Annotated in this window: 59 protein-coding genes, 3 tRNA genes and 1 pseudogene (1 of these 63 running past the window's edge); 37 read left to right on the top strand and 26 right to left on the bottom strand. The window is 41.3% G+C overall.

The genetic code is table 11. The annotated features are described in order from the left end of the window. From E0H79_RS10855 to rubA, 3 genes are all read right to left on the bottom strand, one after another. On the bottom strand, positions 1–141 hold the start of the coding sequence (locus tag E0H79_RS10855; RefSeq protein ID WP_131261612.1) for an alpha/beta fold hydrolase. The gene continues 798 nt to the left of window position 1, outside the view; 141 of the gene's 939 nt are visible here — the first part of the coding sequence; the start codon lies at positions 139–141; its stop codon lies off the left edge, out of view. 56 nt (positions 142–197) lie between these two features. Beyond that, positions 198–1,376, bottom strand: coding sequence for an FAD-dependent oxidoreductase (locus E0H79_RS10850; RefSeq protein WP_096900969.1), 1,179 nt, complete (start codon positions 1,374–1,376; stop codon positions 198–200). Between the two features lie 72 nt (positions 1,377–1,448). Further along, positions 1,449–1,613 (bottom strand): rubredoxin RubA, encoded by a 165-nt coding sequence (gene rubA / locus E0H79_RS10845; RefSeq protein WP_004972007.1) that lies wholly within the window; start codon positions 1,611–1,613, stop codon positions 1,449–1,451. A 495-nt stretch (positions 1,614–2,108) separates the two neighbouring features. Between rubA and E0H79_RS10840 the strand changes: the two genes are divergently transcribed. Next, positions 2,109–2,651 carry an adenine phosphoribosyltransferase gene (locus E0H79_RS10840; RefSeq protein WP_004972003.1) on the top strand — a complete coding sequence of 181 codons (543 nt, stop codon included), beginning with the start codon at positions 2,109–2,111 and terminating at the stop codon, positions 2,649–2,651. Positions 2,652–2,761: 110 nt separating this feature from the next. Here E0H79_RS10840 and E0H79_RS10835 read toward each other — a convergent pair whose 3' ends face one another. Next, positions 2,762–3,268 (bottom strand): YqiA/YcfP family alpha/beta fold hydrolase, encoded by a 507-nt coding sequence (locus E0H79_RS10835; RefSeq protein WP_131261611.1) that lies wholly within the window; start codon positions 3,266–3,268, stop codon positions 2,762–2,764. A gap of 316 nt (positions 3,269–3,584) precedes the next feature. Here E0H79_RS10835 and lysS point away from each other — a divergent pair, with 316 nt between their 5' ends. Further along, on the top strand, positions 3,585–5,111 hold the full coding sequence (gene lysS, locus E0H79_RS10830) for a lysine--tRNA ligase (RefSeq protein WP_096900968.1): 1,527 nt from the start codon (positions 3,585–3,587) through the stop codon (positions 5,109–5,111). Between the two features lie 73 nt (positions 5,112–5,184). Here the strand turns inward: lysS and E0H79_RS10825 are convergent, their stop codons facing one another. From E0H79_RS10825 to E0H79_RS10815, 3 genes are all read right to left on the bottom strand, one after another. Next, the gene (locus E0H79_RS10825; protein ID WP_131261610.1) at positions 5,185–5,466 is read right to left on the bottom strand and encodes a HigA family addiction module antitoxin; all 282 of its coding nucleotides are present in this window, start codon (positions 5,464–5,466) and stop codon (positions 5,185–5,187) included. After that, positions 5,463–5,771, bottom strand: coding sequence for a type II toxin-antitoxin system RelE/ParE family toxin (locus tag E0H79_RS10820; RefSeq protein WP_131261609.1), 309 nt, complete (start codon positions 5,769–5,771; stop codon positions 5,463–5,465). Before E0H79_RS10820 ends, E0H79_RS10825 begins: the two co-directional genes overlap by 4 nt. Positions 5,772–5,897: 126 nt before the next feature. Continuing rightward, positions 5,898–6,428, bottom strand: coding sequence for a hypothetical protein (locus tag E0H79_RS10815; protein ID WP_096900966.1), 531 nt, complete (start codon positions 6,426–6,428; stop codon positions 5,898–5,900). 354 nt (positions 6,429–6,782) lie between these two features. On the opposite strand from E0H79_RS10815, the gene cysD reads away from it, so the two are divergent. Both cysD and cysN read left to right on the top strand, forming a co-directional pair. Then, on the top strand, positions 6,783–7,691 hold the full coding sequence (cysD, locus tag E0H79_RS10810) for a sulfate adenylyltransferase subunit CysD (RefSeq protein WP_171458227.1): 909 nt from the start codon (positions 6,783–6,785) through the stop codon (positions 7,689–7,691). A gap of 144 nt (positions 7,692–7,835) precedes the next feature. Then, positions 7,836–9,452, top strand: a complete 1,617-nt coding sequence (gene cysN, locus E0H79_RS10805; protein ID WP_131261607.1) for a sulfate adenylyltransferase subunit CysN — start codon at positions 7,836–7,838, stop codon at positions 9,450–9,452. Positions 9,453–9,553: 101 nt separating this feature from the next. Here cysN and E0H79_RS10800 read toward each other — a convergent pair whose 3' ends face one another. Then, entirely contained in the window at positions 9,554–10,021 is a 468-nt protein-coding gene (locus E0H79_RS10800; RefSeq protein WP_131261606.1) for a GNAT family N-acetyltransferase, read from the bottom strand. Positions 10,022–10,302: 281 nt separating this feature from the next. On the opposite strand from E0H79_RS10800, the gene E0H79_RS10795 reads away from it, so the two are divergent. From E0H79_RS10795 to E0H79_RS10775, 5 genes are all read left to right on the top strand, one after another. After that, the gene (locus E0H79_RS10795) at positions 10,303–10,779 is read left to right on the top strand and encodes a hypothetical protein (protein WP_104853188.1); all 477 of its coding nucleotides are present in this window, start codon (positions 10,303–10,305) and stop codon (positions 10,777–10,779) included. Positions 10,780–10,936: 157 nt separating this feature from the next. Beyond that, entirely contained in the window at positions 10,937–11,515 is a 579-nt protein-coding gene (pnuC, locus tag E0H79_RS10790; RefSeq protein WP_004971981.1) for a nicotinamide riboside transporter PnuC, read from the top strand. Between the two features lie 12 nt (positions 11,516–11,527). After that, positions 11,528–11,812 carry a hypothetical protein gene (locus E0H79_RS10785; protein ID WP_096900962.1) on the top strand — a complete coding sequence of 95 codons (285 nt, stop codon included), beginning with the start codon at positions 11,528–11,530 and terminating at the stop codon, positions 11,810–11,812. Positions 11,813–11,977: 165 nt separating this feature from the next. After that, positions 11,978–12,475: a DUF2505 family protein gene (locus E0H79_RS10780; RefSeq protein ID WP_004971978.1), complete on the top strand. Its 498-nt coding sequence runs from the start codon at positions 11,978–11,980 to the stop codon at positions 12,473–12,475. A gap of 258 nt (positions 12,476–12,733) precedes the next feature. After that, entirely contained in the window at positions 12,734–13,153 is a 420-nt protein-coding gene (locus E0H79_RS10775) for a DsrE family protein (RefSeq protein WP_131261605.1), read from the top strand. A 62-nt stretch (positions 13,154–13,215) separates the two neighbouring features. Here the strand turns inward: E0H79_RS10775 and mobR are convergent, their stop codons facing one another. Continuing rightward, positions 13,216–14,889 (bottom strand): phenol degradation transcriptional regulator MobR, encoded by a 1,674-nt coding sequence (gene mobR / locus E0H79_RS10770; protein WP_131261604.1) that lies wholly within the window; start codon positions 14,887–14,889, stop codon positions 13,216–13,218. A gap of 417 nt (positions 14,890–15,306) precedes the next feature. On the opposite strand from mobR, the gene E0H79_RS10765 reads away from it, so the two are divergent. The 9 genes from E0H79_RS10765 to E0H79_RS10725 all read left to right on the top strand — a co-directional run bounded on the left by E0H79_RS10765 (position 15,307) and on the right by E0H79_RS10725 (position 23,576). After that, a complete protein-coding gene (locus tag E0H79_RS10765) occupies positions 15,307–15,600 on the top strand; it encodes a phenol hydroxylase subunit (protein WP_004971972.1) in 294 nt (97 codons plus the stop codon). 19 nt (positions 15,601–15,619) lie between these two features. Further along, positions 15,620–16,624 (top strand): aromatic/alkene monooxygenase hydroxylase subunit beta, encoded by a 1,005-nt coding sequence (locus E0H79_RS10760; protein ID WP_131261603.1) that lies wholly within the window; start codon positions 15,620–15,622, stop codon positions 16,622–16,624. An 11-nt stretch (positions 16,625–16,635) separates the two neighbouring features. Then, positions 16,636–16,902: an MmoB/DmpM family protein gene (locus E0H79_RS10755; RefSeq protein WP_004971969.1), complete on the top strand. Its 267-nt coding sequence runs from the start codon at positions 16,636–16,638 to the stop codon at positions 16,900–16,902. A 92-nt stretch (positions 16,903–16,994) separates the two neighbouring features. Next, a complete protein-coding gene (locus E0H79_RS10750) occupies positions 16,995–18,521 on the top strand; it encodes an aromatic/alkene/methane monooxygenase hydroxylase/oxygenase subunit alpha (RefSeq protein ID WP_004971966.1) in 1,527 nt (508 codons plus the stop codon). A gap of 117 nt (positions 18,522–18,638) precedes the next feature. Then, on the top strand, positions 18,639–19,001 hold the full coding sequence (locus tag E0H79_RS10745) for a phenol hydroxylase subunit P4 (RefSeq protein WP_104853300.1): 363 nt from the start codon (positions 18,639–18,641) through the stop codon (positions 18,999–19,001). Positions 19,002–19,069: 68 nt separating this feature from the next. Next, positions 19,070–20,131, top strand: coding sequence for an NADH:ubiquinone reductase (Na(+)-transporting) subunit F (locus E0H79_RS10740; protein WP_131261602.1), 1,062 nt, complete (start codon positions 19,070–19,072; stop codon positions 20,129–20,131). A gap of 200 nt (positions 20,132–20,331) precedes the next feature. Beyond that, complete coding sequence (catA, locus tag E0H79_RS10735) at positions 20,332–21,252, top strand: catechol 1,2-dioxygenase (protein WP_004971957.1); 921 nt, start codon at positions 20,332–20,334, stop codon at positions 21,250–21,252. 155 nt (positions 21,253–21,407) lie between these two features. Further along, positions 21,408–22,280 carry a SphA family protein gene (locus E0H79_RS10730; protein WP_004971953.1) on the top strand — a complete coding sequence of 291 codons (873 nt, stop codon included), beginning with the start codon at positions 21,408–21,410 and terminating at the stop codon, positions 22,278–22,280. 240 nt (positions 22,281–22,520) lie between these two features. Beyond that, on the top strand, positions 22,521–23,576 hold the full coding sequence (locus E0H79_RS10725) for an ArsO family NAD(P)H-dependent flavin-containing monooxygenase (protein WP_373424807.1): 1,056 nt from the start codon (positions 22,521–22,523) through the stop codon (positions 23,574–23,576). Positions 23,577–23,714: 138 nt separating this feature from the next. On the opposite strand, the gene E0H79_RS10720 is transcribed toward E0H79_RS10725, so the two are convergent. Together E0H79_RS10720 and E0H79_RS10715 are read right to left on the bottom strand one after the other, a co-directional pair. Then, positions 23,715–24,407, bottom strand: a complete 693-nt coding sequence (locus E0H79_RS10720; RefSeq protein WP_131261601.1) for a pirin family protein — start codon at positions 24,405–24,407, stop codon at positions 23,715–23,717. A 202-nt stretch (positions 24,408–24,609) separates the two neighbouring features. Next, the gene (locus E0H79_RS10715) at positions 24,610–25,854 is read right to left on the bottom strand and encodes a L,D-transpeptidase family protein (RefSeq protein ID WP_004971948.1); all 1,245 of its coding nucleotides are present in this window, start codon (positions 25,852–25,854) and stop codon (positions 24,610–24,612) included. 271 nt (positions 25,855–26,125) lie between these two features. On the opposite strand from E0H79_RS10715, the gene hemE reads away from it, so the two are divergent. The 5 genes from hemE (at position 26,126) to E0H79_RS10690 (ending at position 32,295) form a co-directional block, all read left to right on the top strand. Next, a complete protein-coding gene (hemE, locus tag E0H79_RS10710) occupies positions 26,126–27,196 on the top strand; it encodes a uroporphyrinogen decarboxylase (RefSeq protein WP_004971944.1) in 1,071 nt (356 codons plus the stop codon). Between the two features lie 72 nt (positions 27,197–27,268). Further along, the gene (locus E0H79_RS10705; protein ID WP_131261600.1) at positions 27,269–28,090 is read left to right on the top strand and encodes a DUF817 family protein; all 822 of its coding nucleotides are present in this window, start codon (positions 27,269–27,271) and stop codon (positions 28,088–28,090) included. Positions 28,091–28,327: 237 nt separating this feature from the next. Continuing rightward, positions 28,328–28,798, top strand: coding sequence for a DUF3015 family protein (locus tag E0H79_RS10700; RefSeq protein ID WP_104853198.1), 471 nt, complete (start codon positions 28,328–28,330; stop codon positions 28,796–28,798). Positions 28,799–28,884: 86 nt separating this feature from the next. After that, positions 28,885–30,834 (top strand): DUF4105 domain-containing protein, encoded by a 1,950-nt coding sequence (locus tag E0H79_RS10695; protein ID WP_213072764.1) that lies wholly within the window; start codon positions 28,885–28,887, stop codon positions 30,832–30,834. 105 nt (positions 30,835–30,939) lie between these two features. Then, entirely contained in the window at positions 30,940–32,295 is a 1,356-nt protein-coding gene (locus E0H79_RS10690) for a diguanylate cyclase (RefSeq protein WP_096900955.1), read from the top strand. A gap of 99 nt (positions 32,296–32,394) precedes the next feature. Here the strand turns inward: E0H79_RS10690 and folE are convergent, their stop codons facing one another. From folE to E0H79_RS10665, 5 genes are all read right to left on the bottom strand, one after another. Further along, the gene (gene folE, locus E0H79_RS10685; RefSeq protein WP_171458226.1) at positions 32,395–32,943 is read right to left on the bottom strand and encodes a GTP cyclohydrolase I FolE; all 549 of its coding nucleotides are present in this window, start codon (positions 32,941–32,943) and stop codon (positions 32,395–32,397) included. Positions 32,944–33,036: 93 nt separating this feature from the next. After that, complete coding sequence (locus E0H79_RS10680) at positions 33,037–33,726, bottom strand: Smr/MutS family protein (protein ID WP_131261598.1); 690 nt, start codon at positions 33,724–33,726, stop codon at positions 33,037–33,039. Positions 33,727–33,742: 16 nt separating this feature from the next. Next, positions 33,743–34,549 (bottom strand): indole-3-glycerol phosphate synthase TrpC, encoded by an 807-nt coding sequence (gene trpC / locus E0H79_RS10675; RefSeq protein WP_131261597.1) that lies wholly within the window; start codon positions 34,547–34,549, stop codon positions 33,743–33,745. 21 nt (positions 34,550–34,570) lie between these two features. After that, entirely contained in the window at positions 34,571–35,617 is a 1,047-nt protein-coding gene (gene trpD / locus E0H79_RS10670) for an anthranilate phosphoribosyltransferase (protein WP_004971918.1), read from the bottom strand. 17 nt (positions 35,618–35,634) lie between these two features. After that, complete coding sequence (locus E0H79_RS10665; protein ID WP_004971915.1) at positions 35,635–36,219, bottom strand: anthranilate synthase component II; 585 nt, start codon at positions 36,217–36,219, stop codon at positions 35,635–35,637. A gap of 875 nt (positions 36,220–37,094) precedes the next feature. Between E0H79_RS10665 and glnA the strand changes: the two genes are divergently transcribed. From glnA to E0H79_RS10645, 4 genes are all read left to right on the top strand, one after another. Then, entirely contained in the window at positions 37,095–38,510 is a 1,416-nt protein-coding gene (gene glnA, locus E0H79_RS10660; RefSeq protein ID WP_171287402.1) for a type I glutamate--ammonia ligase, read from the top strand. A gap of 208 nt (positions 38,511–38,718) precedes the next feature. Further along, on the top strand, positions 38,719–39,207 hold the full coding sequence (locus E0H79_RS10655; RefSeq protein WP_131261596.1) for a chorismate--pyruvate lyase family protein: 489 nt from the start codon (positions 38,719–38,721) through the stop codon (positions 39,205–39,207). A gap of 14 nt (positions 39,208–39,221) precedes the next feature. Next, positions 39,222–40,100 (top strand): 4-hydroxybenzoate octaprenyltransferase, encoded by an 879-nt coding sequence (ubiA, locus tag E0H79_RS10650; RefSeq protein ID WP_131261595.1) that lies wholly within the window; start codon positions 39,222–39,224, stop codon positions 40,098–40,100. Positions 40,101–40,296: 196 nt separating this feature from the next. Continuing rightward, positions 40,297–40,554 (top strand): hypothetical protein, encoded by a 258-nt coding sequence (locus E0H79_RS10645; RefSeq protein ID WP_004971904.1) that lies wholly within the window; start codon positions 40,297–40,299, stop codon positions 40,552–40,554. A 16-nt stretch (positions 40,555–40,570) separates the two neighbouring features. Here the strand turns inward: E0H79_RS10645 and E0H79_RS10640 are convergent, their stop codons facing one another. The 7 genes from E0H79_RS10640 to E0H79_RS10610 all read right to left on the bottom strand — a co-directional run bounded on the left by E0H79_RS10640 (position 40,571) and on the right by E0H79_RS10610 (position 43,676). Then, positions 40,571–41,014, bottom strand: coding sequence for a DUF2726 domain-containing protein (locus tag E0H79_RS10640; protein WP_004971902.1), 444 nt, complete (start codon positions 41,012–41,014; stop codon positions 40,571–40,573). A gap of 78 nt (positions 41,015–41,092) precedes the next feature. Then, positions 41,093–41,168, bottom strand: a tRNA-Asn gene (locus E0H79_RS10635). Positions 41,169–41,285: 117 nt separating this feature from the next. Then, a complete protein-coding gene (locus tag E0H79_RS10630; RefSeq protein WP_004971899.1) occupies positions 41,286–41,588 on the bottom strand; it encodes a hypothetical protein in 303 nt (100 codons plus the stop codon). A gap of 217 nt (positions 41,589–41,805) precedes the next feature. Continuing rightward, positions 41,806–41,881, bottom strand: a tRNA-Asn gene (locus tag E0H79_RS10625). 6 nt (positions 41,882–41,887) lie between these two features. Continuing rightward, positions 41,888–41,963, bottom strand: a tRNA-Asn gene (locus E0H79_RS10620). Positions 41,964–42,109: 146 nt separating this feature from the next. Then, on the bottom strand, positions 42,110–42,736 hold the full coding sequence (locus tag E0H79_RS10615; protein ID WP_026438302.1) for a superoxide dismutase: 627 nt from the start codon (positions 42,734–42,736) through the stop codon (positions 42,110–42,112). Between the two features lie 181 nt (positions 42,737–42,917). After that, entirely contained in the window at positions 42,918–43,676 is a 759-nt protein-coding gene (locus E0H79_RS10610) for a Nif3-like dinuclear metal center hexameric protein (protein ID WP_004971895.1), read from the bottom strand. A gap of 167 nt (positions 43,677–43,843) precedes the next feature. Between E0H79_RS10610 and E0H79_RS10605 the strand changes: the two genes are divergently transcribed. Next, a complete protein-coding gene (locus tag E0H79_RS10605; RefSeq protein ID WP_004971893.1) occupies positions 43,844–45,022 on the top strand; it encodes a trypsin-like peptidase domain-containing protein in 1,179 nt (392 codons plus the stop codon). A gap of 350 nt (positions 45,023–45,372) precedes the next feature. Here E0H79_RS10605 and E0H79_RS10600 read toward each other — a convergent pair whose 3' ends face one another. The 3 genes from E0H79_RS10600 to E0H79_RS10590 form a co-directional block, all read right to left on the bottom strand. Then, positions 45,373–46,359: a Tim44 domain-containing protein gene (locus E0H79_RS10600; RefSeq protein ID WP_004971891.1), complete on the bottom strand. Its 987-nt coding sequence runs from the start codon at positions 46,357–46,359 to the stop codon at positions 45,373–45,375. 115 nt (positions 46,360–46,474) lie between these two features. Continuing rightward, the gene (radA, locus tag E0H79_RS10595) at positions 46,475–47,866 is read right to left on the bottom strand and encodes a DNA repair protein RadA (protein WP_104853204.1); all 1,392 of its coding nucleotides are present in this window, start codon (positions 47,864–47,866) and stop codon (positions 46,475–46,477) included. Positions 47,867–48,022: 156 nt separating this feature from the next. Next, complete coding sequence (locus tag E0H79_RS10590; protein WP_096900947.1) at positions 48,023–49,378, bottom strand: alanine/glycine:cation symporter family protein; 1,356 nt, start codon at positions 49,376–49,378, stop codon at positions 48,023–48,025. 359 nt (positions 49,379–49,737) lie between these two features. Between E0H79_RS10590 and lptM the strand changes: the two genes are divergently transcribed. The 9 genes and pseudogenes from lptM to E0H79_RS10545 form a co-directional block, all read left to right on the top strand. Continuing rightward, positions 49,738–49,977 carry an LPS translocon maturation chaperone LptM gene (gene lptM, locus E0H79_RS10585; RefSeq protein ID WP_004971884.1) on the top strand — a complete coding sequence of 80 codons (240 nt, stop codon included), beginning with the start codon at positions 49,738–49,740 and terminating at the stop codon, positions 49,975–49,977. A gap of 25 nt (positions 49,978–50,002) precedes the next feature. Continuing rightward, complete coding sequence (gene lysA, locus E0H79_RS10580) at positions 50,003–51,247, top strand: diaminopimelate decarboxylase (RefSeq protein ID WP_004971882.1); 1,245 nt, start codon at positions 50,003–50,005, stop codon at positions 51,245–51,247. Between the two features lie 12 nt (positions 51,248–51,259). Then, positions 51,260–52,105, top strand: coding sequence for a diaminopimelate epimerase (gene dapF / locus E0H79_RS10575; protein WP_004971880.1), 846 nt, complete (start codon positions 51,260–51,262; stop codon positions 52,103–52,105). A 131-nt stretch (positions 52,106–52,236) separates the two neighbouring features. Next, the gene (locus E0H79_RS10570; protein ID WP_096900946.1) at positions 52,237–52,875 is read left to right on the top strand and encodes an alpha/beta fold hydrolase; all 639 of its coding nucleotides are present in this window, start codon (positions 52,237–52,239) and stop codon (positions 52,873–52,875) included. Then, entirely contained in the window at positions 52,875–53,789 is a 915-nt protein-coding gene (gene xerA, locus E0H79_RS10565; protein WP_131261594.1) for a site-specific tyrosine recombinase/integron integrase, read from the top strand. The genes E0H79_RS10570 and xerA overlap by 1 nt, the downstream gene beginning before the upstream one ends. A gap of 282 nt (positions 53,790–54,071) precedes the next feature. Next, positions 54,072–54,443 (top strand): hypothetical protein, encoded by a 372-nt coding sequence (locus E0H79_RS10560; protein WP_096901040.1) that lies wholly within the window; start codon positions 54,072–54,074, stop codon positions 54,441–54,443. 546 nt (positions 54,444–54,989) lie between these two features. After that, positions 54,990–55,739, top strand: a complete 750-nt coding sequence (locus E0H79_RS10555) for an electron transfer flavoprotein subunit beta/FixA family protein (protein WP_096901145.1) — start codon at positions 54,990–54,992, stop codon at positions 55,737–55,739. Positions 55,740–55,757: 18 nt separating this feature from the next. Next, positions 55,758–56,690 (top strand): electron transfer flavoprotein subunit alpha/FixB family protein, encoded by a 933-nt coding sequence (locus tag E0H79_RS10550; RefSeq protein ID WP_131261593.1) that lies wholly within the window; start codon positions 55,758–55,760, stop codon positions 56,688–56,690. A 335-nt stretch (positions 56,691–57,025) separates the two neighbouring features. Beyond that, positions 57,026–57,227, top strand: a pseudogene (locus E0H79_RS10545) (IS982 family transposase); the annotation flags it as partial.

Below are 57,227 nucleotides of genomic sequence, written 5' to 3'. Positions count from 1 at the left end.
ACCCATAATCAGCAAAATAGGTGGATCTTCAGTTTTGCCGCCCACTTCGACATGCAGCTGAATTCCGTTGCCTAAATCGACTTTGGTTTCGTGCATAAATGCCGTATAGGGCGATGTGGTGAACTGAAGTGCACTATTCATGTTGTGATCCTCATGTCAGGCAAGGGCGAAATCAATCGCCCTTTATTGTTTTTATTTTATTCCGATACAGGCAATAAGTCTGGCACTAATTTGGTCAAACTCAAGCGTTGTTTGGCCGCTGTTGCGCCTAATAGGACAAAGCCACGTAAGGTATCGGTTTGGTCATAGGCTCTGGCAATCATGCCATCGTCAAATTCTTCGGTATGCCAGTTGACATCTACCCCTAGTGGCGCAGGTAAAACGGTCAGTGGTGCAGCAGGTGTTTTCACTGCAACAGGCATGGCAGGGTAGTGTACCTGAGTAGTTTCACCATTTAAGGTTTTGGCTAAGGCACGTGCTTGCTGCATGATTGGCATCACATACGGCAATAAAATACCATTCACTTCCGCACAGTCACCTACTGCATAGATATCAGCTTGGCTGGTTTCAAGTTGCGCATTGGTTAAGACCCCACGACTGGTTTCGATGCCTGCTGTTTTAGCCAAAGCAATGTTTGGTTGTAAACCAATGGCAGACAGTACCACATCGGCAATTAAAGACTGACCACTGGTAATGGTCACTAAATAGTCGTCATTTTTAATTTTCGAAACTTTTTCAACGGTTGTACCCAATACAAAATGGATACCCGTTTCTTCTAGGTTTTGTTTAAAAGCACTGGCTACATAATCCGGCAATAAACGACCTAGTGGTTGTGGTGCAAGGTCAATCACCGTGACTTGGTGTCCTGTTTGCTGCAAGTCATTGGCAAATTCACAACCAATTAAACCTGCACCTAAAATCACCACACGTTTGTCTTGACGTTGTTCAAGCTGTTGGCGAAATGCGGTGTAATCACTTAAATTATTTACCACATGAATGTCATCACTGCCATCGCCCGCAATGGCTAAACGTACAGGATTCGCACCCACTGCCAAAACCAATTTAGAATAAGGTTGTTGGCTGCTTACACCCTCTTTTTCTAATTCAAGTACATGCGCTTCTGCATCAATTGCTTTAACCCAAGTGTGGGTTTCAATACGCATATTGAGTTGGCTTGCCATTTTAGCTGCATCGCCCAATGCAATTTGAGCAGGGGCTTTATTGCCCGCCAATGCGTTAGATAAAGTTGGTTTGGCATAATTGGCAGCATCATCTGCACAAATCATGACTAACTCTTGTTCTGCATTTAGCTTACGAAACTCGCGTGCAACAGTATAACCTGCCATGCCTGAACCAATAATAACGATAGGATGCATAAGGTGTACTCCAAATGAGGGCATAGAAATTGGCGTTAAAAAAAGACCATCGGACATGGTCTTTTCGTGGTCTTAAACTTCAATCATTTCAAAATCAGCTTTTGAAACGCCGCAGTCTGGGCAAGTCCAGTCATCAGGAATATCTTCCCATAATGTACCTGCCACAATACCATCTTGAGGCCAGCCTTCTGCTTCGTCATAAATCCATCCACAAACGATGCATTGATACTTTTTCATTCAATTCTCCATAAACCGATCTTTAAATTTCCAGATCAGCAAAAAACTTATCTACGACTAGTTGTATGATATATCTATTTGATTAAATTTTTACGCAGTTATACGGCTAAAGTAAAGTAAATAAGCGATTTTAATCTGTGCTTTTATAGAATGAATAGCTGCATGGGACATAACCGCGCAGAAAAGACCTCTTTTGATATAGATACGGCATTGTAATGAGAGAATGGCTGCAGGAAAAATCACGTTTTTATGCGTTTAAATGCCATTTAAGACCTTGGTCGTACAGTAAAAGTCTTATATTTTTGCTATTTTATTATGGAATAAATATATATTAATATTTTTAAGTATTTTTTAAGTATATTAAAGTTTATAAAAATCAAAACCTTGTAGTGTTTTGATGCGTGATTGATGGCAGTCTTGCCGATTCGATCACTAGCCTTATGTGAAAATAAACGGTAAAATTCAACCATTCTTTAGTCACATTTCTGATCTTCCATGAGCAATTTGTCTACTTTTTTGTGGTCGCATATTCGTACAGTTCCTCATTTTCCAAAACCAGGCGTAGATTTTTATGATTTAACGCCTTTGTTTATGAATAATTTGGATTCATTAACAGATGCTTTAATTGCCAGTATTCCTGCAGAAAAATTAGCTGAAGTTGAAAGCTTTATTGCAGTAGAAGCACGTGGTTTTGTATTGGCGAGCCTTTTGGCACAGCGTACAGGCAAAGGTTTGGTACTTGTGCGTAAAGCAGGTAAATTGCCACCACCAGTTGTGGGTGTGGGTTATAGCTTAGAATACGGTTTAGACCGTTTAGAAATGGCTGCCGATGTGCAAGCGCAAAAAGTCATTATTGTAGATGATGTATTGGCGACAGGTGGCACTTTAAAAGCAGTGAAACAATTGGCTGAAAAATGTAATCATCAAGTTTTAGGTGCAAGCATTTTCCTAGACTTACCAGATTTACACAAAAATTTAGGTTTAGATATTTGGTCCGTATTGGACAATAAATCTAAACCAGAACAAGCAGTGGCTTAATCCTTTTAAGTTATTGTAACTGCTGTAAAAAAGCCTGATCTCCATAGTTGTGATCAGGCTTTTTTAATGGGTGATGTTTAATTGATTGTTTTTAATGGATAGCTTTGACTTTATTTGGCAAGATAAGCTTGTTCGATTTGCTGAATACAAGAATTAATATTTTCTGGATGCAATAAGCGATGATGCCCAGACTCAAAAGTAGAGGTCTGCATATAGTTTTCTAAAAATGCTTGCGCGGCATGCATATCCAAAATTTCATCGCCCAATTCTAAATAAGCCAATTGTGGAATATCGTGCTGCAAGTCATCATCTGAAATTGCAGGATAGTCATTGCGAAACGTGGGAGCTAAACTTGGATTTGCCACCACACACGGAATATGGTGCGACAAAGACATTTTGAGTGCCCAATAGCCGCCTAGACTATGTCCCACCAAAATTTCAGGCTTAATTTTTTGAATGATATTGTGATAAAAATCGGCAACAGTTTGATAATTTAAGTTGCGATAATCGACATTGATACAAAATTTTTGTTTTGCATCTATGGTATGGAATTTAGTCGACTCCCGCGAGGAATCTAATCCATGTAAAAACAAGACTTTTAAAGCACATGTATTCATTGCCAGATTCACAAAGTTAAACATCTTGAGTCAAACTGAGCCTAAAGATAAAGTGGATAGAAAATAAAATATTTAGACTGATACATCAGCAGGTTTAAAAACAGCAAAATACGGTCTTTTTCATCTATTTTCTGAACAATATTGTAGTGCGCTTAGCCTGAGAAAGAAGTTAGCTTTTGGTCTAAGTCTACAAAAAATCACAAAAGCAAGTGGCAATTTAAAAAATAAATTGCTCGAGTCAGAGAAGGCATACGAAATCGTGTCTAAATCTGCTATTCTATTGAACTTCTTTTTTTAGTAATTATTCGAGGCAGAGATGACGCAACATAACGCTCAATCGACTTCTGAACCCACTATTTCCGAAAACGATTTAATTGCGCAGCGTCATGCCAAGTTAAAGCAAATTCAAGAACAAGCGCAGGCGAAGGGAACTAGCCCTTGGCCAAATACGTTTAAGCGTGAAAACTACGCAGAAGATTTGCAGGCACAATTCGCAGAAGTTTCTAAAGAAGAAATTGAAGCAGGCGAAAAAGTGTATGTGTCTGTAGCAGGTCGTGTGATGTTGAACCGCGGTTCATTCATCGTAATTCAAGACATGACAGGTCGTATTCAGTTGTATGTGGCGCGTAAAGAACTTAGTGCTGAAACATTAGAGACGATCAAGAGCCTAGATTTGGGCGATATTATCGCAGTGAAAGGCTATATTGGTCGTTCAGGCAAAGGCGATTTATATGTTCATATTCAACATTTTGAATTGTTGACCAAATCTTTACGTCCATTACCAGACAAATATCATGGTTTAAGCGATACCGAAGCGAAATATCGTAAGCGTTATTTAGACTTAATCGTAAATGAAGACACCCGTAAAACCTTTGAAATTCGTGCCAAAGTGGTTTCGGGTATTCGTGCATTTTTAACTGAACAGCGTTTTATGGAAGTTGAAACGCCAATGATGCATGTGATTCCTGGCGGTGCATCGGCACGTCCATTTGAAACGCATCATAATGCTTTAGATATGCCGTTATTCTTGCGTATTGCGCCTGAATTATATTTAAAGCGTTTAGTGGTTGGCGGTTTTGAACGTGTGTTTGAAATTAACCGTAACTTCCGTAATGAAGGGGTGTCTACACGTCATAACCCTGAATTTACCATGATCGAATTCTACCAAGCTTATGCCGACTATAAAGATTTGATGGCATTGACTGAGCAAATGCTAGAAAAACTGGCTTTGGATATTTTGGGTACTACCGATGTGCCGTATGGCGATGAAGTGTATAGCTTCAAAGGCCCATTCAAGAAAATTTCTATGTTTGATGCCATTCTTGAGCATAATCCACAATTCACGCCAGAAAATGTTAATGACCGTGATTTCTTGGCTAAATTTGTGCAGGAAGAATTGAAAGAACAGGTGAAGCCTGGTTTTGGTTTGGGCAAATTACAAACGATTGTGTTTGAAGAAACCGTAGAAACTCAATTACGTCAGCCGACTTTCATTACAGAATATCCTGCAGAAACGTCGCCTTTGGCACGTCGTAATGACGATAACCCACACATTACTGACCGTTTTGAGTTCTTTATTGGTGGTCGTGAATTGGCGAATGGTTTCTCAGAATTAAATGACCCGATTGACCAAGCTGAGCGTTTCCAAGCACAGGTTGCAGAAAAAGACGCAGGCGATGATGAAGCGATGCATTACGATGCAGACTTTGTTGAAGCTTTGGAATACGGCTTACCACCAACTGCAGGTGAGGGCATCGGGATTGACCGTTTGGTAATGTTGTTTGCCAACGCTGCGAGTATCCGTGATGTGATTTTATTCCCACACATGCGTCATAAAAACTAAGTTTTAGCGCATCGTTGACGACATAAAAAACAACCTGCAGAAATGCAGGTTGTTTTTTTGTTGTAACTTAAAGTTAAACACTTGCCACCAATTTTTTGATCATAGGTCGCTGGCGTTGACTGGCAAGCCATAAATCATGCTGCATTTGTAAATTCAACCAAAACTCTGGTGAGGTTTCTAAGGCTTCACTCAAACGAATCGCCATATCTGCAGAAATTCCAGTATGACCATTCAAAATGCGAGATAGGTTTGCACGTGTCACTCCAAGTGCTTGAGCCACTTCAGTCACAGAAGTTTCACCAATATATTCGCGCAACATTTGGCCCGGATGAGGTGCATTAAACATCATATTCATCTTTGTACTCCTGCGCTAGAAGCTATGTGATAATCCAAATAATCTACAATGTAGACATTACCATCTTCAAATTTAAAAATTACACGCCAATTACCATTTACTGTTAGTGACCATTGATCTTGTAGATTTCCACTCAATTTATGTAAACGCCAATCGGGTGGAGTTCGCAAATCATTCACCGTAGATGCAGCATGTAGTGCTGCAAGTATTAAACGTAATTTTGTAGAATGCGCTGCTTGAATATCTGCTGTTGAACCAGTTTGGAAAAAAGCCTGAAGACCTTTATGTTTAAAACTCTTAATCAAGCCTTAGTATCCAAGTGTATTGTGTATATGTACAGTATACGATAATTTCGAGTTTAATCAATCAACCAGTTTTGGCGGGGTTTAAGTGCATCTTGCGTAATCCGCAGAAACTTAAAGTGATGATGCTTATAACAACGCCGTTTGAATCCGTACTTTCATCTCTAAAGCTTGCTGCAAAATATGCGCTTTCATCCAAGTTACTTGTGTACCCATGGGGTTGGTTTTAATAGCAGTGTTTAAGAAATCCAGTTTTTCTTGCGAAAATAATTGCGTTTCAATCGCTTGATGCAGTTCTGCCGTGGTTGCATTTAAAGGCACATCTACCAAATAAAAACCTTTAGGATAATTATAAAATGCATACATTAAGTTAAAGGCTTTTTGTTCGGCCTTTAAATTGCCCGCACCAATTTCATAGCTGCGGTCTTGATTGCTATGCGTCACGCCTATTAAAAAGGAGAGTTGTTGATCACGGCAACGCAAACCAAATTGCAGCCCAATCTGATCTGCACTGAGTTCATGTTGCACAAAAACATTCAGCATTGAAGCATCATCGTTTAAAGGCTCTTGTAGGACGAGTAGCTCAGGGCTGTGCTGATACAAAAAACCAGCCAGCTGCGCCTGTTCAAGTTTGGATTTGATCTGTTCAATCTGTGGCATGGGAGCATCTTAAAAATAAAAAAATATGTTTTTACTTTAAGCATTTTTTGTTCATGCTTGAAGCACTGAATTAGATGAATAATCTATGAAGTTATTCAAAAATGAGCAGCTTGTAAGCGCGATTTGTATGTATCAAACGTAGCGAGAATGACGTTAAATTTCAATATATGATGGAATAAACTATTGATTAAATAAAACTTATACTGCTTATTGGTTTTCTTTTATATGAGCTTTTTGCATATAAATATAATAAAACAAGCAATAGTCTGCATAACTAAGTCACTATAATGAAAATCAAATTCTATCTGTGTTATTCGTACACAAGTTTAAGTACATCTGGTGTGATCAATGTCAATAAATCAGGAAAGACTTACTCATCTTAAACAGCTTGAAGCTGAGAGTATTCATATTATCCGTGAAGTTGCAGCCGAGTTTGAAAATCCAGTCATGTTGTATTCGATTGGTAAAGATTCAGCGGTAATGTTGCATTTGGCTTTAAAAGCATTCTATCCAGCGAAACTGCCATTTCCACTGTTACATGTGGATACAGGCTGGAAATTCAAAGACATGATCACTTTCCGTGACAACATGGCAAAACAGCACGGTTTTGACTTGATTGTTCATCAAAATAAAGAAGGGGTAGATGCCAACATTAACCCATTCGATCATGGCAGTTCTAAATATACCGACCTCATGAAAACCCAAGGCTTAAAACAAGCTTTAGATAAATACGGTTTTGATGCGGCATTTGGTGGCGCGCGTCGTGATGAGGAAAAATCACGTGCCAAAGAACGTGTTTATTCTTTCCGTGATGCAAAACATCGTTGGGACCCGAAAAATCAGCGTCCTGAATTGTGGAATTTGTATAATGGCAAGGTCAATAAAGGCGAAAGTATTCGTGTGTTCCCATTGTCTAACTGGACTGAATTGGATATTTGGCAATACATTTACCTCGAAAGTATTCCATTAGTACCGTTGTATTTGGCTGCAGAACGTCCTGTCGTTGAGCGTAGTGGCACTTTAATTATGGTTGATGACGAACGCATGCCGTTGCTAGAAGGTGAAGTTCCACAAATGAAATCGGTACGCTTCCGTACTTTAGGTTGTTATCCACTTACGGGTGCAGTCGAATCAGAAGCGAATACCTTGCCTGAAATTATTCAGGAAATGCTATTGGCAACCAGTTCAGAGCGTCAGGGTCGTATGATTGACCACGATGAAGCTGGCTCGATGGAAAAGAAAAAGCAAGAAGGTTACTTCTAATCTCTCCTGAAAAATCTCCCCAAACCCCTCTTTATAAAGAGGGACTTATAAAAAGCGGAGCAAAGCCTCCCTTTATAAAAGGGAGATTTAGAGGGATTAAAGATTAAAAAACCGATTTCTAAAAAATATGTGGAGCTTTGAGCAATGTCTCATCAATCGAATTTAATTAGCCAAGATATTTTGGCGTATTTAAAACAGCACGAAAACAAAGATCTACTGCGCTTTTTAACTTGCGGTAACGTAGACGATGGTAAATCGACATTAATTGGTCGTTTGTTGTATGACTCAAAATTGATTTATGAAGATCAATTACAAGCCGTGACTCGTGACTCGAAAAAAGTCGGTACTACGGGCGATGCACCTGATTTAGCTTTATTGGTCGATGGTTTGCAAGCCGAGCGTGAGCAGGGCATTACCATTGATGTGGCTTATCGTTATTTTTCTACTGAAAAGCGTAAGTTCATCATTGCCGATACACCTGGGCATGAGCAATATACACGTAACATGGCAACAGGTGCATCGACTTGTGACTTGGCGATTATTTTGATTGATGCGCGTTATGGCGTACAAACTCAGACCCGTCGTCATACTTTTATTTCTAGTTTATTGGGCATTAACAATATTGTGGTTGCCATCAATAAAATGGATTTGGTGGATTATTCAGAAGCACGATTTAACGAAATTCAGACGGAATATGCGAACTTTGTTAATCAACTGGGTGATCGTAAACCATCGAATATTATTTTCACGCCAATTTCTGCCTTAAATGGCGATAACGTGGTGAACAAGTCTGAGCATACCCCTTGGTACACAGGCGATACTTTAATGGGAACATTGGAGTCGGTAGAAATTAACCGTAACTCGACTCAAAATGATTTCCGTTTCCCTGTGCAGTATGTCAACCGTCCAAACCTTGACTTCCGTGGTTTCTGCGGCACGATTGCTTTGGGCGATATTCATGTGGGTGACCGCATTGTGGCATTGCCATCGGGTAAAAGCTCGACAGTAAAAGAGATTGTGACTTTTGATGGCAATCTTGAACATGCAATTGCAGGTCAAGCAGTTACCCTAACACTGAACGATGAAATTGATATTTCACGTGGTAATGTGTTGGTGCGTGAAGATCAAGTGCGTCCTGAAATTTCACGTGCTGTAAATGCCACTGTGGTGTGGATGGCTGATCAGCCACTATCTATTGGCAAGCTGTATAACTTAAAAGTGGGTACACAAACTGTGCCTGCAAAAGTCACAGCCATTCATTACCGTACCAATGTGAATACTTTGGAACAGGTGCAGGTTGAACAGCTTGAACTGAATGCAATTGCCAATGTCACCATCGAATTTGATGCGCCTGTGGTATTTGACCGTTATCAAGACAGTCGTTATACGGGTTCGTTTATTTTCATTGATCGTTTAAATAACGTGACCATTGGCGCAGGTATGGTTGAAGCTTGCGTAGAATGGACTGCACACAGTACACCTGTAACAGCCGAAGACCGTGCTGCACGTTTGGGTCAAAAACCTGCAGCGGTATGTGTACCAAGCCAAGCACTTGAACAGGCACAAGCACTTGAAAGCTTGCTGATTCAGCAGGGTATTGTTGCCATTGCCAAAGCAGGTTTAGATGCTGCGCAGGTTGCATTACTCCGCGAAACGGGCATTGTGGTCATTAGTGATGTAAACAGTGGTGCAGATGCAGAGTTGACTGCGACAGCTACAGAAGAACTGGCAGAAAAAATTATTGCCCTAGTTCGCTTATAAAATTAGATTCGTTTATAAAATCGAATCCACATCCCCAAAAAACCGCTTTCACCTGAAAGCGGTTTTTTTATGTGCGTTCACTATATTGGAAAGTTTGTTTTTTAAGTGTGCTCTAAGGGTTCGCCATTGAGATGTTTGAGCATGGGTGTGAAGTGCCCATAGCTAATTTTTTGAGGTTGTATTTCAAAGCCATTTTTTTCATAAAAACTTAAAGCAGTCTGTGTGCTAAATACACTCATGTGCGATACATTTTTGCGCTTTAAATCGCTTATTGCTTCAAATAACAAGGCTTGACCAATACCGCGTTGTTGTACTTCGGGGGCAATGGCATGTTGTAAAATTTGCCCGCGATCACTCATCATAATAAAGCCAACCACCACATGCTGTAAGACATAGACCCAACAATTGTTGTAATGCAGCAGCATTAAAATATTTTCATAGCTTTTATTTTCTAGCCATGCCTGAATTTTGGCTTCATTGCGTTGATGATCTTGAATACAAGAGCGAATACTGGCGTGTAATACCGCAACCAAATTGGCGACATCTTGAATTTGTGCAGCTCTAATCATCTAGGCTTAGGGTGATAGATAAAAACAAGGCTCTATTGGAAGCGAAAAGTGTTTAAAGAAATAGCAGAAAATTGTTGTGTTTTACTGCGTTATACTGCAGCACAAGTCCTATTTTTAAGGCAATCGGTATCATTGTGTAATTGAGCATTGCACTTTTTAGCGATGCATGGATGGAATCATCTGTTAAAGCATAAGCGTTGAAGCGTGCAGCAGCGAATAGACGCTAAGCCCTGAAGTGGTTATACTTTATTGAAACGCCTGAAATAAGAGCGAAGACCAAGATGGCAAAACTATTGTTATGGATTTTGTTGTTGATTGCCGTATATGCAGTCTGGAAAGTCTGGTTCAAAATAAAAATTAATCGTACTTTTCAGCAAAGCTGTCAAGATATTGCCAATATTGTCCAAGACCCGATTACCCACAAAGCACCGCGCCCTGTTCGTGAGGTGGTGGAAGAAGTTGCCGAATACGAACAGCAATTATTTGATGATATCGCAGAAATATTTTTAAGCTTAAAAGTATCTAGTCGTGACCCTGAAGATGCCGAAACTATTCAACAAGAAGTGCTGAATAAAATGCCTGCCAAAGCACATACGCAAATTCGTCAGTTAGACTTGGGGGAGTGGTCAATTTACTGGAGTTTTTACGAGCAATCCCTTGAATATTTTGTCGGCAAATACGGAGTTTTTATTACCCATGTAGACCGCTTTGGGCAAGAGCATAAATACAATAATTCAGAGCAGTTTCAAACAGATTGATTTTCATGCCTGATTTTCTGTTTATGATTTTACAGAGGTTTCTTGAAAATTAATTGCAGCATCTTCTTGTCAGTTAAGTGTTTGGTTAAATGTTGAGTTTTGCGCTATTTTCCCGAAAAGAGGTATCATGCCTTTTTCTTTTACATAGGCAGCATCAATGTCAGTTTTAGAAATCATTGCTGTGTTGATTAGTGTTTTAGGCGTGACCTTAACCATTAAGCGACATATAGCTTGCTGGGTGGTGAATTTTATTGCCTGTTTGCTGTATGCCTATTTGTTCTTTGAATATCAATTGTATGGCGAAACGGTATTACAAACCCTATTTATGGGCATGGCTGTTTATGGTTTTTTCCAGTGGAAAACTGCACAGCAGCAAAAACAACATATCATCATTCAAAGCTTGCCACTCTCTAAAATGTGGCTGCAAATTGCACTGAGTAGCATACTGGGTTTACTGTTTGGGCTAAGTTTAAAGTGGTGGACGCAGGCTTCACTGCCTTTATTGGATGCACAACTGGCAGCTATGAGTCTATTGGCAACCTATTGGACCAGTCGTAAATACTTGGCTACATGGGTGTTATGGATTGTGGTCGATCTGGTGTATATCGGCATGTTTATTTACAAAGAGTTGCTGTTAACGGCTGTGTTATATGCAGGTTTTGTGGTTCTTGCTTATTTGGGCTGGCGTGAATGGCATAAAATCCGACAACAACATGCGGCACATTCTGCGGTGTGATGGCGTGTAGCGATGAGCAATTTAATTGATTTTAAACAGGCGCAGCTTAAACAATTTGATTTATTGGCATTGGATATTTTAGCGTATCCTGAGCGTTATTTACAGTTTGATTCGATTGCAGATTTTTACCAAGCCCAGTGGTTAGATGATTTCCCCAAAGGGACGACATGGTGTTCCACAGGACTAGATGATGGCGCAGAACATTTTTATGCCAAAATTGAATTTTATGGGCATTATTTAACTATTTATAGCCATGAAACCTATGCCGCTGAATTTGGCATCATTCACACAGAATAGACAAAATAGAGTCAATGACAGCAGGCGGAAAAAACATTTTAATAGCCTGAAAATAAAGTTGTATTTAGGATATAAAACAGCTTATACCCGTTGAGCATCAGCCAAATTATATTGCACGATGATGCTAGACCTACTCCATCAATAAACAAAATAAAAGGAACTCAAATGGCTCATCAATTTACTGTAAACGCCACCATTCATGGCGTTTCAATTGACGAATTTAAGCGTTTAGTGGCAGATGTTGCTTTGCATGAAGCAGTCTGCAAGCGTATTCCTGGTGAAAATTTGGAAATTTTAGAATCTAAAAAGAACGGTGATATTTACACTTTACGCCGTGCTTATAATTTAGATGTGAATATTCCAGATATGGCTAAAAAATTATTAAAAGATGCATTTCGTTTAAAACGCAATGATGTGACCCATTTAACGGCGCTTACTTCTACCGTGGAGCTTGGTGCAAACTTGCCTTTAGAAGCTAAAGGCGAGCGTAGTGTGACAGGCAACCATGAAAAAATTGATATTCAATTAAACTGGACAATTAAGGTTAAAGTGCCATTGATTGGCGGCATGTTGGAAAAACATGCAGAAGGGGAAATCCGTCGTTTCAGTGAGTTGGAAATTGGTATTGTAGAAGATGAACTCAAGAAAAATTTAGCGGCTTAACCCTTCATTTCTACTAGAAAAGATTGCTCTTAAATACATGCTTGGCGCTGCCGTTTTCGGTGGCGCTTTGTTTTTTGGACGTATTGAATTGTGATTGTTGATGCTGGGGTCATTTTACAGTGATCAATTTTTGATTTTTGAAAAAGTTTAGTGCTTGGCTTTATTGCATACAGACTATCGTCTTAATTTATTATTTAAATATAGTATATTTATTATGATAATATTTTGACCAGATTTAAATTGAGTGTGAGTTCTGCCATGAAATTGATTCAGTTGTTATGTTTATCGGTTTTGCTGACCTTTGCCAGTCTATCTCCAGCAATGGCAGAGAGCAAAAAAGATCCACTTTTTGTCTTGCTTACCAGCAGTGATGCGCACCGCACCAAAATGGCAATTGGCATGAGCAATAACCAATTTGGCAAAGGTCATCCACTGACGATTTATTTGGTCGATCAAGGCGTAATGTTGGCATCTAACCGCTTTGAACATAAATATGCAGAGCATCAGAACATGCTGAAAAGTATTATCGCCAAAGGTGGTGATGTGTATATCTGCAAAATGTGTTTGGAGCAGTACGGTGTTGTTGAAGGTGACTTAATGAAAGGTCTGAAATATGCCAATCCAGATGCTATGGGTGAAGCAATTTTCCGTCCAGGCACTCAGACACTGAGCTGGTAATTCGGCTGCTTGAAATGCAAAAGCCTTGTTGAAAAACAAGGCTTTTTTTATTGAAGGAAGTTTTAACGCATGGCGTATTTTTTTAAACGATAATCCAGTGCGGCACGTGAAATTCCCAATAAGCGGGCAGCTTCAGATACATTCTGTTTGGCTTTTCGCATGGCGGTCATAATCAGTTGTTGCTCATGCTGTTCTAAGTCAAAACCTTCGGCGACTAATCTGTCTAAATCTGTGCTGTCTTGCACATCTTCAGCAGCGTGTTCATGCTTTTGTGGGAACAACGCATTCAGTTTAATCATTTGTTGATCTTCGGTGAGTAGTACTGCACGCTCCAACAAGTTTTCCAGTTCACGAATGTTGCCCGGCCAAGCATAACTTTGCATAAATGCGGTGGCTTTTTCACTTAGTCCCTGAATTTGTTTGTCGTACATTTTTTCAAAGCGTTTTAAAAAGTGCTCAACTAAAAGGGGGATATCTTCACGGCGTTCTCTGAGCGGTGGAATCTGCACAGGAAAAATGTTTAAACGGTAATATAAATCGGCACGGAAGCGTCCTGCTTTAACTGCCTGTTCTAAATCTTCGTTAGTGGCGGTAATCACACGGACATCTAAATGCCGTGTTTGTGAATCACCGACACGCTCAAACTCACCTTCTTGCAAAATCCGCAGCAAAGCGGCTTGCGCTCGTGGTGAAAGCTCAATCACTTCATCCAGAAAAATAGTGCCATTATGTGCGCGTTCAAACTTACCCAAACGCGATTGATGTGCACCTGTAAACGCGCCTTTTTCTACCCCAAATAGTTCAGATTCAATCAGTTCTGGTGGAATCGCAGCACAGTTCACCGCCACAAAAGCATGTTCTTTACGTTGGCTTAAGTCATGCACACCACGGGCAAAGGCTTCTTTACCTACGCCTGTTTCACCTTGCAGTAAAATCGAGACTTTGGCACCAGCGGCTTTTTTTAGTAGATCACACACACGTTGATAGGCGGCTGATTGCCCCACCGAGCTGAACATGCTGTAGTCATTTTTACTGGTGCTATAAATAGATTTTTTGAGTTCAAATAATTCGGATTGTAAGGCAATCAGTTCTTTTTCAATTGGTTCAGGTGACATGAACTGAATCAACTCATCGGCATTTTCCCATTCACTGAGTGGTTTACCTATAATGCGGCAGTTTGCATGTCCGCAGGTTTTACATTCCACTTCTTGATAAATAATGGTCATACCTGTGGCAAAGCTACTATAACCGCAGGCATAGCCAAGTAGCATCCAGCATGAGGGTTCGTGGCTCAGTCCAAATTGCTCAACATGCACATCGGCTTCAAAAGAGTTATGCCAGTTTAAGTCTGCATAAAACTGTTTTTTCTTTTGATTTAAAATCAATTGATTGGCAGAAACTTGCACCATGCCACGAATACCGTGCATTTGCGGCCCTGCCATAAAAGCCTGTTCTTCATTTAAACCTGGGCGCATTTTAGTAGTGACTTCTGCATCTTTCAGACCTGCCTGATAGCCCAAACGAATAAAAAAGCGTTTGGTGCGTTCCATTCCAATCATATTGGCAAGGTCTTTACGCAAATAGCCCATGATGCTGGTATGCATCAGCAACATGCGATATTCATCAAACCAGATTTGTCCACGCTCAGTGTCAAAATGTAGTTTGGAAAGCAGGTCGTGAATTTCCTGAGGATGACCTGCATATTTGCCGCTGCTGTCGTATTTTACTCGTACCATGCGCCGTGTTTAATCCATTAAATTCGAGGCTGTTTAGCCATCTTATGCAAATTCGTGAAAATTCAATAATACCTAAACAGCATCATGCCAAACCTTAAAGGTATTTAGTTGTATCTATATGTTTTTGTTGTTTTTATTCCGTCTTTGTCATAAGCGAATTGCATAAAGCCCAAGGGTAAATTTTTGTATCTGTACGGGCTGTATTTCATCAAATCATGAAATCTTAAATTTTTTAAACATCAAAATTCATCAAATCATGAAATCCAAATTCTTATAAAAACACTCAGATTTTTTAAGTTGCTGTTTTTCAATGTTTTTATAAAGTTGGCACGCTTGTTGTAATAGTAAAAGTAAGCAACAGATGCATGAAGCAACTGAAGCAAGTTCTGAATGAATCAGATCTTGTAGGAGAACAATATGAAGGATGCAACAGGCGCATTGCCCTTAACCAAATATATTCGGGTAACGGGCGATATTAATGCCGCATTTGTCGAGTTCGACTTTGCCATTCACGATCCCACTTTATATGTGGAGTTGGTGTTACCGCAGCAAGCATTCCGCGAGTTCTGCGCAACCAATCAAGTGGTGGAAATGAGCGAACAACAGCAAGCCGTGAATGATGCTGAAGAAGACAAATGGCGTTACGGCATTGAACACGACACTTTAGTCGGTGCACAGCGATACAACATTGATCATGAAGATCAACACTGAATGCTTAAGGAGATAAGCGATGACTTTAGAAATTAAAACAGCGGGTATTGAGCCAATTCGTCAAAACTATGCCTATATTGAGCGCCGTTTTGGCAACAAGCCAGCCACCCGTTATCAGGAAGTCAGTTTTGATATTCAGGCGGAAACCAACTTTCACTATCGTCCGCTGTGGAAACCTGAAAAAACCTTAAATGATAAAACCCATACTGCAATTGAAATGCAGGATTGGTACGCATTTAAAGACCCGCGTCAGTTTTATTACGGAACTTATGTGCAGCATCGTGCGCGTTTGCAGGACATTGCCGAAAGTAACTTTAGCTTTTTTGAAAAGCGTCAGTTGGCAGAGCATATTTCTGAAGATGTCAAAGCCAAAGTGATTGCCTTGTTTTTGCCGTTTCGTCATATCGAACAGACTGCCAATTTACACATGATGTCGGGCAGTGCTTATGGTTATGGCACGGTGCTGACCCAAGCCTGTATTTATGCTGCGATGGATCGTTTAGGGATGGCGCAGTACATCTCACGGGTTGGTTTGGCACTCGATGGCAACACGGGCGAATCTTTAATTCCAGCCAAACAAGCATGGATGCAGGATGAAGCATGGCAAGGACTGCGCAAGTTGTGTGAAACCAGTTTGATCGAGCAGGACTATTTCAAACTGTTTTTATTACAAAACTTGGTGATTGACAGCTTTATGAGCGAATTGGTTTACACCCAATTTGATCAATGGTTGGCACAGCATCAAGCACGTGACTTGGCGATGCTGATGGAATTTATGCAGGAAGCCATGGCAGATTTACGCAAATGGTCAGACAGCGTATTTAAAACCGCAGCTGCAGAATCTGCACATAACAAACAATTGTTGAGCCAGTGGTTAGCCGAATATTTACCTGAAGTGAAAGCGGCATTTTCAGCGTGGGCAGCTGAGGCGTTGTCTGCAGATGCAGTCGACATTGCAGAACAAAAACTGCTGGAACGCAGTAAAAAAATTGGCATCGAACTCGAACAAATTTTGCAGGCTTAAGGAGAAGCAGCATGTCTAAGGTTTATCTCGCATTACAGGACAATGACACGTCGCGCTACATCATTGAAGCGATTGAAGAAGACAACCCAGATGCCACGATTCAATATCTGCCAGCCATGATTCGGGTAGAAAGCGAAACAGGTCTGATTGTTAAAGCAGAAACGGTATCTGAAAAACTTGGACAAGATTGGGATATTCAGTCTTTACAACTCAACATGATTACGTTGGGCGGCAACGTCGAAGAAGATGATGACAGTTTCCGTTTGCACTGGAACTAGGAATAAGGATGTGCACTGAGCCAATTTGAGTACAGTGCCGCCAGAACATATTGCTGCATAGATTGCCGCTAAAAAATTTAAGGATGATGAGCATGAATTCACAAGTTAAAACCCCAGCAAAAAAACTGAATGCCAAAGACCGTTATCGCGCACTTACTCGTGACTTGGATTGGGACTTTTCTTATGCAGACCGCAAAGAAGCCTTTCCATACGAAGAATTTGAAGGCATTAAAATTACAGACTGGTCTAAATGGGAAGATCCATTCCGTTTAACCATGGATGCTTACTGGAAGTATCAGGCAGAAAAAGAGAAAAAACTTTACGCCATTTTTGATGCTTTTGCACAAAACAACGGTCAAATGAACGTGACCAATGAGCGTTATTTGAATGCCATCAAACTGTTTTTAACTGCGGTAACTCCGCTTGAATATCAGGCATTCCAAGGTTATGCACATGTAGGGCGTCAGTTCAGTGGTGTAGGCGCACGTATCGCATCACAAATGCAGTCGATTGATGAATTACGTCACGTGCAGACGCAAATTCATGCCATGAGCCATTACAACAAATTCTTTGATGGTTTTCAGGATTGGTCGCACATGCATGACCGCGTTTGGTACTTGTCTGTACCAAAATCTTTCTTTGAAGATGCGCGTTCAGCAGGGCCGTTTGAGTTCTTGTTAGCCATTAGCTTTGCCTTTGAATATGTATTGACCAACTTGTTGTTCGTACCGTTCATGTCAGGTGCAGCACACAATGGCGATATGGCAACGGTCACCTTTGGTTTTAGTGCACAGTCCGATGAAGCACGTCACATGACTTTAGGTCTAGAAATCGTGAAATTCTTGTTAGAACAACACGAAGATAACGTGCCAATCGTACAGGAATGGATTGATAAGTGGTTCTGGCGTGGGACTCGTCTGTTATCTATAGTTGGCATGATGATGGACTACATGCTGCCAAACAAAGTGATGTCGTGGAAAGAAGCGTGGGAAACCTACTTTGAAGAAGCGGGCGGTGCGTTATTTAAAGACTTGAGCCGTTACGGTATTCGTATGCCGAAATATTCAGAAGTAATTACCAAAGAAAAAGAACACGTGTCGCATCAAGCGTGGTGGATTTTCTATAACTTCGGTCATGCAGCAGGTTTCCATACTTGGATTCCAACCGATCAGGAAATGGATTGGTTATCTGAAAAATATCCAGACACCTTTGACAAATACTACCGTCCAAAGTGGGAGTTAGCACGCAAGATGGAAGCAGAAGGCAAGCGTTTCTACAGCGCAGGCTTACCGCAATTGTGCCAAATTTGCCAAGTGCCAATGACTTTCACCGAAATGGATGGCGATCCGACCATGTTTACGTATCGTGAGTCTGTTTATAAAGGCGAGCGTTACCACACCTGTTCAGATGGTTGTCACGATATTTTTGAACGTGAACCTGAAAAATATGTGCAGGCATGGTTGCCAGTGAACCAAATTCTACAAGGCAACTGTGGTGGCTTAGATTTGGAAAACATGCTGCGCGAATATTATCGCTTCAATGTCGGTGCAGATAACTTGGATATTGAAGGTTCACCAGACCAGCAACGCTGGAAAAAATGGAAAGGTGATGCGGCTTAACGCTCATTCACTATCTAAAGTAAATATCTAAAATTTAAGTTATTTCAAGATTCAAATTTAAAAGGATTTCGGTTTGAGTCATTTGCGGCTCAAACCACCCCAATACGGAGAATGACCATGTCAGTACGCGCTATTCGCCCAGATTACGACTTTGAACCACGCGACCTACAAAAACACTATGGCGACAACATTTTGGTGTATGTGGGTTGGGATCATCACACTTTATATTGTTCTGCACACGCCATGTTGGTTTCGCCGCAGCAAACCTTTCAGGAATTTTTGGATCAGCAAATGCAGGCGGGTTTCCATCAACATCCTGACTTTGAAAACATTAAATGGGATGAAGTGCAATTTACTTTAAACAAACAGGTAATTCAGCCACGCCCTGAACAGACCTTGGCAGAAATTGGCTTCGATCAAAAATCACTACTGCGTTTTGTGACCCCAGGACTGAATGGGTACAAGGGCGCACACGTTTAAAACAGTAAGATCACAACAAAATAAAGACAGCAAAGCACAGTCAGTAAGTACAAGACAGGAGGTCGCAGATGAGCTATCAAGTCACAATTGAGCCAATTGGCGCAACCATTGAGGTTGAAGAAGATCAAACCATTTTAGATGCCGCGTTACGTCAAGGCGTGTGGTTGCCATTTGCTTGTGGGCATGGCACTTGCGGCACTTGTAAAGTCCAAGTCACCGATGGTTATTATGATGTCGGCGAAGCGTCACCTTTCGCGCTGATGGATTTGGAACGTGAAGAACACAAAGTGTTGGCGTGCTGCTGTAAGCCTGAATCAGACATGACCATTGAAGCCGATGTTGATGAAGACCCAGATTTCTTGGGATATTTGGTTCAGGATTATCAGGCCAAAGTCCTTGAGGTGAAGGACTTATCTCCAACCATTAAAGGTGTGCGCTTGCAGTTAGACCGCCCGATGGAGTTTCAGGCAGGGCAATACATTAACGTGCAATTCCCGGGTATTGAAGGCACTCGTGCCTTCTCAATTGCCAATGCACCAAGCGAACTAGGCATTATTGAATTGCATATTCGTCATGTTGTGGGCGGCAGTGCTACGACCTATGTGCATGAGCAGCTTGCGGCAGGCGACGCACTGGAAATTTCAGGGCCATACGGACAATTCTTTGTACGTAAATCGGATGATCAGGATGCGATTTTTATTGCAGGTGGTTCAGGTTTATCTAGCCCGCAATCTATGATTTTAGACTTACTAGAGTCGGGTGATACCCGCACCATTTACCTATTCCAAGGTGCGCGTGATGTTGCGGAATTATATAACCGAGAACTGTTTGAGCAGTTAGTCAAAGACTATCCAAACTTCCGCTACATTCCTGCATTAAATGCACCTAAAGCAGAAGACCATTGGACAGGATTTACAGGCTATGTGCATGAAGCGGTTGCCGATTATTTTGAGCAGCGTTGCGGTGGACACAAAGCCTATTTATGCGGCCCACCAGTCATGATTGATGCAGCAATTTCGACCTTAATGCAAAGCCGTTTGTTTGAACGTGATATTCACACTGAACGCTTCTTGAGTGCTGCCGATGGTGCAAGTGGTCAGTCACGTTCAGCATTGTTTAAACATATTTAACACATATTTAAAAGTGGATAGGTGCTGCAATATTGTACTGAGCCTATCGAATTGCAATAGATAAAAAGTTTCCAAGGAAGTCGGTCAGTGTTGAGGCATTTAGCTCAGCACTGACACCATCATCAACACAGTAAGGCAGTGTCAAAAGCCAAAATAGCAATGCGACAACCAGCAAAGCCAAAATAGCCAAGGAGAGTTACATGGACCGTCAACAAATTGATACTTTAGTGAAGGAAATGAACGTAGACACCGCTACACGCCCTGTCGATCAGCGTGTGCAGCAAATAGTGGTGCGTTTAGTGGCAGATTTATTTCAAGCCATTGAAGATTTAGACATTCAGCCTTCAGAAGTGTGGAAAGGTCTGGAATATATTACCGATGCAGGCAAAGCCAATGAACTTGGTTTACTTGCAGCAGGTTTGGGTTTAGAACATTATCTAGATTTACGTGCCGATGAAGCCGATGCCAAAGCAGGCGTAACAGGCGGTACACCACGTACCATTGAAGGGCCACTTTATGTTGCAGGTGCGCCTGAATCAGTCGGTTTTGCGCGTATGGATGATGGTTCAGAATCAGACCATTTAGATACGTTAATTATTGAAGGTACAGTCACTGACACCAATGGCAATATCATTGAAAATGCCAAAGTCGAAGTTTGGCATGCCAACGGTTTAGGTAACTATTCATTCTTTGATAAATCTCAGTCTGACTTTAACTTACGCCGTACTATTTTCAGTGATGCCAATGGTAAATATGTGGCGCAAACGACCATGCCAGTCGGTTATGGCTGCCCACCAGACGGCACGACTCAAGCTTTATTAAACAAACTAGGTCGTCATGGCAACCGTCCATCTCACGTGCATTACTTCATTTCTGCACCAGGTTACCGCAAACTCACTACGCAATTTAACATTGAAGGTGATCAATACCTGTGGGATGACTTCGCATTTGCGACCCGTGAAGGTCTGGTTGCAACAGCGGTAGATGTGACCGATGCTGCAGAAATTCAGCGCCGTGGTTTAGACAAACCATTTAAGCACATCACCTTTAACTTTGAATTAGTCAAAGACACTGCAAATGCACCATCGACTGAAGTTGAACGTCGTCGTGCAAGTGCTTAATCCCACACCTTAAAACACAAAGTTTTAACACGTTCGCCAATACAGCATCAGCAAGTTCTTTGTTGATGCTGCCCTTAAAAGTCGGCTGTTCGCGCATGAATGATTCAGGCGCAGCAGACAGACTTCATCAAAATTTCTATTGAATAGGATGTTCTATGAATAACAAAATTTGGGCACTCATGCTTTTGGGTGTCATGGCGACACACGTCAATGCAACAGAAAACGGTTTAGATACATTTGGATTAGGCGCAGAAGGCATTGCAGCAGGGGCTTTACCACCAGCTGGGGTATACTTACTCAACTACTATCAGAACTATCATGCCAGTGAGTTTAAAGACGGCCCAGACAATTTCCATGCCGATGTGAATGTCTATATTCCACGTTTGGTATGGATGACCCCCCAACACATTGCAGGCGGTCAGTTGGGTTTATATGCTGCACAGCCTTTGGTCGATTTGCGTTTAAATGTGATGGGCATGTCAGACTCTAACAGTGGTTTGGGCGATTTGATTATTGGCAGCATGTTGGGTTGGCATAAAGGCAATCATCACAGTGTAGCTGCTTTAGAAGGTGTGCTCGCAACAGGCGATTATGAAGATGCCAATCCACAACGTCCTGTAGTTGCCAACTTAGGTAAGAACTACAACACCATTCGTCCTATCTTTGCGTATTCTTATTTGCAGCCGCAAGGTTGGGAGTTTTCCACCAAAATGTCTTATAGCTTCAACAGTGAAAATGACGACACAAATTATCAGTCGGGGGATTATTTCGCTGGAGATTATGCAATCGGTTATCAATTGAATGATCAAGTCAAATTGGCACTCGAAGGTTATGTATTTAAACAAACCACAGATGATGAAGTGAATGGTGTCAGTATTGGCAATAAAGGACAGGCTCTATCTTTTGGTCCCGCGATTCAATACAAACGTGATAATTGGTCTTTGGAAGCAAAGTTTTTGAAAGAAACTGAAGTGGAACATCGTCCTGAAGGACACTCTTCGACTTTGAAATTGGTTTGGGCTTTTTAAAGCCCGAACCTGATTCTGCAGTGTTGCACATCAAGCTATCTTACAAAACAAAGTCAAGTTGAAAGACTTGGCTTTTTTGCAGCATCATTTTTCAAGATGGCTTGCTTCTAATTACGTGCTTCCATAAGTTGAGTTTGGTGGACTGAATTTTTAATCTCTCACGTGTTGCACTTATGCGCTAAGATTAGGCATAGCAACAGGGTGCGTATTGCGAGCAGGAGAGCCATTTTGAATCAAATAATGGATGCCGATGTAATTATTATTGGTGGCGGACAAGCAGCATTGGCCACGGCTTACTTTTTAAAACGGCAAAAAATCAATTTTCTGATCTTGGATAATCAAACGCAGTCGGGCGGTGCGTGGCAACATGCGTGGGATTCTTTACAGCTGTTCTCTCCAAATACATGGAGTTCTTTGTCCGGCTGGTTAATGCCAAAAACCGAACAGGAATATCCGAAACGATTAGAAGTGATTGACTATTTAACAGCGTATGAAACACGCTATCAATTTCCTGTGCTGCGTCCTGTGCAGGTCGAAAAAGTCCTGAAGGAAGGCAATGATTTAATTGTGTGTTCGGCACAGCAAAGCTGGCGAGCCAAAGCCGCTGTGAGTGCTACTGGAACGTGGAGTCAGCCTTTTATTCCTGCTTATACAGGACGCGAACGCTTTTTAGGCACACAAATTCATTCGGCTCATTACCGCAATGCCAATGCTTTTCAGGGCAAAAGAGTCATGATTGTCGGCGGGGGTAACTCAGGCGCACAAATTTTGGCAGAAGTGTCTAAAGTGGCCGAAACTTTTTGGGTTACACAGCAACCGCCAAGTTTTTTAGCCGATGATGTAGATGGACGGGTTTTATTTTTACGTGCCACGGAGCGCTTAAAAGCCCAGCAGGAAGGTCGCAGTATTGAACAACCGATCGGTGGTTTGGGCGATATTGTGATGATTCCAAGTGTCAAAGAAGCACGGCAACGTGATGTATTACATGGTCTGCCGCCATTTGACTATTTAACCGAACATAGTGCAGTTTGGGCAGATGGGCGCGAACAGGAAATTGATGCCATTATTTGGTGCACAGGTTTTAAGGCAGCATTGTCGCATTTACAAAGTTTGAATGTGGTTAATGCACAAGGCACAGTCGATGTGTTAGAAAATCGAGCGTTACAACAGCAAAATTTATGGTTGGTTGGTTATGGCGATTGGACAGGCGCAGCCTCGGCAACTTTAATTGGTGTTTCCCGAACCGCACGGAATGTGGCAGAGCAAATTGCTGCGTATTTGCAGACAACAGCGTAAAGTCATTAACGTGACAAAAACTGTGTTTAAAAAATGAATCATGCAATTTCAGCCATAAAAAAGCCCTCTGTAGAAGAGGGCAAGAGGGTAACTCAAAAAATTAAAGATGCTCAATCATAATAAGGTGACAGTCAGGACTTACTGTTTTGGTAAATCAAACCAAATGAACTGGCTGTCTTCTTTTGCTTCAATCACAGCATTATCAGCAAATAACAAAGCATCGCCCGCTTTAACTGTTTGCTCGCCAATGGTGATTTCACCACGAATTACATGCACATAGTTTACCGCTTGTGTTGCTGTAACTTCTAAACGATGTCCAGTTTCTAAAACAGCTGCTTTTACTTCTGCCTGTTGACGAATGTGCATTGGGGCATTGTAATTCGGGCCGACAATTAAATGCCACTGGTTGGGTGCTGTATTTGGGTCACGTTGAATTTGCTGATACGTCGGCTCTGCATCGCGTACATTCGGCTGAATCCAAATTTGCAGCATGTGTACTTCTTCATCACCATTGTTAATTTCGCTGTGCTGAACGCCTGTACCTGCGCTCATTAACTGCCATTCACCTGCAGTAATATGGCGTTCATTGCCCATGCTGTCGCGGTGGGAAATCGTACCACTTAATACACAAGTCAAAATTTCCATGTTGTCGTGTGGGTGAGTACCAAAACCATTATGTGCGGCAATACGGTCATCGTTAATGACACGTAAGGCACTAACACCCATATATTTCGGGTTATACCAATTACCAAAAGAGAAACTATGTTTGGTGTCTAACCACCCCATTTTCACATGACCACGATCTTCACTACGGTGTAAATAAGCATTCATGATAATGCTCCTATCATTTTTTTAACTTGAACTAATCTTAATCTTTTCACCGCAGCCGACCTAGAGGCGAACTGCAACATGCCGTTCTAAAATTGCAACATGTGTAGATTTTTTGCAGAACCTAGACATTTTAGAGTTTTATCGCGGCATTAAAAAACCCACGTAAAAACGTGGGTCTTTTGCGGTTTAAAGCGATCACTGATTATTCAAGGAATTTTACAGTCACGCCAGAACGTACTTTACGACCTAAATCGTTTGCATCCCAGTTGGTTAAACGGATACAACCATGCGACGCCGTTTTTGAAATGGTCGATGGGTTTGGTGTGCCGTGAATACCGAATGATTTTTTACTTAAACCAATCCAGATATTCCCCACAGGGCCGTTAGGGCCTGGTGGTAAAGACAGCGGTTTTAAGTTTTTGCCCTGAATAAAGTTACTTGGTGAATAGCTGTACCATGGGTTTGGTGCAACACCTGTCACTTTATAAGTACCTGTTGGCGATGGAGTATCTGCACTGCCAATGGTTGCTGGGAATGAGCCGACCATTTGGTTTTGTTTGTTGAACAAATACAGTTGTTTTGCACCTTTGTGCGCCACAATCAGGTGAATGTCTTCAGGTAAGTCATTGCGAACGTTGGTCACCAATAACTTTTCACCCACTTTATTAAATGTTGCATTCGGATTTAATTTCTTTAAGAAATTTTCATCCATGTGGAATTTTTCACCTAACATTTCACTTACGCGGGTGTAGTACAAGCCTTTCATTTTGGCTTGTTCTGCATAGTCATGCGGAATAGATTTCGCATAAGGACCTTTTAAGTCCGCTTCAGTAACCGTGTATTCTACAAATGCAGGACGTGAACCTTGACGTGCAACCAACGCATCCCAAGTTTCTTTGGTTAAAATACCCGTTGGGCTAATGCCATTCATTTGCTGGAATGATGCAATTGCTTTTAGGGTGTTCTTACCACTAGTGCCATCAATTGCACCTGGAGAAGCATGTGAATTGTTCAGCATCACGTGTGCACGTGCATACACAGGGAACTGACCTTTACCAATATTTTCATACCAAGTAGCATTATTTAAGCCATCTAAAGTCCATGAAGCTTTTGGTGCTGCTGTGTTGGATGTAGCAGTTTGGCTTGCAGAGCTTTTTGTTGGTGCAGTGCCTACATCGGCAGTGGTATCTTCAGTTTTGTGTAGATCATCTAAGGTTTTTGAAGCCTTATTTAAATCATTTTGTTCTTGTTGCGTAATAGCAGTGTCTGTTGCATTTAGATTATTTTGTGCAGCCGATGCTTCTGTCGCTAAAGGATCAATCGGATCTTCAATAGCGGTATTGCTAATCACTTGTGGATTTAACGGTTGTTCAGCAGTAGATGCAGCAAAAGTAGTCCCTGCAAAAATGCAACTTAAACTCATTGCGAGTATTGTGCGAACCAACATGTAATTCAACCTTGAGAATTATTCATTTACATAGATAAAAACTAGCCAAGTATTGCAGAAAAACTAAGGAGATGCAGTAGTTGTTTTGTGTAAATATGCAAGATAACCCCAATTTTACAGTGACTTTTGTTTGTGTGATGTATTTCACATAAACGTAAGCTGAATTTGAACACTTAGAATAGGCTGAAAAGACGAGCAAGAAATGAAGTTATTAAAACTTCAACCTTTTTGATATGATGGCTGCAAGATTGAAAATGAGTTGGGAAAGTAAATGACGACCTTAAAAAATGATCGTTTTCTTCGTGCCTTATTACGTGAGCCAGTAGATTGCACGCCCGTATGGATGATGCGTCAGGCAGGACGTTATTTACCAGAATATCGTGCTACACGTGCGCAGGCAGGAGATTTTCTTTCTCTATGCAAAAATACTGAATTTGCCTGTGAAGTGACTTTACAGCCTTTGCGTCGTTATGAATTAGATGCTGCGATTTTATTTTCAGATATTTTAACTGTACCCGATGCATTAGGCTTAGGTCTGTATTTTGAAGTAGGCGAAGGGCCAAAGTTTCATAAAACGGTGCGTACCGAGCAAGACGTTGCCAATTTACCTAAATTTAATGCCAAGTCAGACTTAGACTATGTCATGAATGCAGTATCGACCATTCGTTCTGCTTTGGGCGGACAAGTGCCTTTAATTGGTTTTTCAGGTAGTCCATGGACTTTGGCAACGTATATGGTTGAAGGTGGTTCAAGCAAAGATTTCCGTTTCACCAAAAACATGATGTACGCACAGCCTGAAGTTTTACATGCACTATTAGACCGTTTGGCCGATGCAGTGACCGAATACTTAAATGCACAAATTGATGCAGGCGCACAGGCAGTACAAATTTTTGATAGTTGGGGCGGTGCATTGGCCCATCGTGAATATCTTGAATTTTCACTCCACTATATGCAGAAAATTGTGTCAGGTCTGCAACGTGAAAAAGATGGACGTAAAATCCCTGTTATTTTATTTACCAAAGGTGGCGGTCAATGGCTGGAGCCAATGATTGCAACAGGTGCAGATGCTTTTGGTCTGGACTGGACAACACCGTTAAATGTCGCACGTCAAACGGTGAGTGGTCGTGCCGCATTGCAGGGTAACTTAGACCCAGCCACTTTGTACGGTTCACCTGAAGCAATTGCCAAAGCAACACGTGCGATGCTGGATGATGCCTATGCCAATGGTGAAAAAACAGGTTATGTAGCCAACTTAGGGCATGGTATTACCCAGTGGGTAGACCCTGAACGTCCTAAAGTATTTATCGACACGGTACATGAATACAGTGCCAAATATCTATAATCGCACAATGATATAGATGGATCATTTGTAGATGTATAAGTGTAATCTCAGCTTCGGTCAGGTTGTCAGATCATGTGGATAACATGGTTAAAGTCAGGACTTGAGTTTTCGACTAAGGCAGCTTCGGCTGCCTTATTTGGAATTTTATTGCTGATTGCATTTGCACTCACTGCATCAATGGGCAGTCAGGAATATTTCGGATTTTTCCGTTACGACTATTTATTGTTTTATGCCTTAATTATTCAAGTTTGTCTTTTATATTTAAAACAAGAATCTTGGGCAGAAGCCAAAGTCATCGCCTTGTTTCACATTTTGGCGATGATCATGGAAATTTTTTTAACCCATCCACAAATTGCATCGTGGCAATATCCTCAACCTGCTGTCTTTAAAATTATGACCGTACCGCTTTTTGCAGGCTTTATGTATTCTGCAGTTGGCAGTTTCTTTGCGCGTTCTTTGCGTTTGTATCGGGTATCTTTGCTGAATTTGCCGACTTTTAGCAATATGTTGGCTTTGGCAGTGTTGTCTTATATCAACTTCATGAGCAAGTTTTTTATCCCCGATATTCGTTATGGCTTGTTTGCGTGGAGCGTTGTGATTTTCTGGAAAACCAAAATTCGTTTTCAATTACAACGGTCTCAATTACAACTGCCAATGTTGCCTGTATTGATGCTTTTGGCTTTTATTATTTGGGTCGCAGAAAACATTAGCACCTTTTATCAAATATGGTTGTATCCAAGTCAGGTCGATGCGTGGCACATGGTCGGCTGGGGCAAACTCGGTTCTTGGTATTTATTGCTGTTACTGAGTCTGGTTCTGGTCATGAAAATTTTGGGTTATCGCGATGCAGAAGGGCAGTGGGCACTGAAAACTGAGGATCAACAGCAGCAGTAAATCTAAATGCTATCTTCAACACTAAAATCTATTTTCAAATTTAAGACCAATCTTTAAGCTAAAAACCAATCGACGCTACAAAAATGCACAAAAATAATGCCTGATTTTGTGATAAATGTTTTGCCTTCTGAGTGACATCTCGCTATCTTAAAATAGTGTAATAAAAATTACACATAGCAATAAAGAATAACGATTCGAAGCATAATTTTTCGAATAATAAATCTCTGGAGTAAGGCGATGATTAAAAAATTAGCATTGGCTGCTGTCTTGGCAGTGGGTTCTACAGCAGCATTTGCAGACCGTGATGCAGGTTGTGGTATCGGTTCTCAAGTTTGGGCAGGTCAGTCTGGCAAAGTTGCAAAAATTTTAGCAGCAACTACAAACGGTATTTTTGCAAACCAATTGTTTGGTATCACATTTGGTACTTTAGGTTGTAGCGGTACAGGTACAGTAACTGCACAAGTTGTGACATTTACCAATGAAAATGCTGAAACATTGGCACGCGATATGGCAGTTGGTGAAGGCGAAAGCTTGAACGTATTGGCTGAATTATTAAGCATTAAAGCAGAAGATAAAGCACATTTCTTTGCGGTTTCTAAGCAAAACTTTGCATCTATTTATTCTGCAGAAAACCAGACTTCTTTAGAAGTATTGGCATCTTTACAGAGCGTGATGGCGAATGATGACGTTTTAAAAGCATACGTTTAAGTTTGAATAAAGCCCTGCATCATTCGCAGGGCTTTTTTATAGCACAAGAATACGTTTAGACCCTATATAAAATTTATAAAATGTCCATGAAATCAATTGTTTTAAGTAGTTTAGTTTTTTTATCTCCTACGGTTTTTGCGTTATCTCCTGAAATATCTCCAATACAGATTCAGCCACTTACAGCCACTTCTACAGTACAAAATACAAATAAATTAGCGATGTTTTCCGCACATTATGTGCAAAAAGCCAAAGACCTACACTTGGCAGAACAGGTGACTTGGCAGCGTTTAATGTATGCGCAGCAAGGCAAAAGTGAAGTGCAATATGCAGGCTATTTTGTGTCGGAACAAGGCGGAAGCAATTTAAACCAAGAGTTACTTCGCAATGTGCAGGCATTATTTGAAACAGCGCCTGCCAATCAATCTGTGCAGTGCAAATTTCCTGCACGTAGCCGCTGGTTAATTGAACAATTACAAATTCCTCAACAAGATTTGGCACAGGTGCAATGTCCTGAATTGGACGAATGGATTGGACAAATTAAACCTTATAAAGCAGTGCTGATTTATGCCACAGACTTTATGGGCAATCCAAGTTCTATGTTTGGGCATACTTTATTGCGCTTAGACCCAAAAGATCAAAAACAACTGAATTTAATTTCCTATGCTGTCAATTATGCAGCAACGGTAACGGGCAGCGAAGATTGGTCTTATGCATGGAAAGGACTTACAGGGCAATATCCGGGTGAATATTCACTGATGCCGTATTACCGCAAAGTAAAAGAATATGGCGATTTAGAAAGCCGAGATTTGTGGGAATATGAACTGGCACTGAATGAGCAGGAAACCACATTTTTAGTGCAGCACATTTGGGAAATGAAGCATGTGCAATTTCCGTATTATTTTATCAGTGACAATTGTGCCTATCGCTTATTGGGCTTAATGGATTTGGTGCGTCCTGAGCTAAATTTACAGCAGCAGTTTAAAGTCGCATCTATTCCAATTGAAACACTAAAAGCTGTAGAGCAGGAAAATTTAGTGGCAGATGTTGTCTATCGTCCTGCTTTGGAAACTCAGTTATTGGCGCAAGCTAGACAACATGGCACAGCGTTGGCAAAAACTGCCCATCAAGTGGCCGAAGCAGAACCTGAAAATGTGGCGGCAGTTTTGCAAAATCACAGCCAAATCGATCAAGCTAAAATTCTGGAAATGGCTTATGACGATTTGTATCTGAAACTGATTGGACGCAAAATTGAAGCCAAAATTGCACAACCGCGATTGAGACAAATTTTAAGTTTAAGAAGTCAGATCAATTTAGAAAAACAACGTCAGGATGTCGCACGCCCTCAGGTCGATCCTGTGCAGGGGCATCATGCACGAAGCTTTGCTGTGCGTACTGGCGAGGTGCAAGGCGAGCATTTTGTAGAGTTGAGTCATCGACAGGCTTACCATGATTTACTTGATCCGCAAGGTGGTTTTCGTACAGGGACGCAACTCAACTTTTTAGAAGCTTCTGTGCAATATCGTGAAGACCGCTTAAAACTGAATCAGTTAGATTTACTCTCGGTGAACTCTTATAACCCAATGACCGCATTTAAAACACCACTTAGTTGGGGCTTTAATTTGGGTTGGCAGCAAGAAGCCCTGAATTCGCACGGGGCTTTTAGCGAAACGGAACAGCATGGTGTTTTAAGTTTAAAAACACAGTTTGGTTATAGCGTGGCTAATCAAGCGCGTGAACATTTGTGTTATGTGCAAATTCAAAATCATGTGCAAGCGGGTAAGGCTTTAGACAAAGGCTGGCGTGTTGGAATTGGCCCAACACTGGGTTGTCAAAATATCTGGTCAGCACGCATGAATAGTTTGGTTCAGCTTGAATTACCGTATTGGGAAGATCGTCACCAATGGCAATTTAAGCTGAACAGCCAGTTGCAATATGTACTCAACCCGCAGCATGTGTTGCGATTGGGTTGGGAATATCAACAACAGGACAAACAGGACTGGAACAAGACCAGTTTAGGCTATGTGCATTTTTTTTAAAGAGCTGTTGAATTTATACTGAATTGTAAAAAACCAGCTAAACAAGTTGAGTTGCTGGTGAAACCCGTTAAAATTTAGCAGTTTCTTTTGGCTGGGTTGTTGTGGATGTATCAAGAGTGTACGCATGAGCTTGCAGAGCAATGGAAGTCAATTTGCGAGCAATTTAAGCCAGAAGATTTGCAAGCGACATTCCAGTTTATTCAAGCACATGCAGAAGATTTTGTGATCGAGTTCTATCAGCAAATGTTGCTTGAAGAACATGCGACAGAATTTTTGTCTGCAGAGATGGTGAAGAATCGCTTAAAAAACTCTTTATATCAGTGGCTAATTTCCAGTTTTGAAGTTCCGTTTCAACACAATTATAACGAGATTGTAGAAAAGCAATTTAAAGTGGGCGATGTGCATGCACGTGTACAAATTCCATCTTGGCTGATTATTCGTGGTGTGCGCGTTATTATAAAAAAGGCTTTTGAGTTTTTTGCAACAGAAGCCAATAGCAACTTAAATCAGTTTAATTATTTAAGCCAAATTTTATGCTTTGCCACAGAAATTATGTGCCGATCTTATGAAATGAAGGTCGAAGTACATAATGATATGAAACATACCTATCGCTTATTTTCTGCCATGCAAGATGTTGCCGTGCACAAAGATCGACAACGCGGAACTTTGCTGGATTGGGAAAATGAACTGATGTTTCAGGTGGTGTCCGATCACACCAAAATGACGCAACCGATTTTATCTAAAACAGAATTTGGTTTATGGTTTATTCATAAAGCGGCTTATGCATTTTCAAGTTCGGAACAAGTACAAACTATTACTGAATTTATTTATCAGGTGGATGAATTAATTCAGAAAATTGGTCAATGTGAAAGTCAGGCACAGGCAATTGAAATGATTCAATCCATTCGTGCCAAGAATCGTGAAATTTTGCATTTAGTCGATCAAATTTTTCAGGTGTCTGAATATATCAGTTCAGGCAATGATGCCTTAACTCAACTGCTCAACCGCCGTTATTTAAATACCATTGTATCCCGCGAAATTAATTTTTCACGAAAAAATAATTCGCCTTTAACATTGTTGGCGATAGATGCCGATCATTTTAAATCAATTAATGACCGCTATGGACATGCAGCAGGGGATGATGCATTACAGTTTTTAGCTGATGTGATTTTGCAATATGCAAAAGGCAGTGACTATGCTTTCCGTATTGGTGGCGAAGAATTTTTACTGTTACAGATTGATACCACCATTGATCGTGCCTTAGTGGTTGCAGAAAATATTCGTAAACGTGTCGAAAAAGCCACTTTAAAAACATCAACAGGTGAAGAATTTAACTTTACTATTAGTATTGGTGTGCATGAATATGATGGACATCCAGACTATCAACGTTTTTTTGAAGAAGTGGATAAAGCCTTGTATATGGCAAAAAATAATGGACGCAACAATGTGTCTGTAGGCTAAAGATGAAGATGTATCAAGCTGATTTTTTAATCTAAAACCAAAAAAATCCCGAACATAAATTTCGGGATTTTTTATTTGATTGTGGAACTTAGCCACAATTTAAAAACTTTCAGGCACCGCACTTAAAAATTCACGGCGGGCTTCTTTATCGGTTTTAAAATCGCCCACAAAAGAAACAGTTCGAGTGGTCGATTCCTGCTTACCTACACCACGCATCATCATACACATATGAGCTGAATCAATTACTACTGCCACACCACGTGCTTGGGTCACTTCAGCCACAGCTTCCGCAATTTGTTGAGTCAGGTTTTCCTGAATTTGCAAACGACGCGCAAACATTTCGGTAATACGGGCAAATTTAGACAAGCCTAAAACATTGCCTTCAGGTAAGTAAGCAATATGCACACGACCATAAAATGGCAATAAATGATGTTCACACAGTGAGTAGAACTCAATATTTTTCACCAAGACCATTTCACGGTTGTCGGATGGAAATACGGCATTATTGGTCACTTCGGCTAAGGTTTGGCTATAGCCCGAAGTTAAATACGAAAAAGCTTTAGCAGCACGCATCGGCGTATCTTTTAGACCTGGACGATTAAGATCTTCACCAACGGCGGTTAGGATGTTTGCGTAGGATTGCTGCATAGACATAAGACGTGTTCACTTACACTGATATTGAACAAGGTCGGCATTGTAACAGAAAACTATTGCAATGCCTTGTTTAAAAGATGAAACCGATTACTGTTTAAACTTTGGGTTCTTTTCGCTGCGTTTGAGCAACACTAAAACTGCACCAGTGCCACCTTGTTTTTCAGGCGCACTCACAAAAGCCAAAACATCACGATGCTGACGCAGCCAACCATTTACATAAGTTTTTAAAATGGCTTCAGGGCCTTTGCCATGCACAATTTTAATCACGTTCTGGTTTTCATCTTTAGCCATTTGAATAATTTGCAAAACGGCAATCCGTGCTTCTTCTACGGTACAACCGTGCAGATCCACAGCTTCAAACCAGCGCAAGTTGCCTGCTTTTAAATCTTCAAACACTTTATGCTGCAAGGTTGCAATGCGATAGCTCAACGAAGCTTGGCTACCCACTGGATTGAGCATGGCTTGCGTATCGGACAGCAAGGTGTCATCGGTTTCCATAGGCCCTATGGCTGCTGCACGTTTGGCCAGCGTTTGAGCATCTGGTTTTTTCTTGGCAGTGTGTTCGATTTTTACAATATTGCCTGCATCCATTTTTTGAACGCCTTGCATTTGCTGACGAAACAATGCGAGATCATCTTCCTGTTGTTGCTCAGGCGTCTGAACTTTGGGTTCAGACGGCTTGGCAATGCTTGAAGTATGAGGCTGAGTGATTTGCTTTTTAAAAGATTTCAGTAAATTGTACTGTTCTTTAGAAAGCGAAGAATCATGTTTACTCATGGTATTTCAAATTGGATTATAGATTTTCAGGCTGACCAAACAGTGCCGTAAAGACATGGTCAGGACGTGCTTGTTTCATAAAACTTTCACCGACCAAGAAACTGTGAATATCATGGTCTTGCATCATACGGACGTCTTCTGGTGTGGCGATACCACTTTCCGTGACCAATAAACGTGCAGGTGGCAACAAGTTTTTTAAACGCAATGAGGTATTTAAATCGACTTCAAAGGTTTTTAAATTTCGGTTATTGACCCCTAAAATACAACGCTCTGAAAGATTTAAAGCACGTTCCAATTCAGTTTCATCATGCACTTCAACCAACACATCTAAATGATGTTCAAAAGCCGTTTCCGACATTTCTTCCAACTGTTGGTCAGATAAGCAAGATACAATCAATAACACACAGTCTGCATGTAAGGCACGTGCTTCCACCACACCATACGGATCAATCAAGAAATCTTTACGCAGAGCAGGCAAGTTACAGTGTGAACGGGCAATCTGAATATTTTCATCTGCACCCTGAAAGAAATCGACATCAGTCAGCACAGATAAACAGGCTGCGCCTGCGGCTTCATATTGCTGTGCAATTTCGGCAGGGTCAAAGTTTTCACGAATAATGCCTTTAGATGGTGATGCTTTTTTAATTTCCGCAATCACCGCTGGGCGTTTGTTATGCAAGGCTTGTGCAAAGCCACGTGCAGGTGTTGCTGCACGTGCCAATTGTTCTAGGTCTGCATAACTGCGTTGTTTTAAACGCTCGGCAAACTCTTCTTTTTTACGTTCTACAATTTTACCTAAAATGGTATTGCTAATATCCACCATGATGCACCTTCCTGATTTGCTTTATGCTTCGTACTGTTTGAGCGTTTTGGTAAATTCAGACAACACGCCCATTTTTTCCAAAGCTTGTCCACCATAAATAATGTCATGTGCCAAAGCGACACCTTGTTTGTAGCTTGTAGTTAGACCCGAAACATAGATACCCGCACCCGCATTGAGTGCAATCATATTGGCCGCTTTTTCGCCTTTGTCTGATTTGTTTTTGCCTAAAGCATCTTTAATCAAACTCAAGCTTTCAGCAGAGTTTTCTACAATCAGTCCTGTTAAAGTTTGAGATTCAATTCCCACGCTTTCAGGGGTAAGTTCCCATTCGGTAATTTCACCATCTTTGAGTTCTGCAACATAAGTGCTCGAAGCAAGGCTAATTTCATCTAAACCATCTTTAGAATGCACCACCATGACATGCTCAGCACCGAGCTGTTTCATCACTTCTGCAATCGGGCGGCATAATTCATTGCTAAACACCCCAATGACAAAACGCTTTACACCCGCAGGGTTAGTCAATGGCCCAAGCAAGTTGAAAATACTGCGAATACCCAACTCTTTACGCGGGGTAACCGCATATTTCATGGCTTTGTGATGATTCGGTGCAAACAAGAAACCTACGCCCATTTCACGAATACAGCGTTCAGTTTGTTGCATGTTTAAGTCAAGATTAATGCCTGCTTGCTCAAGTAAGTCAGATGAGCCTGATTTGGTTGAAACCCCACGGTTACCGTGTTTGGCAATGGTTGCACCTGCAGCTGCAATGACAAAGGAAGAGGCGGTAGATACGTTAAATAGGTTTTGACCATCGCCACCTGTGCCGACAATATCCACGAGGTAAGGAATATCGCTGACATCAATTTTGATGGCAAATTCACGCATTACACGTGCAGCAGCAGTAATTTCATCAATGCTTTCGCCTTTTAAGCGTAAGCCCATCATCAATGCACCAATTTGAGCGTCTGTTGCTTCGCCCGACATAATCGCGCGCATCACATCTTCCATTTGAGGCTGAGTCAGGTGAATTTGTTTTGTAATATGGTTGAGTGCTTGTTGAATATTCATGTGATTTGACTCGCTCATTATGCGTAAATTTCCAAAAAGTTTTTAAAGATTTGATGACCGTGTTGGCTCAGGATCGATTCGGGGTGAAATTGCACGCCTTCAACAGGCAAAGTTTTGTGCTTCACGCCCATAATTTCTTCCATCGAACCATCTGCTTCTTTGGTCCAGCATGTCACTTCCAGACAATCTGGCAAGGTTGCTTGATCAATCACCAAAGAGTGGTAACGGGTTGCAGAAAATGGTGAAGGCAGATTGCTAAAAATACCTGTGTTGCTGTGGTACATATCCGATAAACGACCATGCATCACGGTTTTAGCGCGCACAATGTTTCCACCAAAGGCTTGTCCGATACTTTGGTGTCCTAAACACACGCCCAGTAACGGAATTTTGCCTGCGAAATGCTGAATGGCAGGAATAGAAATCCCTGCTTCAGATGGAGAACAAGGGCCTGGGCCAATCACCAAATACTTGGGTTGCCATCGCTCAATATCTTCTAATGTCACGGCATCATTACGAACGACTTTTACTTCCTGATTTAACTCGCCAAAATACTGGACGATGTTGTAGGTAAAAGAGTCATAATTATCGATCATTAAAAGCATGAGCTAACCTATTGAAAATTGAACACTTTAAGTGCTAAAGAGTCTGAGATAATTTGCTTTATTCCTGCGCCTATAATGAGAAAGGACTTTATTTTTCTTGTCGAAAAGAAGGTGGAATAAGGAAGCGCTTATCATCATAGCAAAAAATAAGCATTTTCTGCGGACTATTTATATGATAATCCCTGTTAAAGCTTATCAGCGCATTCACCAATTTATAGATTTTCAAAGCTTATTACACATTGTTCAGGTTTGATCTGAAAGAAATGAACACATGATCAAACAGGGTCATTCAGCAGTCATATTTTAGCTTCACACTTATAGATAACGTAAAAAATGCGCTAAAAAGTAGCATCATGGCGCATGTTATTAGCGGTTCACGTCAGGTAGTTTGATTGCAAAACATCGATAGAAAATACAAATGTGTAGTAAAGGTATTTTCAATCAGCTTGCTCGAAAAGAATACAGATTTAGGATTTTTAAACGATCTTATTATTTTTGCTCAATAAAAAATAAAGTGTTGTTTAAGATTGGTCGGATAATTTGCATTGCTCAATACAACCATGGCACAGCAAAATGCTTGCATAGATACTGTTTGAGCTATTTTTTGATCTACAATTCAACAGAAATAAAACATAAATGCACTAAAATGGTGCTATGTTTTGCAGTTTTAAATCAAATCAAATGAACAGTGTTTGAATATGGTGCAAATCGTATTTCTGACAGTATAATAGAGACAAAGTAATTTTTTTAAATGATGTATTCTCATACGGAATTCATGGTTTTAGCTTTGCTTTTAAAAGTTGGTACGCTAATTGCTTAATAACTGCCAACTACTAACACGCACTTTCGGGTGCAACAAAAAACATCGGAGCAAAATGAGCATGGCGAACAAGGTCCTTCAACTCATCCAAGAAAGTGGTGCAAAATGGGTCGATTTCCGCTTTACAGATACTAAGGGTAAAGAGCAGCACGTAACTTATCCTGCAGACAGTATCGATGAAGATACCTTTGAAGACGGTAAAATGTTTGATGGTTCTTCAATTGAAGGCTGGAAAGGAATCGAAGCATCAGACATGATCTTACGCCCAGATGCCAACACAGGTTTTATTGACCCGTTCTTTGCAGAACCAACAGTGGTTGTAACGTGTGATGTTATCGAACCATCGACAGGTCAAGGCTATGACCGCGATCCACGCTCTATTGCTCGCCGTGCTGAAGAATATTTAAAATCGACAGGTATTGGTGATACTGCTTTCTTTGGCCCAGAACCAGAATTCTTTGTATTTGACGAAGTAAAATGGGACATCGATATGTCTGGCGCGCGCCACACATTAATCGCTGAAGAAGCTGCATGGTCTACAGGTAAAGACTACGAAGCTGGTAACTCAGGTCACCGTCCACGTGTGAAAGGCGGTTATTTCCCAGTACCACCAGTAGATTCTTCTCAAGATATGCGTGCAGATATGTGTGCAAAAATTGAAGAAATCATGGGGCCTGGTCGTGTAGAAGTACATCACCACGAAGTTGCATCTTGCCAGTTAGAAATTGGTGTGAGCTTCAATACCATGGTGCGTAAAGCTGACGAAGTGCAACAGTTCAAATATGCAGTTTGGAACGTTGCGCATCAATATGCAAAAACTGCAACCTTTATGCCTAAACCAATGGTAGGCGATAACGGTTCAGGTATGCACGTACACATGTCTATCTCTAAAGATGGCAAAAACTTATTTGCAGGTGATGAATACGCAGGTTTGTCAGAAATGGCGTTGTACTTCATTGGCGGTATTATCAAACATGCCCGCTCTTTGAACGCGTTGACTAACCCATCGACCAACTCATATAAGCGTTTAGTACCGCACTTTGAAGCACCAATTATGTTGGCTTACTCAGCGCGTAACCGTTCTGCATCTATTCGTATTCCTTACGTGTCTAGCCCGAAAGGCAAACGTATTGAAGCACGTTTCCCTGATCCAATGATGAACCCGTACTTAGGTTTTGCGGCATTGTTGATGGCGGGTCTTGACGGTATTCAAAACAAGATTCACCCAGGTGAAGCTGCAGATAAAAACTTGTATGACCTTCCGCCTGAAGAAGAAGCGAAAATCCCAACTGTGGCACACAACCTAGAAATGGCGCTTGATGCTTTGAAAGAAGATCACGACTATTTATTAAAAGGTGGTGTATTCACCAAAGACATGCTTGATGCTTATATCGAATTGAAAACTGAAGATGTACGTCGTTTGAACACGACGACTCACCCAGTTGAATTTGATATGTACTACAGCTTGTAAGACATCGAAAATCTCAAATTTGAAAAACCCGCTTCGGCGGGTTTTTTGTTTTAGATTGGGTAATCATGGTTTTAAGTTGGCATGGATTTTATCAAAATATAAGAATTCGCTTAATTTTTTTTGGATAATTGCAGGGAATTGCGCCATCGGTCACAAAACTTTGCCTAAATTTGGGCTACACTAGGCTATCTTGTTAAGGTGGCGGAACATGCGAACACAGCCTATTTTTCCCAAGCAGGAAAATCTGCCTTCTGAATTAAAAACATGGCTATATGCAGCAGGTTCTTTGACCCAACAACTGACTCAGCTCGCAGGCGGACAATTTAAAGTTGAACCACTGCAGCAATCTTTTCAGCGTTTAAATTTACAAGATGCCCAGTGGATGCAAATGCCACATTGGCACACTTCATGGGTGCGTGAAAGCTATTTATATGGGTGTGATGAACAGCCATGGGTCAAAGCCAAAAGTATTTTTCCGATTCTAAGTTTGCAAAGCAAAGCCCGTTTATTTCAGCATATTGGCAATAAACCCATTGGCTGGTTTTTATTTCAGCGTACCAATCCGTTGTGTCAAAGGCGTGTGGTTTTGCTCGATGAAGGCTGGACACGACAGAGTTGCTATACTTGGCATGGCTGTAAATTTATTGTGCAAGAAACTTTTTTACCGCGTTTTGAGCAATTTATTCAACAACATTAAGATACGAGATTGGTATGGCATTGGCACAGCAGATCACGTGGCGTGAGCGTTTAGAAGCATATTATTATTTGTGTCGTTTCGATAAACCGATTGGCACAGAACTGGTGTTTTGGCCAACCATGTGGGCCTTGTGGATTGCTAATCAGGGCATGCCGTCTATCGGGATATTAATCCCTATGATTCTAGGCACAATTTTTATGCGCGCCGCAGGTTGTGCCATTAATGACTTTGCTGACCGTAAGGTGGATGGTCATGTGGAGCGTACCAAAACACGTCCTTTAGCCACGGGTGTGATTAGTGCCAAAGAAGCCATTTATGTATTCTTGGGTTTGGTTGCACTTAGCGCAGCCATGTTGTTGTTCTTACCGATTGAAACTTTTTATTGGTCATTTGGGGCATTATTTTTAGCGTTTATTTATCCATTTATGAAACGCTACACTCATTTACCGCAAGTGTTCTTGGGAGCGGCATTTTCATGGTCTATCCCTATGGCTTATACCGCTGTAGGTGCAACGCCTGATCTTACTTGTTGGTTATTGTATTTTGGCAATTTGGCGTGGACTGTGGCTTATGACACCCAATATGCAATTACTGACCGTGAATATGATTTGAAAATTGGGGTGAAATCTACCGCAATTTTATTTGGTCGCTATGACATTCAGATTATTTCATTGTTGCAAGCGGGCAGTGTGCTTTTGATTGGTACGGCATTGTGGTTAGAAAATTTATTGATTCCGTTTGGTTTAGCGGCGTTATTGGTGGTGGTTGCAGACTTTATATATCAATGGAGTAAAACTAAAGATAAAGATCCGCAACGTTGTTTTTGGGCATTTCGTCATAACCGTTGGGTAGGGCTGATTATTTTTTCAGGAATCGTATTGGCTTTAATGTAAATATTTCTGTGCGATAAAAAACTGAGCAAAGCATCTGATGGTAGTTTGGTCAGGTGCTTTTTTATTCGATCGCTGATCAATTTTTGCTGTTAAAAATTAAACTGAGCATTAGAACGTGCGTACTTATGCACAAAGCACAATCAGCATTATTCTGATATATTGAGCCTCATTTTGAAGTTTGAATTAGGAATAGATGATGTCACAGTCTGAACAGCAAGCACCTGCAAAAAAGCCAAGCCTAAAAAAGATGATTTTCTTGGCAAGCTTAGGTTTGTTGATTCCTATTTTCTTGGTTAGCATGGCATTTTTAGCAGTTAATAGTGATGCTAAAAATCAGGAAAAATATAAACAACAGCAGGCAGAAATTATTGCGCGTATTGAAGCGCGTGAAGCTGCAGAACAACAAGCGAAGCAGGCCAGTCAGATACAAGCCGCTTCAGAAGCTACACCTTAATATCGAGTTGATGATTTCAGCTCAAATCTGATTGCAATTGTCTGATACTCGGAATTTCGGTGTATCGGACAACGCGATAACCTGCCTCGTGAAACATTGCATCCCGTTCTGCATCTTCCTGTTCTTTGCCAATATGTGAGGGGTCATCTAACTCTATAATTGCAATGACCTGCATTTCTGCATTTAAGATCACAAAATCAGTCACTTTACGATTAAACAGCGCACGAATTTTATAGTGGTTGTTGGTGATTAATGCGCTAAACGCCACTTGTGCCAAGATGTGATGCTCAGGAAAAGCTTGTTTTAAACGCATAAACATTCTGCGTTCAAAAGCAGTCATCATCGGTTTAGGATAAAAGTTTTTCTTGGGGAAAAATAATTGCTTAAAAATTAAGATAAACAGGGCAAGGCTAGCCAAGCTGCCAATAAGCAAGAAAGTCGATTGACTGGATTCAAACATAGATGATGCGGTGTCGTTAGACCCTAAACAGCAGGAATAAAAAACCCACGTCATAATGCGTGGGTTTTTTAAGAATTTTGGCTCTCCCACCTGGGCTCGAACCAGGGACCTGCGGATTAACAGTCCGTCGCTCTACCGACTGAGCTATGGGAGAATCTGACACGCATTCTATGTGGGTATCTGTTTTTGGTCAAGCTGGAATTGAAAAAAAACCGTAATTATAGATTAACTGCTTTAAAAATAATCATCTAGCTTTGTTTCAACGCAGTTTTTAGAGTGCTTGAATGGCTTTTATATAATCTTCGCGTGTCTGTGGTGGGTTGGTTTTACGACATAAGTTAATTAATTGCAGCATCTCTTGCTGAGTCATTTCTGTTTTCACTTGGCTTTGAATTTGTTTTAAGGTGGCTTGTTGTTGTGCGTTCAGATCACGACTGCATTGATACAGACGTTCATACATGAGTGTCGCAGCAGTTTTATTGCTTTCAGATTTTTGCGTACATTGAAAAATTGCAAAAATCACCACAATCAGAATTGTCCAAAAAATCAGGGATTTTAACCAAGGCGCTTGCATGGGCTTTCAAGTTTTATTGTTGTTGATGAAACTAAGTTAGCGAAAAAATAGAGTCATCACAAGAGGGGATAGCCCGATCTTCACTGTATGGTTTTAATTTTGATTTAAGGGGAGAGTGAGGCCTGTTCCATTCGTTTAGAACATCATATCCACTATAAAAACAATAAAAATTGCAAAAAAAAATCCCACGTCATACTGCGTGGGATTTTTAGAATCTTGGCTCTCCCACCTGGGCTCGAACCAGGGACCTGCGGATTAACAGTCCGTCGCTCTACCGACTGAGCTATGGGAGAATAGATTGGCTCTCCAACCTGGGCTCGAACCAGGGACCTGCGGATTAACAGTCCGTCGCTCTACCGACTGAGCTATTGGAGAATCTGTGGGGCATTTTAGGGATGAAAGTTTAAGTCGTCAACACGTTCATCATCAGAAATGTATTGTTTGCTTTATAAATATTCATTTCATCTGCAAAAATAAAAAAACTGCCCATAAAGAGCAGTTTTTCTACAGAAAAATAGAAATTATTTTTCTACACCAGCATCTTGACCTGCGTATTTCGCATTTGCGTAATCCCAGTTTACAAGGCTTTCTAAGAAAGTTTTGATGTAAACAGGACGTGCATTACGGAAGTCGATGTAGTAAGCGTGTTCCCAAACGTCAATCGTCAATACTGCAACTTTGCCGTGCGCCATTGGTGTGTCAGCATTTGAAGTTTTCATAATAGAAAGTTTGCCATTCACTTCGTCAGCTACTAACCAAGCCCAACCTGAACCGAATTGAGTTGTTGCAGCAGCAGCAAATTCTTCAGCAAATTTTTCGTAAGAACCGAAAGCTTCATCAATTTTAGCAGCCAAAGCACCAGTAGCTTTACCACCACCGTTTTTCGCCATACAGTTCCAGTAGAACGTGTGGTTCCAAACTTGCGCTGCGTTGTTGAATACACCAGCTTTAGCTGCATCGCCTGCAGTTGCTTTGATGATTTCGTCTAAAGTTTTACCTTCAAGCTCCGTACCCGCGATCAAGTTGTTCAGGTTCACAACATAAGTGTTGTGGTGTTTGTCGTGGTGGAATTCTAAAGTTTCTTTGCTGATGTGTGGAGCAAGATCTTCGTAACCGTATGGTAAAGCCGGTAAAGTAATGGTTGTCATGTTTTCAATTCCTTGCATTTTGCTGGGTTTTAACATTAAGTGGCTCTATTGTAATAGATTTCGAGATCAAATTGCGCATTAGGTATAAATAACCATACAGAATAAGACTCGAATGTATACATCTAAAGACTATGTTAAACACAGATGTCATTTGAGTGAAATCGTTGGGTGAAACGGTGTATTAAATTGGGTTATTTAATTCAAAATAACTATACTCAATATTAAACTGTTCTGAAATAGCTTTTGCGAGTCGTTGTACACCATAGCGCTCAGTCGCGTGATGTCCGCAGGCATAATAATGCACGCCTAGTTCTTTGGCTTCATAATAGGTGCGTTCACTGACTTCGCCCGAAATAAAGGCATCACAACCTTGTTCTGCCGCTTTGCCAATAAAATCTTGTGCTGCACCCGTGCAGAACCCTACTTTTTGAATCTGACTTTTTTCGGCAGGAAGATGAATGGTTTTAAAGCCTAAACGCGCTGTGAGATAGTCACGAAATTCGGTTGCGCTCATGGCTTGCTTTAAAAAACCAATATTACCAATAGGATGACGTTCACTCGGGTCTAGGGCTTGCAAATTTTCTAATGCCAAACATTCAGCAATGGCAGCATTATTGCCTAGACTTGGGTGTGAATCGAGCGGTAAGTGATAACCCACCAAAGAAATATCATGCTGGATTAAACTTTTGATGCGTTTACCGCGCATGCCTGTAATTGGGTAAGGTTCGCCTTTCCAAAAATAGCCATGATGTACCAACAGTAAGTCTGCATTTTGGGCAATAGCAGCATCAATAGCCTCTTGAGAGGCAGTCACTGCACATAAAATTTTTTGAACTTCAGACTTACCTTCAATTTGTAAACCGTTGGGCGCGTAATCTTTAAATTCATGTGTATTTAAAGTTTGATCACACCATTGAATAATTTCTTTTAGCTGCGCCATAACTTTCTCAAATTGCTCATATTTAGCCAATATCAAAACATATTTTGTATTGTAACTAAAGCAAGACAAAACTCTTGGGCTTTTTTATGTTTCTATTTGTGTTTCGTTTTACAATAGCTCATTCAATGACTTAATCATCAAAAAAAATTTACTTAGAGGTACAAAACGTGCGCCGGACCTTTACCTGGTTACCTTGGGTGTTACTCATTCTGGTTATTATTGGCTTTGTGACTTGGCAACAACTGCAAAAACCGAAAGCGCCTGTGGCTGCCGATGGGGTCAAAATGCCTGCCGAGAAAGTTGAACCATTAATTGATACAACACGGACAGGTGGGGTGGTGTCGTATAGCGCTGCGGTTAAAGTGGCAGCGCCTGCGGTGGTAAATATTTTTACCACACAAAAAGTGAAACAAATGGATCATCCATTGTTAAATGACCCTGCATTTCGTGAATTTTTTGGCAATCAGTTACCCGATCAATTTAAGCAAGGCCCAAATGAAAACAGTTTGGGGTCTGGGGTCATTGTTCGTCCAGATGGTTATATTTTAACGAATAATCATGTGATCGCGCAGGCTGAACAAATTGTCGTGGCTTTGCACGATGGACGCCGTGCGGTTGCAAAAGTTGTTGGAACTGACCCAGACACAGACTTAGCGGTCATTAAAATTGATCTAGAAAAACTGCCTGTATTGCCATTTAAACTGAGTGGCAATGAAGTGGGCGATGTCGTACTTGCGATTGGTAACCCATTTGGTGTGGGACAAACCGTGACTCAAGGGATTATTTCTGCGACAGGACGTTCTGACTTGGGTATTAATACCTATGAAGATTTCATTCAAACCGATGCAGCAATTAATCCAGGTAACTCAGGTGGTGCATTGATTGATGTGGCAGGGAATTTGATTGGGGTAAATACGGCAATTTTCTCGCAATCAGGTGGTTCATTGGGCATCGGCTTTGCAATTCCTGCACAAGTCTGTCAGCAGGTTTTAAACTCGATTTTAAAAGATGGACGTGTGGTTCGTGGTTGGTTAGGTATTAGTTTGTTGCCTGTGCAACAAGACAACATTTTAGAACCTGCACAAGGCGGTGTAGTGGTTGCTGATGTACTGCGCGGTGGCCCTGCAGCAGAAGCAGGTTTAAAACGTGGTGACAAAATTTTAAAAGTGAATGATGAAGCGATTACTTCAACCTCGCATTTAATTAATTATGTTGCTGCACAAGCACCGCATACGACGGTGACTGTTTCAGTTGAACGTGGTGAAGAAGCCTTAGATTTGGAAGTCGCAGTCGGTGAGCGCAAAGTTCAAAATACCGATAAGCAATTTATTCCATTGCCTGAATAATAGATTTAACAGTAACAATTTAGCCTTGCCCGTTTGCAGGGCTTTTTTGTTGGCTAAGTAAATGGAGATCGACTGGAAATAACCAAAGTGATACGGATAACGTGATTTGATTTATCTCTGGGTAGATACAAAGAGAAGGTGGGCTAAATAAACTGTATTGATGAATGATGATACTTTTTGATAGATCTAATCAATCGAGGGTTTGGTTTTGTGTGGCAAGTGTGGATGTATTCGGTGTTGTTGTCTTAGAAGATTTAAACGTGCTGTTTAAACATGATGGGTCTCAACTTAGATAAAGAAAGGCATAAAAAACAGCAACCGAAGTCGCTGTTTTTCTAGATCCATTTAAATTATTGCTCTTGCTGAATACCTGCCACTAACCAGTCTTGATTAGAGCCTGCAGGTTTTACAAAGTGCCAAATTTCTGTAAATGGTTGCGGTAAACTGTTCAGGTCTTCGCTGACTGTACCTGTAAAGCGTACACTTATGACATATTGACCATTTTCAGTTGCAGAATCGACCACCATGGCATTCAAGTTAGAAAACTCTGCTACATCTTGGTCTTGGTTTGCCATAATGTCCTGATACATCGACTGATATAAATCAGGAGTTAAATAACGCTGAATTTCTGCGATATTACTGGCTGTGTTCATAGACTGAATATGGTTAAAACGCTGACGCGCTACACGTAAAAAGGTTGCAGGCTCTGAACCATCAGGCAATTGATTGCCACTGTTGGTATAAGCTGCACCAAATGGCGCGTTATTATTGGCAGCTTGACCAAAAGGCGCTTGGGTAGAAGCGGCAGACCCCCCAACAGATTGACCAAAAATATTGGTATTGTCGTTACGTGGCGCTGCAGCAGGTGGTGTTTGCGCAAACGGTGCCTGATTGGCACCGCTATTTGGCGCATACGGATTAGGCGTTAGTTTTTTTTTTGCGCCCATCTTACGGAAAATGAAGAAGGCAACAGCAGCAGCGAGTAAAATCCAAATCCAGCTTGGAATACCGCCTTTTTCCTCTTGCGCTTCGGCAGCACTTGCAGCTTGATCATCGGCCAAGGCATTGGCAGCAACCGCACCAATTGCCGCACCTGCAACACCTGCAGCAACCATACCACCTACGCCTGGACCAGATTTTTGCTGTGCTGGTGCAGTTGTTGGTTGTTGTGCTGGCGTTGTTTGACGAGGTTGTTGGTAAGACTGAGTTGGAGCAGCCGAACGACTCATGCCATGGCTTTTACCGCCACCTGCACGTTTTGCTTCTGCTGCTAACGGAGCTACCAATAAAGTCGCTGTGAGCATTGCTGCGATCAAACCACGCTGTCGAACTTCCATCAAATTTTCCTATATTAAAATAAAGTTAAGCTATGTATTTATGCAGGCATTTGCTGCGAATTTCAATATAAATATGATATTTTTTCTTGAAACTGAAAAAATATCATCCAAGGATTTAACCTAAGTTTTCACTTAAATTCATGGCTTCAGTTAAGGCTTCATGCAAACGCGCCACCGCAATAATTTGCACACCTGCAATGGCTTTTTGTGGGGCATTGCCACGCGGCACAATAATATATTTAAATCCGTGTTTAATAGCTTCTTTTAAGCGTTCCTGACCATTTGGTACTGGGCGGATTTCACCCGATAAACCGACCTCACCAAATACTGCCAATTGTTGTGGCAGGGCTTTGCCACGCAAGCTAGAAGCACAGGCAAGTAGTACAGCAAGGTCTGAACCTGTTTCGGTAATTTTTAAGCCGCCGACCACATTCACATACACATCTTGCCCTGAAGTTTGTACGCCGCCATGCCGATGCATCACCGCCAATAGCATATTCAGACGGTTTTGTTCCAGACCTAAAGCCACACGTCTAGGCTGACCATGTGCATCATCCACCAAAGCTTGTACTTCAACTAAAAGTGGTCGCGTTCCTTCGCGGCTAATCATGACAATAGAACCTGGAATTGCCTCATCATAACGGCTCAAAAATATCGCAGATGGATTGGCAACCTCGCGTAAGCCTTTATCGGTCATGCCAAAAACGCCCAGTTCATTCACTGCACCGAAACGGTTTTTGACTGCTCGAATCATACGGTAGCGTGAGTCTGACTGTCCTTCAAAATACAAGACGCAATCGACCATGTGTTCAAGGACGCGCGGCCCCGCTAAAGCCCCTTCTTTGGTCACATGACCGACAATAAACAGCGCAGTGCCACTATTTTTAGCAAAACGAGTCAGCAAGGCAGCTGATTCACGAATTTGTGAAACACCACCTGGAGCAGACTGCAACGTTTCGGTATATAAAGTTTGAATCGAGTCCAGAATGGCTACCGCAGGGCGTTCATGCGCCAAAACTTCACAAATCCGTTCGACACAGGTTTCTGCCATGACTTTCAGTTGATCGGTGGGTAAGTCTAAGCGTTGAGCGCGTAACGCCACTTGCGAAAGAGATTCCTCACCTGTGATATATAAAGCGGTGTTATTGGCAGCCGCCATGTGAGTCGCAGTTTGTAGCAAAATGGTCGATTTCCCGATACCAGGATCTCCACCAATCAGTACCACAGAGCCCGTAACCAAACCGCCACCCAAAACACGGTCAAATTCCCCAATGCCTGTTGTTAAACGGGTTTCGTGCGATACAGACACTTTATTAAGCGTGGTAATGGCGGCCGCTTGTCCTGCATAGCCACCGCCCATTTTAGGTTGGGCACGATGCGTCACCGCAGGGGCAATACTGACCTCATGAAGTGAGTTCCATTCCCCACATTCTGAACATTGACCTGCCCATTTAGGATGATCTGCACCACATTGTTCACAGCGATAGACACTTTTTACTTTTGCCATAACCCAGTCATTGCATCAATTAAAAACTGACTACAGCATACAGAGGAATGTTCGTGAAATGAATGTTATCTGGATTTTTCATGGAAAATCATACAACCACGTGGGTGATTGTATGATTTATGATTTGAACGGAATAATTCAATGAATTGGGCTTATTTAATACAACTCGCCAGATTTGCGCTTCGCAATAAAGTCTTTGGATTCTTTGGCAATCACACCAGACAGTAACAACAAGGCAATTAAGTTTGGTACAGCCATTAAACCATTAAAGGTATCGGCAAATAACCAGACTAAATCTAGGGTGGCGATGGTGCCAATGAACACTGAAGCAATATAAATTAAGCGGTAAATCAACACGTATTTTTCGCCGAATAAATAAGTACAGCATTTTTCACCATAATAGCTCCAACCGAGAATGGTGGAATAGGCGAAGAAGATGATCCCGAAAGTGACGACCCAACCACCAAAGCCTGGCAATAACTGGTCAAAAACCTGTGTGGTGAGTACAGCACCTGTTGCACCACCAAAGCTATTACCTGCCATAATGAAGCCCATTACCAAAACAATCCCCGTGATGCTACAGACAATAATGGTATCAATGAAGGTACCTGTCATAGACACTAAACCTTGACGCGCAGGGTGGTCGGTTTTTGCAGCCGCAGCAGCAATTGGGGCAGAACCCATCCCTGCTTCGTTGGAGAATACGCCACGTGCAACCCCGTAACGAATTACTGCACCAATTGCACCGCCCGCAACTGCTTCACCAGTAAAGGCATCACGGAAAATTAGCTCAAATGCAGGCACGACAAGGTGTAAATTATTCAGGATAATAATTAAACCGCCTGTAACATACAGAATGGCCATAATCGGAACAATCACCGAAGATGCTTTGGAAATCGAGCTAATTCCGCCCAAAATCACCAATGCAGAAAATACGGTAATTACCACGCCAGTAATCCAAGTTTCTACACCTAAGCTATTTTCAACTGCTAAAGCTACGGTGTTGGATTGTACTGAACTACCAATTCCAAACGAGGCGACTGTGCCAAAAAAGGCAAAGATAATCGCGAGCCATTTCCATTTTAGTCCGCGTTCAATGTAGTACATTGGGCCGCCTGACATTTGCCCTTTTTCGTTTTTAATACGGTATTTAACCGCCAAAACACCTTCACCATATTTGGTCGCCATACCAAACAGGGCAGTCATCCACATCCAAAACACTGCACCCGGGCCACCGAGGACGCAAGCCGTTGCAACACCTGCAATATTTCCCGTACCAATGGTGGCAGAGAGTGCAGTCATCAGTGATGCGAAATGTGAAATATCGCCCGGTTCTTTTTGCGCTTTGTCGTGTTTGCAAAAGACTTGTTTAAAAGCCAGTGGCAGCATGCGGAATTGCCAGAACAATAAGCGGAAGGTGAGGAAGACGCCCGTTCCCACAATGAGAACCAGCATGTATGGACCCCAGACCCAACCGCTTAGGGTTTCCATCATCGATTGTAAATTTTGCATAAATTTCTTCTTATAAACGCAGTGTATAAATGCTTAGTTTGTGACTGTAGTTGAACAGTTGTAAAAATTAAGCAAGTGATATGCCAGTCTTTAAAACTTCCTGTTAAAAGAACTTGGTTTTAAGCACGTTATATTTTTTGCATAGTTTTTAGATTTTGACAATTGATGCCTTGAAATAAAATTGACTTTATCTGTGTCAGAAGTCGCAATTTTTCAGACCTGATAAGGTCAATCTATGCCAGCAGAATAGTAAGTAAGCTAGAATTTTTACTAAGCTCAATATAATCTCTCTGCATTAGCACTTTGGTCGCGGCAGTGATCGCGTTATACTTCATCGAAAATATTTTATAGGTGGTCAGATGCGTACCGTCATTTGCTGCATGAGTGTTTTGCTTACAACAGTGGTTTTGGTCGGTTGTGGTCAGTCAGGTACATTACAGTTACCCAATGACCCAAATTACGACAAACGCGCAAAATATTTGTTATATCCAGATGCTGCGCCTAAACGTGCAACGCAATCGGCAACATCGTCAGACACAGCCGTACCTGTGCAACAGCAGTTTGCTGCACCTGCTGCATCTACATCGACTACACCTTAACGCTTTCTAGATAAAGGATACATTCATGAGTTTTACCCGCATTCAAGGGGTTTTGCACGCCGAGCAATGTTCGCTACAACAACTCGCACAGCAATTTGGCACACCACTCTATGTTTATTCAAAAGCGACTTTTGAAAAGCATTATTTAGATATGGATCGTGCTTTCCACTTTATCGATCATCAAATTTGTTTTGCGGTAAAGTCAAACTCGAATCTTGCGGTATTGAATGTATTGGCTAAGTTGGGTGCAGGTTTTGATATTGTGACAGGCGGTGAATTGGCGCGTGTTCTCAAAGCAGGTGGTGATGCATCGAAAATTGTTTTTTCAGGTTTAGGTAAAACTGAAGCCGATATTCAAAAAGCGTTGGAAGTTGGGATTGCCTGCTTTAACGTAGAATCGCATGCAGAATTAGACCGTATTCAAAAAGTTGCGGCAAGCATGAATGTCAAAGCACCAATTTCATTACGGGTTAACCCAGATGTCGATGCCAAAACCCATCCTTATATTTCTACAGGCTTAAAAGAAAACAAGTTCGGGATTCCGTCTGATTCGGTATATAGCACTTATGAATATGCGGCTTCTTTAGCAAACTTAGATATCGTTGGAATTGACTGTCACATCGGTTCACAATTGACCGAAACACAACCGTTTGTCGATGCTTTAGATCGCGTGATTGTGATGATTGATACCTTAAAAGAAATGGGTATTCAGCTCAAACACATTGATATTGGCGGTGGTTTAGGGGTGACTTATAAAGATGAAACTCCACCAACGGTTGAAGAATATGCCAATGCTTTACGTCCCGCTTTAGAAAAGTTAGGTCTTAAAGTGTATATGGAACCGGGTCGTAGTATCTCTGCCAATGCGGGCGTGCTGCTAACAAAAGTTGATTTACTCAAACCGACCAATCATCGTAACTTTGCGATTATTGACGCTGCCATGAATGACTTAATCCGTCCTGCGTTATATGAAGCATGGATGGACATTCAGCCCGTAACCCCACGTACTGATGTTGAAACGCTAGAGTGGGATGTGGTTGGTGCAATTTGTGAAACAGGTGATTTCTTGGGTAAAGAACGTCAGCTTGCGATCAAAGAAAATGATGTTTTAGCTGTAATGGGTGCGGGCGCATACGGTTTTGTGATGAGTTCTAACTACAACAGCCGTGGTCGTGCAGCTGAAGTCATGGTCGATGCAGATCAAGCACATTTAATTCGTGAACGTGAAAGCATTGAATCGCTGTGGGAAAGAGAGCGTTTATTGCCATAAGGGGAATTCGAGATGTTATTAGAATTTACCAAAATGCATGGTCTGGGCAATGACTTCATGGTGGTTGATCTCATCAGCCAGCGTGCGTATTTGGATGCGCTGACTATTCAACGCCTTGCAGACCGCCACTTCGGGATTGGCTTTGACCAACTCCTGATTGTGGAACCGCCCGATTTACCAAATGTCGATTTTAAATATCGCATTTTCAATGCCGATGGTTCTGAAGTGGAGCAGTGCGGCAATGGTGTGCGTTGTTTTGCACGTTTTGTGCATGAACGTCAGCTTACGACCAAAACCAAAATTAAGGTGCAAACCAAGGCAGGCATTGTAGAGCCTGAATTGGGGCAAAACGGTTGGGTGCGGGTGAATATGGGCTATCCAAAATTCTTGCCGCATGAGATTCCATTCATTGCCGATGAGCCTGATAACTTATATGACATTGCGCTGAAAGATGGTGCTGCATTGACCATTGATGTGGTGAACATAGGCAATCCTCATGCTGTGACCATTGTGCCTGATGTATTGACTGCCGATGTTGCAGGTATTGGCCCACAAGTGGAATCACACGAGCGTTTTCCACAGCGCGTCAATGCAGGTTTTATGCAAATCATTGACGAAAAACATGCGCGTTTGCGTGTGTTTGAACGTGGCGTAGGTGAAACCTTGGCTTGTGGTACAGGTGCATGTGCTGCAGCCGTTTCGGGTATGCGCCGTGGCTTATTGTCTAATTCAGTTGAAATTGAACTGGCAGGTGGTAAGTTGCAAATCGAATGGCGTGAAGGCGATGTGGTGTGGATGACAGGGCCAACTGCTAATGTCTATCACGGTCGTTTGGATTTAAATTATTTTCAGGGCTGATGTTTCGTTCTAACATGAACAGCTCTTATCTTACTTAAAAGCACTATTCAAAACGAATGGTGCTTTTTTGTATCTTGCAGCACGGATCAGGTATGCTGTACTGAATGTCACTCTAAAAACTTCTACTCATTATGCCGCAACTGATTTTTTTACCTGGCGCTTCAGGCAATACCGCATTTTTTCATCCGCTAATCGAAAAAATTGAAAAATTGCCGTGGCAGAATGCTGTAAAAATTGTGGCTTATCCTGAATTTAATCATCAACCTGCACATTCACAGGTACATGATTTTGCAAGTTTGCAGGCTTATGTGTTGGCGAATATCCCAGATGATTGCATTATCATTGCACAGTCGATGGGTGGTATTTTTGCAGTTGCTGCCGCGTTGCAATATCCAGAAAAAGTCAAAGGATTAGTATTGGTTGCAACATCTGGTGGCATGGATTTAAGCAGTTTTCAGGTGCAAGATTGGCGACAAGACTATCAAGCAAGTGATTTAAATTATCCTGACTGGTTTGTAGAGGCAAAGGCCGATTACACTGTAGACTTTGCTAAAATCAACATGCCTATTTTGTTGTTATGGGGTGATCAAGACCCGATAAGTCCACTGGCGGTAGGTGAGTTTTTACAACAACAATTTCCACAAGCCGTATTAAAAATTGTGCATGATGGTGATCATTTGTTTTTAGAAACACATGCAGATCAGGCGGCTGAACACATTGCTGCTTATTTATCTCAGTTTGCCGCAGTTCAGCAATCGGAGCGTGACTAATGTACGATCCGCAGCAACTATTAAAGATGTGGCTCAAAGAACGAGAAATACAACAGCAGTCACCGCATACGTTAAAAGCCTACGCACGCGATTTAAATGATTTTTTTAACTTTTGTGAGCAACAACATCTTGCCTTATATGATGTAGAAGCTGCAGATTTGCGCCATTATTTAGCGCAAAAAGTAGAACAGCAACAATTAAATAGCAGCAGTTTACAGCGCATGTTGTCAGCGATTCGTCAGTTTATGAAATGGGCCGAGCAAGGGCAGTATTTACAATTTAATCCAATTGATAATTTTCAGTTAAAACGTCAGCCACGACCTTTGCCTGGTTTGATTGATATTGAAACGATTCATCAAATTTTAGATCAGCCTGAACCTGAAACTGAAGTACAACAACAAATGTGGCGACGCGATAAAGCGATTTTAGAATTGCTCTATTCGAGTGGTTTGCGCCTAGCAGAGGTACAAAGTTTACGTATCCGCGATTTAGATTTTAACCGTCAATTGCTGCGCATTACGGGTAAAGGCAATAAAACCCGTATAGTGCCTTTTGGTCGCAAAGCCAAAGATGCGGTGATGCAATGGCTGCAGATTTACCCTTTATGGCAGGGCGATTTTGTACCCGATGCAGCATTGTTTATTACTCAAAAAGGTGAACCTTTAAAAGCACGCCAAATTGAAAATCGGGTGAAGTTTCAGGCGCAGCGTGCGGGCGTTAATGTCGATTTGCATCCGCACTTATTGCGACATTGTTTTGCAAGTCACATGCTGTCGAATAGTGGGGATATACGTGCAGTCCAAGAAATGCTTGGGCATAGCAATTTAAGCACCACGCAAATTTATACCCATGTCGATTTTGATCAGTTAGCGCGAGTTTATGATCAGGCACATCCACGTGCGAGTAAAAAGTAAAGCTTTACCTAAAGTCGGCATTATTTTTGCAAGTTAAAATATAGCTATTTCATACTGCAAATATTTTTCTCACAGTCAGTTGTAAAGCCTTTGTGCTGTACTTAATACTTTAAGTAAAAGCGCTTTCACCAAGATGTCATTGCAACTATTGTAGAATAATAAAAAAGTGCGTTATGCAGTATAAAGAAGCAGAAAGAGTGGGTCACACGAATAATAGACATGGATGACATTATTTTTTGTTCCACTGCATAACACTTTGGATATCAAATGATAGGCAAAACCATGATTTCGAATCTTCAAGAAAAATATGAACAATTAAGCCCAAGCCAAAAAGAAATTTTTGCAGGTTATGGCTTGCGTCAAGTGAAACATTTTGTCGAAATAAGCTTGCCGATGATCGAGCAAGAACTACCAGCCGATTGTTTGGTGCAGGGTATTAATGCTGAAGGTAAAATGCAGGCGATTCATCCGCAAACGCAACAAAGCTATTTATGGATTTCAGATCAGCAGTGGCAAGCACGCCCAAATGCAAGCAGTAAAATAGATGTAAAAGAAGATTTTATTGCAGTTTGGGAAATTTTTAATTTACAGGCCTATGAATTGATAGATTTAAGTCATATCCACCGTGACTTTTTAGAAACTCAGCAAGTTTAAGCTGAGTTTTTTTATGTCCTTTATCTGGGAGGTGGCGTGGTGAAAGCGCATAAATATCCATCAAAATAAAACAGATTGTTTATTTCATACCCAATAAACTGCTGAATACAGTTTTGTGAACCAGCAGTCACATTTTAAAAGAGCATTTATATCTGAAAAAATACTGCAAAAAATAAAGTTTTCTATCTTTAATGACAGTCAGATTATGGGGTTTTATGTAAGGAACTTTGCTTAAATTGTAGGCGGAACTCAATTTGAATTGCATTTCAATCAATCTTGTTGATGAGGGAAATAAATAAAAAACATAATATAAATCAAAGCTTAAAATTGCTTATATAATCGTCGCTTGGTTTGTTAATTTTTAGAAATAAAAAAGTATGAACGCATCGTTCAGTTAATTTTCGGCATTTTTAGCCTTGTTTAGACAATTCTGACTTGACCGAAATGCCGATCACATAGCAAGATAGGACACCTAAAAAATTTAAAGCGAAGAGTTATTATTAACTTTTCTCAATATTTACTTTTGCTAAAACAGCCGAGGATTACATGAAGGCTCTTGTTGCTGTAAAACGTGTGGTAGATGCCAACGTTAAAGTTCGCGTTAAGCCGGATAATAGTGGAGTTGACCTAACTAACGTTAAGATGTCAATTAACCCATTCTGTGAAATCGCAGTGGAAGAAGCGGTTCGTTTAAAAGAAAAAGGAACTGTTTCAGAAATCGTAGTGGTATCCATTGGTCCTAAAGAAGCGCAGGAACAAATTCGTTCTGCAATGGCGCTTGGTGCAGACCGTGGTATTTTGGTTGAAACAGCCGATGAGATTGGTGCACTTGAAGTGGCTAAAATCTTAAAAGGTGTTGTTGAACAAGAACAACCACAACTTATTTTATTGGGTAAGCAAGCTATTGATGACGACTCTAACCAAGTTGGTCAAATGCTAGGCGCTTTACTTGGTGCAGGTCAGGGTACTTTTGCTTCAGAAGTAAAAGTAGATGGCGACAAAGTTCAGGTAACACGTGAAATTGACGGTGGTTTACAAACTGTTGAGCTTGCACTTCCTGCAATCATCACCACTGACTTACGTTTGAATGAGCCACGTTATGCGGCACTTCCAAACATCATGAAAGCACGTAAAAAACCGCTAGACACCAAATCTCCTGCAGATTATGGCGTTGCAACAGGTACTAAGCTGAAAACTGTAAAAGTTGAAGCACCTGCTGAGCGTAAAGCGGGCGTACAAGTGAAATCTGTAGATGAGCTTGTAGAAAAATTGAAAAACGAAGCGAAAGTGATCTAATACAGAAGGATAAAAATCATGAGTATTTTAGTTATCGCTGAGCACGACAATAAAGCACTAAATGGTGCAACATTAAACGTTGTTGCTGCAGCTCAAAAAATCGGTGGTGATATCACTGTATTGGTTGCGGGTTCTGGTGCACAAGCAGTTGCAGACCAAGCAGCTAAAGTTGCAGGCGTAAGCAAAGTATTACTTGCTGACGATGCGGCTTATGCAAACCAATTGGCTGAAAACGTAGCAAAACTTGTTGCAGAATTAGGCAAAGGTTATAGCCATATCCTTGCTGCTTCTACAACAACAGGTAAAAACATTTTACCGCGTGCGGCTGCACTTCTTGATGTCAGCATGATCACAGACATCGTCGCTGTAGATTCTGCAAAAACATTCAAGCGTCCAATTTATGCAGGTAACGCAATTGCGACTGTAGAATCTTCAGAAGCGATTGTGGTGGGTACTGTACGTGGTACAGCATTTGACCCTGTTGCTGCAGAAGGTGGTTCAGCTGCAGTTGAAGCTGCTGCATCACAAGGTGATGCGGGTATTTCTAAGTTCGTATCTGAAGAAATTGTGAAATCAGAGCGTCCAGAATTAACAGCAGCGCGTATTGTGGTTTCTGGTGGTCGTGGTGTAGGTTCTGGTGAGAACTATCACAAAGTGCTTGATCCATTGGCGGATAAACTTGGTGCAGCACAAGGTGCATCTCGTGCAGCAGTAGATGCAGGCTTCGTACCGAACGACATGCAAGTTGGTCAAACAGGTAAAATCGTTGCACCTGATTTGTACATCGCTGTAGGTATCTCAGGTGCGATTCAGCACTTGGCAGGTATGAAAGATTCTAAAGTGATTGTTGCAATCAACAAAGACGAAGAAGCACCAATTAATGCAGTAGCAGACTACTGGTTAGTGGGTGATTTGAACACTGTTGTTCCAGAATTGGTTTCTAAAATCTAAGTTCTGAGCACAGTTCAAGACGCCTCTATGTGAATTGCATGGGGGCGTTTTTTATTGTCTTTTTTTAATTAAGATGCAGTGATTGGTTTTAAGTACATTATGTGAACTTAGCGTATATGTGGGTACATATCGAGCAAGTATATGTTGAAGATATTTTGACGTGACTCTTAAAAATATGAAGCACTTTTGTTTCTTGAGTGTGAATATTTTTTGCCTAAAAAATCACCGTTAAATTTAAGTAAATTAACCCGAATTACGGATAAGAAAAGCCCTTGAAAAAAAGGTAGTTAGAGCCATTTAGAAAGTTACGACACAACCCAAAGGCTCTAACTACCATGTACGATTTTACAGAAATTTTTTGTATTGTTGATGATTTTTTCAAAAAATTTGAACCCATCTATTGGCAATTTCTCAAGCAAGAAAACAAACGTCAACGTATCAGACAAGCAACGCTATCTTTATCAGAAATTGTGGCTATCTCCATCTACTATAAAACATCTCAAGTACATAATTTTAAGATGTTTTTTAACTTGCTTT

The organism is Acinetobacter sp. ANC 5045 (assembly GCF_004331005.1).
Taxonomy (GTDB): Bacteria; Pseudomonadota; Gammaproteobacteria; order Pseudomonadales; family Moraxellaceae; genus Acinetobacter; species Acinetobacter towneri.
The sequence above is the reverse complement of the archived record's forward strand: the minus strand, read 5'-3'. Positions and strand labels throughout refer to the sequence as shown.

What these genes read in the sequence shown, in the direction of transcription:
- E0H79_RS10800 (WP_131261606.1), bottom strand. Translation starts at nt 10,021, where the DNA reads ATGATTAGAGCTGCACAAATTCAAGATGTCGCCAATTTGGTTGCGGTA.
- E0H79_RS10590 (WP_096900947.1), bottom strand. Translation starts at nt 49,378, where the DNA reads ATGCAAAATTTACAATCGATGATGGAAACCCTAAGCGGTTGGGTCTGG.
- E0H79_RS10570 (WP_096900946.1), top strand. Translation starts at nt 52,237, where the DNA reads ATGCCGCAACTGATTTTTTTACCTGGCGCTTCAGGCAATACCGCATTT.
- E0H79_RS10785 (WP_096900962.1), top strand. Translation starts at nt 11,528, where the DNA reads ATGAGCAATTTAATTGATTTTAAACAGGCGCAGCTTAAACAATTTGAT.
- cysN (WP_131261607.1), top strand. Translation starts at nt 7,836, where the DNA reads ATGTCTCATCAATCGAATTTAATTAGCCAAGATATTTTGGCGTATTTA.
- E0H79_RS10705 (WP_131261600.1), top strand. Translation starts at nt 27,269, where the DNA reads ATGTGGATAACATGGTTAAAGTCAGGACTTGAGTTTTCGACTAAGGCA.
- xerA (WP_131261594.1), top strand. Translation starts at nt 52,875, where the DNA reads ATGTACGATCCGCAGCAACTATTAAAGATGTGGCTCAAAGAACGAGAA.
- E0H79_RS10825 (WP_131261610.1), bottom strand. Translation starts at nt 5,466, where the DNA reads ATGAATATGATGTTTAATGCACCTCATCCGGGCCAAATGTTGCGCGAA.
- lysA (WP_004971882.1), top strand. Translation starts at nt 50,003, where the DNA reads ATGAGTTTTACCCGCATTCAAGGGGTTTTGCACGCCGAGCAATGTTCG.
- E0H79_RS10550 (WP_131261593.1), top strand. Translation starts at nt 55,758, where the DNA reads ATGAGTATTTTAGTTATCGCTGAGCACGACAATAAAGCACTAAATGGT.
- E0H79_RS10835 (WP_131261611.1), bottom strand. Translation starts at nt 3,268, where the DNA reads ATGAATACATGTGCTTTAAAAGTCTTGTTTTTACATGGATTAGATTCC.
- mobR (WP_131261604.1), bottom strand. Translation starts at nt 14,889, where the DNA reads ATGGTACGAGTAAAATACGACAGCAGCGGCAAATATGCAGGTCATCCT.
- E0H79_RS10695 (WP_213072764.1), top strand. Translation starts at nt 28,885, where the DNA reads ATGAAATCAATTGTTTTAAGTAGTTTAGTTTTTTTATCTCCTACGGTT.
- E0H79_RS10775 (WP_131261605.1), top strand. Translation starts at nt 12,734, where the DNA reads ATGAAATTGATTCAGTTGTTATGTTTATCGGTTTTGCTGACCTTTGCC.
- E0H79_RS10680 (WP_131261598.1), bottom strand. Translation starts at nt 33,726, where the DNA reads ATGAGTAAACATGATTCTTCGCTTTCTAAAGAACAGTACAATTTACTG.
- E0H79_RS10760 (WP_131261603.1), top strand. Translation starts at nt 15,620, where the DNA reads ATGACTTTAGAAATTAAAACAGCGGGTATTGAGCCAATTCGTCAAAAC.
- pnuC (WP_004971981.1), top strand. Translation starts at nt 10,937, where the DNA reads ATGTCAGTTTTAGAAATCATTGCTGTGTTGATTAGTGTTTTAGGCGTG.
- folE (WP_171458226.1), bottom strand. Translation starts at nt 32,943, where the DNA reads ATGCAGCAATCCTACGCAAACATCCTAACCGCCGTTGGTGAAGATCTT.
- E0H79_RS10745 (WP_104853300.1), top strand. Translation starts at nt 18,639, where the DNA reads ATGTCAGTACGCGCTATTCGCCCAGATTACGACTTTGAACCACGCGAC.
- E0H79_RS10780 (WP_004971978.1), top strand. Translation starts at nt 11,978, where the DNA reads ATGGCTCATCAATTTACTGTAAACGCCACCATTCATGGCGTTTCAATT.
- E0H79_RS10610 (WP_004971895.1), bottom strand. Translation starts at nt 43,676, where the DNA reads ATGGCGCAGCTAAAAGAAATTATTCAATGGTGTGATCAAACTTTAAAT.
- E0H79_RS10840 (WP_004972003.1), top strand. Translation starts at nt 2,109, where the DNA reads ATGAGCAATTTGTCTACTTTTTTGTGGTCGCATATTCGTACAGTTCCT.
- lysS (WP_096900968.1), top strand. Translation starts at nt 3,585, where the DNA reads ATGACGCAACATAACGCTCAATCGACTTCTGAACCCACTATTTCCGAA.
- ubiA (WP_131261595.1), top strand. Translation starts at nt 39,222, where the DNA reads ATGGCATTGGCACAGCAGATCACGTGGCGTGAGCGTTTAGAAGCATAT.
- glnA (WP_171287402.1), top strand. Translation starts at nt 37,095, where the DNA reads ATGAGCATGGCGAACAAGGTCCTTCAACTCATCCAAGAAAGTGGTGCA.
- E0H79_RS10850 (WP_096900969.1), bottom strand. Translation starts at nt 1,376, where the DNA reads ATGCATCCTATCGTTATTATTGGTTCAGGCATGGCAGGTTATACTGTT.
- E0H79_RS10765 (WP_004971972.1), top strand. Translation starts at nt 15,307, where the DNA reads ATGAAGGATGCAACAGGCGCATTGCCCTTAACCAAATATATTCGGGTA.
- E0H79_RS10645 (WP_004971904.1), top strand. Translation starts at nt 40,297, where the DNA reads ATGTCACAGTCTGAACAGCAAGCACCTGCAAAAAAGCCAAGCCTAAAA.
- dapF (WP_004971880.1), top strand. Translation starts at nt 51,260, where the DNA reads ATGTTATTAGAATTTACCAAAATGCATGGTCTGGGCAATGACTTCATG.
- lptM (WP_004971884.1), top strand. Translation starts at nt 49,738, where the DNA reads ATGCGTACCGTCATTTGCTGCATGAGTGTTTTGCTTACAACAGTGGTT.
- E0H79_RS10755 (WP_004971969.1), top strand. Translation starts at nt 16,636, where the DNA reads ATGTCTAAGGTTTATCTCGCATTACAGGACAATGACACGTCGCGCTAC.
- E0H79_RS10630 (WP_004971899.1), bottom strand. Translation starts at nt 41,588, where the DNA reads ATGCAAGCGCCTTGGTTAAAATCCCTGATTTTTTGGACAATTCTGATT.
- E0H79_RS10560 (WP_096901040.1), top strand. Translation starts at nt 54,072, where the DNA reads ATGATTTCGAATCTTCAAGAAAAATATGAACAATTAAGCCCAAGCCAA.
- E0H79_RS10740 (WP_131261602.1), top strand. Translation starts at nt 19,070, where the DNA reads ATGAGCTATCAAGTCACAATTGAGCCAATTGGCGCAACCATTGAGGTT.
- E0H79_RS10725 (WP_373424807.1), top strand. Translation starts at nt 22,521, where the DNA reads ATGGATGCCGATGTAATTATTATTGGTGGCGGACAAGCAGCATTGGCC.
- E0H79_RS10750 (WP_004971966.1), top strand. Translation starts at nt 16,995, where the DNA reads ATGAATTCACAAGTTAAAACCCCAGCAAAAAAACTGAATGCCAAAGAC.
- E0H79_RS10665 (WP_004971915.1), bottom strand. Translation starts at nt 36,219, where the DNA reads ATGCTTTTAATGATCGATAATTATGACTCTTTTACCTACAACATCGTC.
- E0H79_RS10690 (WP_096900955.1), top strand. Translation starts at nt 30,940, where the DNA reads ATGTATCAAGAGTGTACGCATGAGCTTGCAGAGCAATGGAAGTCAATT.
- E0H79_RS10730 (WP_004971953.1), top strand. Translation starts at nt 21,408, where the DNA reads ATGAATAACAAAATTTGGGCACTCATGCTTTTGGGTGTCATGGCGACA.
- radA (WP_104853204.1), bottom strand. Translation starts at nt 47,866, where the DNA reads ATGGCAAAAGTAAAAAGTGTCTATCGCTGTGAACAATGTGGTGCAGAT.
- E0H79_RS10640 (WP_004971902.1), bottom strand. Translation starts at nt 41,014, where the DNA reads ATGTTTGAATCCAGTCAATCGACTTTCTTGCTTATTGGCAGCTTGGCT.
- hemE (WP_004971944.1), top strand. Translation starts at nt 26,126, where the DNA reads ATGACGACCTTAAAAAATGATCGTTTTCTTCGTGCCTTATTACGTGAG.
- trpD (WP_004971918.1), bottom strand. Translation starts at nt 35,617, where the DNA reads ATGAATATTCAACAAGCACTCAACCATATTACAAAACAAATTCACCTG.
- E0H79_RS10655 (WP_131261596.1), top strand. Translation starts at nt 38,719, where the DNA reads ATGCGAACACAGCCTATTTTTCCCAAGCAGGAAAATCTGCCTTCTGAA.
- E0H79_RS10715 (WP_004971948.1), bottom strand. Translation starts at nt 25,854, where the DNA reads ATGTTGGTTCGCACAATACTCGCAATGAGTTTAAGTTGCATTTTTGCA.
- E0H79_RS10700 (WP_104853198.1), top strand. Translation starts at nt 28,328, where the DNA reads ATGATTAAAAAATTAGCATTGGCTGCTGTCTTGGCAGTGGGTTCTACA.
- E0H79_RS10600 (WP_004971891.1), bottom strand. Translation starts at nt 46,359, where the DNA reads ATGGAAGTTCGACAGCGTGGTTTGATCGCAGCAATGCTCACAGCGACT.
- E0H79_RS10720 (WP_131261601.1), bottom strand. Translation starts at nt 24,407, where the DNA reads ATGAATGCTTATTTACACCGTAGTGAAGATCGTGGTCATGTGAAAATG.
- rubA (WP_004972007.1), bottom strand. Translation starts at nt 1,613, where the DNA reads ATGAAAAAGTATCAATGCATCGTTTGTGGATGGATTTATGACGAAGCA.
- E0H79_RS10615 (WP_026438302.1), bottom strand. Translation starts at nt 42,736, where the DNA reads ATGACAACCATTACTTTACCGGCTTTACCATACGGTTACGAAGATCTT.
- E0H79_RS10795 (WP_104853188.1), top strand. Translation starts at nt 10,303, where the DNA reads ATGGCAAAACTATTGTTATGGATTTTGTTGTTGATTGCCGTATATGCA.
- E0H79_RS10815 (WP_096900966.1), bottom strand. Translation starts at nt 6,428, where the DNA reads ATGCCACAGATTGAACAGATCAAATCCAAACTTGAACAGGCGCAGCTG.
- trpC (WP_131261597.1), bottom strand. Translation starts at nt 34,549, where the DNA reads ATGGTGGATATTAGCAATACCATTTTAGGTAAAATTGTAGAACGTAAA.
- catA (WP_004971957.1), top strand. Translation starts at nt 20,332, where the DNA reads ATGGACCGTCAACAAATTGATACTTTAGTGAAGGAAATGAACGTAGAC.
- E0H79_RS10555 (WP_096901145.1), top strand. Translation starts at nt 54,990, where the DNA reads ATGAAGGCTCTTGTTGCTGTAAAACGTGTGGTAGATGCCAACGTTAAA.